Consider the following 57,085-nt stretch of genomic DNA (forward strand, 5'->3'; position numbering starts at 1 on the left):
GCTGCGGCTCATCCTGCTCATCGGCAACCTCGGCGCCCTGGCCCTCATTGTGGTAGCCGGCTGGTACTTCGCCGAAGAATCCCTGAAGCCCATGGCGCGCATCGTGCGGCAGGTGCGGCGCATCACGGCCTCCAACCTGAGCCAGCGCGTGCACGAGGGCAACCAGAAAGACGAAGTGGCCCAGCTGGCCATGACCTTCAACCGCATGCTGGCGGGGCTGGAGCAGGCGTTTGAGGCGCACAAGAGCTTCGTGTCGCACGCCTCGCACGAGCTGCGCACGCCCCTGGCCAACGCCCTGGGCACCCTGGAAACCTCCGTGCTCTACGACACGGACCTCGCCGAAGCCAAGGCCAGTATGCAGTCGGCCATGGAAGAAATCCGGCGCCTGATCGAGCTGACGAACAGCCTGCTGGCTCTGGCCCGCGCCGACGAAACGGCCTTCAGCCGCACCCCCGTGCGCCTGGATGAGTGCCTGGCGCAGGCGCAGGACTATTGCCGGGCCAAGTACCCGGGTAGGGCAGTGCGCCTCGCCTTCGGGGAGCTGCCGCCCGAGCTGGACGAGCCCTTTATGGTCAGCGGCAACGAGTACTTGCTCACCACGGCCCTGTTCAATCTGCTCGACAACGCCTGCAAGTACTCCGAAGCCCCGGTGGCGGTGCAGCTCGGCTACGCGGGCCGGCGCACCCTGCAGATAACCGTCCGCGACGAGGGCATTGGCATCGAGCCGGCGGCCCTGCAGCGCATCTACGAGCCGTTGTTTCGGGCCGAAGACGGCCGCCGCAAGGCCACCGGCCACGGGCTGGGCCTACCCATCACGCAGAAAGTCATCCGGCTGCACGGCGGCGAGCTAACGGTGGAATCGGCTTCGGGTCAGGGTACGACGGCTACTGTGCAACTGCCAGCGCTGTAGCTCGGCGTAGTCAGGTTCTGCGTCTAGGGCTAGAAACTAGTTTCCCTCCTCAGCTGAGGAGGGGCTAGGGGTGGTTGGAAGGCTAAAGTTAAAGTTATTATCGGGCATCAGCAGGCGAGATGTCTCGGCTGCGCTCGACATGACGTTCTTCTGGCACCGTTCTGCTACGAGGTCAACCACCCCTAGCCCCTCCTCAGCTGAGGAGGGAAACTAGCTTCTAGCGCTAGTATTTCTACAGCTTGGGTTTGTAAAGCTGTCAACGATAATCGTTCTGAATACGTGGCATAGAGCCTGACTGCGCCGGCCTCCGATTCGCACTTCCACGCACGCGGCGTGGCCCTTCTAATCTTTTCTAATCCCGTTCTCACGCGGCTCTAATGCCCGTCGGCCTCCTTTGTGGCCGAACGATGCTTTGTGCCCATGAAGAAACAAGACCGCCTGCAGCTTCCGGCGTTCCTCTTGCTGCTGGCGCTGCTGCTCTCGGCCGGCCTGAACTGCTACCTGCTGCTGGCGGCCGACACCGCTCTGCCCGACCTCGACGTGGCCGCCGATGCCCGCGTGGCCGAGTCGGAGCTGGAGCTGCGGCTGGCCCAGACCCAGCTGGCCCACTGCCAGGCCGAGCAGCTGCGCAAAGACAGCGTGCTGGTAAGTCTGCTGCACCGCACCCAGACGGCGGAAGCCAAGCTTTAACCGGCTTTTAATCTTTTCTAATCTGATTCTCACGCGGCTCTAATGCCCGCGGGCCTCCTTTGCGGCCTACCCTGATTGATACTGCCCCGTCGGCATCGCGCCATGACCATACCCTTGTTCCGCATTCTTTCCCTGAGTCTTGCTACCGCTGCCTTGAGCAGCACCCTGCTCGCCGGCTGCACCGCCAAGGGCGAAACCGAACAATCGGCCGCGGCTGCCACGGCCGAGGAACAGCCCACGCTGCCCGTCACGCAGCTCGTGACCATGGACACGGTGCTCTACCGCAAGTACGTGGCCGATATTCAGGCCGTGCGCAACGTGGAGCTGCGCGGCCGCGTGCAGGGCTACCTGGAGCGCATCCACGTGGATGAAGGCCAGGAAGTAAAGCAAGGGCAGCTGCTCTTCAGCATCAACGACGCGCCGTTCCGCACCCAGCTTTCCAAGGCCCAGGCAGCCCTGTCGAGTGCCCAGGCCGAGGCCCGCGTAGCGGCGCTGGAGGTGCAGCAGGTAAAGCTGCTGGTGCAAAAGAAAATCGTGTCGGAAACCGAGCTGGAGGTGGCCCAGGCCAAGCTGAAAGCCGCCCAGTCGCAGGTGGCGCAGGGGCAGTCGGCCCTGTCCGATGCGCGCCTGCACCTGAGCTACACCCAGGTACGCGCGCCCTTCGACGGCATCATCGACCGCATTCCGCTGAAAGTCGGCAGCTTGGTGGATGACGGTACCCTGCTCACCACCGTGTCCGACATCCGGGCGGTGTACGCCTACTTCACCGTGTCGGAAGGGGAGTACCTCGACTACGTGAAGCGCCACCGCAGCGGCACGGCCCAGGCCGCCGGCGCCGACGACGTGCAGCTCATTCTGGCCGACGGCTCCAGCTACCCGCATCCCGGCCGCATCGAGACGGTGGAGAGCGAGTTCGACGCCAACACCGGCTCCATTGCCTTCCGGGCGCGCTTCCAGAACCCCGACAAGCTGCTCAAGCACGGCGCCACCGGCCGTGTGAAGCTGGCCAGCGAAGTCGACAATGCCCTGCTGCTGCCGCAGAAGGCCGTGTTCGAGCTACAGGATAAAAACTACGTCTTCGTGGTGGATCAGCAGAACCGCCTGCACCAGCGCCACTTCGTGCCCAAAACGCGACTGGCGCACTTCTACCTGGTTGAATCGGGCCTGCAGCCCGGCGAGCGGGTGGTGTACGAAGGCGTGCAGGACGCGCGCGACGGCATGCGCATCCGGCCCCGCCCCGTGGGCATGGATAGCCTGCTGGCGCCGGCGCCGCAACCCCGTACCGGCGGGGGCGGCGCCGTAACCGCGCACGCTTTCTAACCGCCGCCCGCCCTGGCGCCGCGACCCTCCACCCTGCAGGTCCGGCGCCCGCCCGCCGAAGCGTCGTTGCCCTGAGTAGCCGGGACTTTTTTTCTCGCATAGAGAAGAGTCAGGACATGGTCCGGTTACCCGGCAACGGCGCTTCCGGCGGGCGTAATGCGGCGGCAATACGCTATCCTGAACGTCCTGCCGAAGCGCAGTCGAGGCATTTCGCGTGCCGGCGTCTGAGAGCAGTTTCAGCTCAACGCGGCCATTATTATCCGGCGAGGTGTCTTGGCTGCGCTCTACAGGACCTTCTGAAATCTTCCGTCACTGACAGCTACCCGCTGTCAACTGACAACCCCCACAACATGCTCGCACTGTTCATAAAACGGCCGGTTTTGTCGCTGGTCATTTCGCTGATATTCCTGCTGCTGGGCGGGCTGGCGTTTTTCTCGCTGCCCATCACGCAGTTCCCCGAAATCGTGCCGCCTTCGGTAACGGTGACGGCCAAGTATACCGGCGCCAACGCCGAGGTGTGCGCCAAGGCCGTGGCCACGCCGCTGGAACGCGCCATCAACGGCGTGCCGGGCATGACCTACATGTCGACGGTGACGTCGAACAACGGCATCACGGCCATTCAGGTGTTCTTCGAGGTGGGCACCGACCCGGACCTGGCGGCCGTGAACGTGCAGAACCGCGTCACCACCATCATCGACGAACTGCCGGAGGAAGTCATCAAGGCCGGCGTGACCACGGAGAAGGAAGTGAACAGCATGTTGCTGTACCTGAACGTGATGAGCACCGACGCCTCGGCCGACGAGGAGTTCATCTACAACTTCGCCGACATCAACATCCTGCAGGAGCTCAAGCGTATCGAGGGCGTGGGCCGGGCCGAAATCATGGGCTCCCGCGAGTACTCCATGCGTGTGTGGCTCAAGCCCGACCGCCTGCTGGCCTACGACGTGTCGGCCGACGAAATCGTGGACGCCATCCGCAACCAGAACGTGGAAGCGGCCCCTGGCCAGACCGGAGAAAGCTCCGGCCGCTCGGCCCAGATGCTGCAGTACGTGCTGCGCTACACCGGCAAGCTGTTTGAGCCCGAGCAGTACAAGAACATCGTGGTGCGCGCCGACGCGGATGGCTCGGTGCTGCGCCTCAAGGACGTGGCCGAGGTGGAGTTCGGCACGCTCAGCTACGGCATGGCTTCCAAGACCGACGGCCGCGCCTCGGCCGCCATCATGCTCAAGCAGCGTCCCGGCTCCAATGCCCGCGAGGTTATCGAAAATGTGAAAACCCGCATGGCCGAGCTGCAGAAGACCTCTTTCCCGCCGGGCATGACCTACAACATCAGCTACGACGTGTCGCGCTTCCTCGACGCGAGTATCCACGAGGTGCTGCGGACGCTGTTCGAGGCCTTCGTGCTGGTATTTATCGTGGTTTACCTGTTCCTGCAGGACTGGCGCAGCACGCTCATTCCGGCGCTGGCCGTGCCCGTGGCCCTCATCGGCACGCTGGCCTTCATGCAGATGTTCGGCTTCTCGATCAATCTGCTCACCTTGTTCGCGCTGGTGCTGGCCATCGGCATCGTGGTCGACAACGCCATTGTGGTGGTGGAGGCCGTGCACGTGAAGATGCACGAGGAGCATTTGTCGGCGCGCAAGGCCACGCTGGCGGCCATGAAGGAAATCGGCGGCGCCATTGTGGCCATTACGCTGGTGATGACGGCGGTATTCGTGCCGGTGGCCTTTATGAGCGGCCCGGTGGGCGTGTTCTACCGCCAGTTCTCGCTTACGCTGGCCATTTCTATCGTCATTTCGGGCGTCAACGCCCTCACGCTCACGCCGGCCCTGTGCGCCCTGATGCTCAAGCCGACCCACGCCATCGAAGGCGACACGGCCGACGCGCCGGGCGAAGCGGATGCCGCGCTGGCGAAAAAGCCTGGCCTGCTGACGCGCTTCTTCGGCGGCTTCAACCACTACTACGACCGGCTGGCCCGTGGCTACGAGCGGCTGCTCTACCGCCTCGCGCCGCGCCGCTGGCTGACTGTCGGGCTGTTCGTAGTGTTCAGCCTGGCCACCTGGGGATTGAGCCTGATTCTGCCTTCAGGCTTTATTCCGAACGAGGACCAGGGCATGATCTACGTGAACGTAACGGCCCCGGCCGGCGCCACCGTGGAGCGCACGGAGGAAGTTCTGGACCAGATTCAGCAGCAAGCGGCCAAGCTCGGGCCGGTAGAATCGGTGACGACGCTGGCGGGCTACAGCCTGCTGAACGAAGTGGCCGGCGCTTCCTACGGCATGGGCATGATCAACCTGAAAGGCTGGGACGAGCGGGAGCAGTCGGTGGACGACCTCATTGCCGAGTTGCGCAAGCGCACGGCCAATATCCGCGACGCCCGCATCGAGTTCTTCTCGCCGCCCACCGTGCCGGGCTTCGGCAACAGCAGCGGCTTCGAGCTGCGCATCCTCGACAAAACCGGCCGCGGCGACCTGCAACAGACCGCCAACGCCACCAATAAGTTTATCACCGCGCTGGCCAAAACACCCGAAATCGGGGCCGCCTTCACCACCTTCGACCCGAACTTCCCGCAGTACCTCATCCACGTGGATCAGGAAATGGCGGCCAAGCGCGGCGTGACCGTGGACCGGGCCATGAGCACCCTGCAGACGCTGCTGGGCTCGTACTACGCCTCCAACTTCATCCGCTTCGGGCAGATGTACAAGGTGATGGTGCAGGCCGCGCCGAACTACCGCGCCGCGCCCGAGGACGTGCTCAAGCTCTACGTGAAGAACGACCGGGGCGAGATGGTGCCGTACTCCACCTTCCTCACGATGGAGCGCGTGTACGGCCCTGAGCAGCTGACTCGCTACAACATGTACACCTCGGCCATGCTCAACGGCGACGCGGCCCCGGGCTTCTCCTCCGGCGAGGCCATTGCCGCCGCCGAGCGCGTGGCCAAGCAGGAGCTGCCGCGCGGCTTCAGCTACGAGTGGTCGGGCATGACGCGGGAGCAGATTCTGTCGGGCAACCAGGCGGTGTACGTGTTCCTGATGGTTATCGTGTTTGTGTACCTGCTGCTGGCGGCCCAGTACGAAAGCTTCCTGCTGCCGCTGCCGGTGCTGCTGTCGTTGCCGGTGGGCGTGTTCGGGGCTTTCCTCTCGCTGAAGCTGCTGGGGCTGGAAAACAACATCTACGCCCAGGTGGCGCTGGTGATGCTCATCGGCTTGCTCGGTAAAAACGCCATCCTCATCATCGAAGTGGCCAACCAGCGGCGCCAGCAGGGCGCCTCGGTGCTCGACGCGGCCGTGGAAGGCGCGGTGTCCCGCCTGCGGCCTATCCTGATGACCTCTTTCGCCTTCATTGCTGGCCTGGTTCCGCTCTGCATTGCCTCCGGCGCCGGCGCGCTGGGCAACCGCAGCATCGGTACCGCCGCGGCGGGCGGTATGCTCATCGGCACCTTGTTCGGCGTGGTCATCATCCCCGGCCTGTACGTGCTCTTCGCCTCGCTGAGCAAGCCCGTGACGGAGGACGACGAGGAAGCCGAAGAAGCGGCCGTGGTGCGTCGCCTCGAACCGAAACATGCCTAATCCAGCTCATTCATACGACCTGGCTCGTCCGGCCAGACCGCAGGAAGGCGTCAGCCACGCATCCTTGCCGCCTTCAATTGAGGGTTACGGTTGGGGAACCGCCAGCAAACGAAGCGGCGGGGATGTTTGGCTGACGCCTTCCTACGGTTTAGCCCGTGTCGGTCAGATACTAACCTTTTCGCTTGCCCAGCCGATGCGCCGCAACCATTGCTCGGGCGGACACGGGCGCAAGCCCGCGCTACAGCTGCCTGCCATGTCCCGCTTACGAAGTCATATAGCCTTAGCCCTTCTGACCCTCGGCCTGCTCGGCGGCTGCAAAGTCACCGAGCCGGAGCCGCCGCGCGTCAGCGCCAGCGTGCCTGCGGCCTTTGGCCCCGCGGCCGCCGCCGATTCGACCAGCATTGCCGACAAGCCCTGGCGCGAGTTTTTCAACGACCGGCAGCTGGTCGGCCTTATCGACACCGCCCTGCAGAACAACCTCGACCTGCAAATAGCCGTGCAGCGCGTGGAGCAGGCCCGCGCCGTCCTCATCGGCGCCCGCGGCGCGCTGCTGCCCTCGGTCAACGGCGTAGCCGCCGCCGGCGTGGACCGTTGGGGCGACTACACCCTGAACGGCGTCGGCAACTACGACACCAACCTCTCGCCCAACATCGACCGGCAGCAGCGCATTCCGACGCCCGTCACGCCCGATTTCTTCCTCGGGCTGCGCAGCTCCTGGGAAATCGATGTGTGGGGCAAGCTGCGCCAGCGCCGCCGCGCCGCCGCCACCCGCCTGCTGGCTACTGATCAGGGCCGGCGCGTGGTGGTGACCTCGCTGGTGGCCCAGGTGGCCAGCCTGTACTACGAGCTGCTGGCCCTCGACGGCGAGCTGGACGTGCTGGCCCGCAACGCCGACTACCAGCAGCGGGCCCTGGAAATCATTCAGGTGCAGAAGCGCGCCGGCCGGGCCACCGAACTGGCCGTGCAGCAGTTTGCTGCCCAGCTACTGCGCACCCAGGGGCTGGAGCAGCAGGTGCGGCAGCGCATCGTGGAGCGCGAAAACCAGCTTAACCAGCTGCTCGGCCGCTACCCGCAGCGCGTGGCCCGTGGGGCGGCCATCCGCCAGCAAGCCCTGCCTGATACCGTGGCCGCCGGGGTGCCCGCCCGCGCCCTGCTGCGCCGCCCCGATGTGCGCCAGGCCGAGCTGGAGCTAGCCGCCACTCACGCCGACGTATCGGCCGCCCGGGCTGCCTTTCTGCCCTCGCTCACCATCACGCCCTACGTGGGCCTGAATGCCTACAGCGGCTCCCTGCTGTTCCGGCCCGAGTCGATAGCCTTCGGGGTGCTGGGTGGGCTGGCCGCGCCGGTGGTCAACCGCGCCCCGCTCAAAGCCGATTACCAGCGTGCCACCGCCGCCGACCGCGAAGCCTTCTTCGGGTACCAAAAGGCCCTGCAAACAGGCTTCCGTGAGGTGCATACCAATCTGCGCGGCCTGGCTCACTACCGCCGCGCCTACGCCCTGAAGCAGCAGGAGGCCGCCTCGCTCACCCGCGCCGTGGAAGCTGCCCGCGACCTGTACGTGGCCAACCGCGCCAACTACCTGGAAGTCATCACCGCCCAGCGCAGCGTGCTAGACGCCGAGCTGGAAGCTACCCAGCTGCGCCGCGACCAGTTCCTGCTGCTCATCGACCTGTACCGGGCCCTGGGCGGCGGCTGGGAAGCGGCTCCGGTAACCCCTTAAGTCTGACTCCTTTTTCCGAAAGGAAGCCGCCCGGCTTCCTTTCGTCTTTTACGCATGAACCGAGAAGAACTGACCCAAGCCGGCTTTTTTCCTGCCGACTGGATTCCCAGCGGCACCCGCTACCTGCACGGCGAGCTGCTGGTGCGCATGACCAGGCGCGGCAGCCTGCGCTTGTTTATTCCCGAGGGCGGGAACGAGGTGGAGCTGTCGTCGGGCAGCCTGTTCGAGCACGTGGTGCACTACATCGGCACGCTGGAAGGCCTGACGGCCATGCTGGTGCAACTGCTGTAGCGGGTAAGCCCCCATCAGCTTGAGCGCGCCTCACATGTGCATGTGATGGGGGGGCATCAGCTCCGGGACGCGCATACCTTTACCGGCGCCGAACGAGTATTACTCCAACCCCGGAAAAGCATGCACCCGTTTCTACTACCGGCCCGCCTGGGCTGGACAATGCTGGGAGCGGCCGCGCTGTGGCTGCCGGCCTGCACCGCCACCAAACACTCGGCCGCTACGGTGCCGCACCCGCCCGCCGATGCCGCCCTGTACCGCACCATTGCCCGGCAGGACAGCCTGCTGTTTGTGGCCTTCAACCGCCACGACGCCACGGCCATGCAGGCCTTCTTCGCCGATGACCTGGAGTTCTACCACGACCGGGGCGGACTGCAGAGTTTTCAGCAGACCATGGATGGCTTCCGGGGCTTGTTTGAGAACAACAAAACCACCGGCCTGAACCGGCAGCTGGTGCCCGGCACGCTGGAAGTGTACCCCATCAAGGGCTACGGGGCCGTGGAAACCTATCAGCACCGCTTCTGCCACCAGGAAAACGGCAAGGACGACTGCGGTACCTTCAAAAACCTGATGATGTGGCGTCTGCGCGACGGGCAGTGGAAAATCACCCGCGTGGTGAGCTACGACCATTAGCGCCCGGCACACCGTACCGCGCTACCGGCCCGTAAAATCGGACAGTACCTGCAGGCACACCGGCGCCGGGGCTGTGGCCGAGAAGCCCGTGGGCGTCAGCCGGCCGGTCTTTGCATCGACGCGGTAGCTGAAGATGTTGTCGGAGTTCTGGTTAGCCACCAGCAGCAGGCGGCCATCGGGCGAGAGGGTGAAGTTGCGCGGCGTCTTGCCTTGGGTGCCCACGTGCTGCACCAGCGTCAGGCGGCCCGTGCCCGCATCCACCGCAAACACCACGATGCTGTCGTGGCCGCGGTTGGAGCCGTACACGAAGCGCCCGTCCGGCGAGGTGTGCACGTCGGCGCAGGAGTTCGGGTCGCTGAAGTCGGCCGGCAGCGTGGGCAGCGTGTGTACCTCCGCGAAAGTGCCCGCCGCGGCGTTGTAGTCGAGGGCCGTGAGGGTGGAGTTCAGCTCGTTGATGACGTAGGCCCAGCGCCCGTTGGGGTGAAAGGCCAGGTGGCGCGGCCCGGCGCCGGGCTGGGCGCGGAAGGCCGTCTGGGGTGGCAGCTGCAGCACCGTAGTACTACCCGTCAGTCGGTAGCTCAGAATTTGGTCGTTGCCCAGGTCCACTGCCAGGGCATAGCGGCCGGCTGGGTCCGGGAATACGCAGTGGGCGTGGGCCTTGTCCTGGTTTTTGTGCGGTCCGCTGCCCTGGTGCTGGTCTACCGCGGCGGCCGGTCCCAGCCGGCCATCGGCCTGCACTGGCAGCGCGCTGATGGTACCGCCAAAGTAATTGGCCACCAGCGCCGCGCGGCCATCGGGCGTAAGGCTGATGTAGCACGGCCCCACACCCTCGGAGGGTTGCTCGTTGAGCAGCGTCAGCTCGCCGCTGCGCGGGTCGACGGCAAAGGCGCGCACGGCCCCGGTGCTGCGTCCCTGAAAGTCAGTGCTGGCATTGATGGCGTACAGGTGTCGGCGGTCGGGGCTGATGGTCAGGAAGCCCGGCTTAACGCCTCCGCCGAAGCCGGCCACGCGGGTCATTTCACCGGTGCGGGCGTTCAGGCGGTAGAGAAAGATGTTGTCCTGCTCGGCGGGGCCGTAGGTACCCACGTACAGCAAATAATCAACCGCCGCAGTGCCGCGGCCCGCCACGCAGCCAGCTAGTAGTGGCCCCGCGGCCAGCAGTGCCGCACGTTGCAGAAAGGCCCGACGGGTCCAGGAGGGGTTCAGATTCATCAGTGCAGTGGCGGGCTTTGTTAGACCTTAGAGTGTGCGCCGCAAAGTAAGCAGCCCGTCTGCTCTCGGAGCGGGTACTACTACAAAGCCAGGATCAGGCTGGGGCCGCCAAGCCAGCACGTCTGAGCTTGTCGACCCGCAGGCAGGCGCACGTGAAGCCTCCCTACCGCTTCGCAAGGCCGTCATGTCGAGCTTGTCGAGACATCTCGCTCGGGGACTATTCTTCTCGTTGCACGATGCAGTTACCATCCATCAAAGGTGTTTAAGAACCGTCCTCCTGAGCGCAGCGAAGGACCTTGCTACGTCCGCACGCTTCGCTCAGGTGTGATAAGGTCCTTCGCTGCGCTCAGGAGGACAGACCACTTCCAATAAGCAGACTTCCCAAATAGCTTCATCATCAGCACGCGAGATGTCTCGACAAGCTCGACATGACGTTCTTTCCGGGCTATGCAGATGAAGTAGGAGAGATACTTGGCTTGCGCCTGCCTGGGGGCGAGTGCGCGGACGCCAGATGGAGCAAGACCTTCAGAGAGCCTTCAATGACTTTCAGATGAAAATCCTAGCAGGGCGCGCCGAAATCGGGTGAGCCATCGGGGTGCCAGCCGAAGGGCTTGTAGCGGATCTGGCGGGCCCAGCCGGCTTGGCTGCGCCGGGCAGCGTGATAGATGATGTAATCCTGGTCAGCGAGCTGCACAAAAGAGCCGTGGCCCGGTCCGAAAATCGTGTCGGTTTTGGCAAACACCGGCTGCGGCTCCTTGCGCCAGTTGGCCGCGTCGAGCGGGTCGCCACCGAGGTAGGTGAGCTGGCCCAGGCAGTAGTCGTCGGTCCAGCTGCCGCTGGCGGAGTAGATGATGAAGGTGCGCCCGTCGCGCTGCAGCACCTGCGGGCCCTCGTTGACGTGCGGGTAGCCGTGCTTTTCCCACGCGTATTCGGGCCGGGCAATGCACACCCGGTCGGAGGCAATGGTCCACGGGTTGCTCATCCGGGCGAGGTACAGGTTCTGGCTCACGTTGTCGAAACCTTCCCAGCCCGACCACACAAAGTACCGCTCCGTGCCCAGGGTGAGCACCGTCCCGTCGATGGCCCAACGGTCCGTGGGCACTTCGAGCCGGCCCATAAACTCATACTCGCCCTGCGCGTCGGTGGTGCGGCTGCGCAGGCAGTACAGGCGTTCCTCGCCGAGGCGGGCGTGGTAGAGGGCAAAGTACACGTACCAGCGGCCGTCGAGCCACTGCAGCTCGGGCGCCCAGATTTCCACGAATTCCGGCGTGGGCTTGGCCGGATTCGGCCAGATGGGCACCAGTTCGGCCGTCGCCATGTCGCGTAGCTCGCCAAAGCGGCTCACCAGGATGCGGCGCTTCTCGCGGTCCACGGTGCAGTAGTACAGCTGCTCGTCGCGGGCCACCACCCACGGGTCTTCGCCGTCGGGCACCAGCACGTGCGCCTGGTCGCCGCTGGGTGGCAGCGCCCGGGCCCGCGCCGTCAGCTCATTGATTTCGGCTACCGTCATCGGGGCCAGCTGTGCCTCCTGGTAGATGTGGTCGTCGGGGGTGTGCATGGACTGGCGGAAGCGGGTGATGAGTACTAAGGTTGAGAAGGTATACTTCCTAACACGTCTTGTCATCCTGAGCAAAGTGAAGGACCTTCTCACGCAGTACGAGCCATTGTTGCGTTGGCCGTTCGCACGTTAGAAGGTCCTCCGGCTGCGCCTCAGGATGACGGGTGATTAGCCTTTTACGCCTCGCCCATCATCAGTCCCTCAATGGTGTGAGCCTGTACGATGGGCTCCAGCTTATCGACGAGGCGGCAGGTCAGGTGCTGCTTCAGGCTCTCGGGCAGGGTGGCGTAGAAGCGGTGGGTAATCTGCAGGTCGTGGCGCTCGGCGTTGTTGGCCGTGGGTGCGTCCACGCCGAGCACCAGCGCGGGGCGGGGCCGGTCGGAGTAGTTGGCCGTGCCGCGGTGAATGGTCAGGGCCGAGCGGGCTGAAATGTCGCCCATCTGCGGCATTTTGCGCTGGGCGCGCGCCTCGTAGCGCGGGCTCAGGCTCTTGGGCGGAAACATGCCGTGCTCGAAACCCTCGGGCAAATCCCACTGCGTGCCCACCGCAATTTCAAACGGCCCCATGTCCTCGGTCACGTCGACGGTGGTCAGGTTGAAGGCCAGGGAGTTGAGTCGGCGGCCGAGGATGGTGTCCTCGGGGGCAGGAAAGTCGCGGTGCCAGGGCTGGGGCACGGCGCCGGGGTTGGGCACGTCGAAGCCGATTTCCACGATTTTGTAGTCGGGCCCGAGCACGGCCTCGCTCACGGCGTGCACCCAGGGGTGCGTGGCCAGCTCCACGAAGCCGCGGATGTTCTCCGGGTGAATCTCTACGTAGTGCCGCTTAGGCCCGCGGCCGATGGCGCCGCCGGGGCGCCGCAGGGCCTCGTCGTAGAGGCGCATAACGTCTTCGCCGAGCTGCCGGGCCCACTCGCGGCTGAAGGCGCCCTTGAGGCCGATAATGCCCTCGCCGTAAAGGGCGCCCATGATCTGGGCCACGTCGTAGGTGGAGGAGGTGAGGGCGGTTGGCTGCGCAGTTTCCATGTTGCTCCGGGGTTGGGTGGGGCGCCCGCGGCTGATGAAGCCGCGCCCCTCGGCGCCGCCCCATTCGGCCGCAACCCGCTCTCTAACGGATTTTTGGCGCCCAGGGTGGCCGTCAGGACCTTTGTTCTGCCACCGCAAAGCCCTACGGATGAGCTGTCAGCAGCAGGTGCCGGGCCAAAGCTAGCCTAGGTGGCGGGGTTGGCCGGGTACAGCGGCACGACGCGCCCGGAGGCCGACGCGCCGGCGTCGGCCTTGGTTTCCGTCACCTGCCATTGGTAAAATCCCAGCGCCAGCAGCGCAATGCCAGCCAGCGAAATAAACCCGACCTGGTAGCCGTAGTGCTTCACCACGAAGCCCGCCGCGACATTGCTCAGGGCCACCGCCAGCCCGATGGCCGAATACACCGTGCCCTGCAGCAGGTTGAAGCGCCCAGTGCCCTGGCTCAGGTCGGCCATCATCAGAATGCTGACCACCCCGAAAATGCCCGCCCCGATGCCGTCGAGCAGCTGCACGCCCGTCAGCACGTAGGGATTGTCGATGAAGGCGAAAAGCAGCGCCCGTACCGGCAGCAGCAGAAAGGCCAGCAGCAGCACGCGCTTGCGGCCCTGCTCGGCGGCGCGCCCCGAAAAGGAAGCCACGAACACCATCACGCCCTGCGCAATGATGATGGCGGCCGAGAGGTACAGGGAGGAATTTTGCTTGTCCACCAGCCCCATTTTCTGGCCTACCAGCGGAAGCAGCGCGGCGTTGGCCAGGTGAAACAGCGCCATGGCCACGGTAAACATGAGGATGTCGCGATTGGCAAACAGCTCCTTCAGGCCCGCCGCGCTGGCGCCCTGCTCGCTGGCCACGGCGCCGCGGGCCAGTTCGTGGTCGATGTCTCGCTCGCGGATAAGCAACACCGCCGCTACCAGCAACAGGCACTGCACGATGGAAAAGTAAAAAATAGCCTCGTAGGACACGTAGCGCCCGAGCAGCCCGGCAATGATGGCCGCCAGCATGTTGCCCAGGTGATTGAAGCTCTCGTTGCGCCCGATGCGCCGGGCCAGCGCCGCGTGCCCCACAATGCCCAGCGTAATGGCCGCCACGCACGGCGCGTACACCGACTGCGTGAGCCCCACCACCAGTTGGGAGAGCAGAACGGGGTAAAACCCTGTGCCCAGAATCACCGCCAGGCAGCACCCCGCAATAATGATGGATGCAGCCATGAGTAGCAGACGTTTGTAGCGGGTGCGGTCGATGAAGGCGCCGGCCGGGGGCTGCGCCAGAATGCCCACCAGCCCCGGCGCGGCAATGACCAGGCCGATGGCGTCGGGCTCCCAGTCGCGCACGGTGAGCAGAAAGACGGATAGATACACGCCAACGCCGTCGCGCACATCGGCCATGAGCAGGCTAACCCAGTCCAGGCCCCGCACGCTACGCGTTGATGCTTTCATATCTCCCTCGTTTGTATTGCCCGTCGCCAAGCGGAATTCTCCTTGAACGGGGCAAGGAGGATTAGGATAAAGCCGGGGTTGGAGCCGCGTATCCCCTTAATCCCGACGGGTAGAATTGAACTGTCGAGGGCGAAATGGCTGCCTGGCGCTGCGGATTAATTCCTGAGGAGCATGCCGACGTCAGTGATTAGAAGGTAGCTGTCTACCCGTAGGTATAAAGGCAATGTGCTGACATTTAGTGTAATGTATTATTCGGTATATTGGTTTGAAGTGCCAGCTTCTCGATCTGTGCCCAGCGGCCACCTTCCCAACCGCTCATTCCCGTTTCCTGCCATGCACCGCCGCGCTTTTCTGCAGACCTCCCTTACGGGGCTGCCCCTGTGGGCCGGCCCGAGCGCCGCGTCCCCCGCGGCCCGTACCGACAAAGGCTTCAAGGCCAGTGCCGGCGAAGGACGTTACCACGGCCATATTCGGCTTAAGGGCGTCAACCAGAACATTCTCGACGTGAAAGTGTCGGGCAAGGACACCAACGGCGACCTGGCCATCTTCGAGCAAACCAGCCTTTCGCCGGGCCGTGGCACGCCCCTGCACGTGCACCTGGGCCAGGACGAAGTTTTCTACGTGCTCGACGGCGAGTACGCCTTTCTGGTCGGCGAGGACAAGCACCGCCTCAAAACCGGCGACGCCATTTTCCTGCCGCGCCACGTGCCCCACGCCTGGACGCAGGTCAGTGCGCGCGGCCACATGCTGGTGACCCTGCAGCCGGCCGGCAAGCTGGAAGAATTTTTCGTGGCCATGGCCGCGCTCAAGGCCGAGCCCAGCCCGCAGGAAATAGCGCAGCTATTTGCCGCCCACGACATGAAAGTGGTGGGGCCGCCACTGAAGGTGGAGTAGCGTGGGTGCAGGCACCAGAACGGCTGCCTCGGTTCGGTAATCCCGGCAGTAACAAACGGATAATCAATGCAGTAAACCTAGTGTACTTAGCGTTGATACGGCCATGAATGTACTGAAACGACTATTGCCCGGAGGGCTGGCCCTGTTGCTGCCGCTGGTGGGTTGCTCCGTGTTCAATTCCGGCTCCGATACGGGTGCCTCGTCCACATCGGGCTCCATGATTAGCGGCGACGCGCAGCAGGTCGAAACGCTGCGCAGCGAAATCCGGGACCAGGAGCGCGTGACGGAAGAAGCCAAGCTGCGAGCCAAAAGTGAGCAGGAACGCCTCGAAGCCAAAAAGCACCAGCTCAAGGCTGCCGAGCGGGAAATGAAAGCCAATCAGCTCCGAAGCGGAAGCTGACGCTACGCGCGGCTCCCTTACTGGCTGACGGATGCAAACGCATGGCGCCCGCGCCGGGCCGGCGCGCGGTTGCGGCCCGAATAAGCGCTGGCCCGATGGTACTTGTGGCGCGGCCAAGCCGGAACTTTACTTTAGCTATAGAAGCCAATCAGCAGCCGATTACGTAGGGCAGATTTGAGTTTCTTTCGGGCCGAATCCCACCTATGGAATACACCGCCACCGACTTCTGGCACTGGTTTGCCGACAATAGCAGCGCCTACTTGTTTGTAAACCAGGTAGCCGAGCCGGAGCGGGAACGGCTGTTTGCGCTGCTGATCGAGCAATTACACCGCTATTGCGCCCATCTGTGGTTTGAAATCGGCGGGCACCCCGACGAAAATCAGGAGCTTATTATCACGGCCGAGGGCGACATCAACTACTTCGGCAAAGTCACGGAGCTGGTGGCGCAGGCGCCCGCGCTGGCCCAGTGGAAGTTCGTTGCCTTTAAGCCACCCATGGGCGCCGATTTCAGCGTGCGCTTCGCCGACGTGGAGCTAACCCCCGCCAACATGTGGTTTCTGCCGCTCAGCCGCGACGACAGCGCGGCCCTGATTGGCCTGCGCGTGGGCGTCCGCAATTACGAGCAGGTGAAAGACAGCGAATGGCTGGACTCCACCCTGGCCAAAGTGCTGGATACCCTGCTCGGCGAAGTCTCCTACGCCCTCGATATCGACTACGTGGAGCTGGCGCCCCTGCCCGACGAGCCCGAGGCCGCTGGCATGATGAAGCTGGAAGAGCTGCCCGGCTACGTGGCCTGGCACAAAAAGCAGGATTTTTCGGCGCAGGGCGAGGGGGCTTAGGCCAGCCTATAGACGCGCAGGCTAGCGCCCCGGCGCCCGTAGCGCGGCCCGGACCGGTGCTACGAATGCTGAACGGCGTGCGCGTAAGCTGACTAAGTGCGTCCCGTGGTTGCGGTTTTCCCGGCTACCTTGGGCCGATGATTCCCGCCCATATTACTGCCATCCTGGACGCCTGGGCGGCGCAACCGGCGTTGCTCCGCGAAGCCAACTTCGCCTACCGGGCCGAGGTGCTGGAGGAGCTGGAGGTGCACGTGCTCGACCGGCTCGACGACCTGCTGGCGGCTCGGCCCTCACCGGCCCTGAGCCAGCTCCGGAGCCGCGCCCTGGCGCTGCAGGCCCGCCTGGAAGCCGCCGATCAGCAGCTGTTTGCCCGCTTCCGGGCCGATATCCGGGCGGGCCGCTGCCGACAGGACCGCCTCCGGGCACTCCTAATGGCTTATGCAGCGCCGGCTGCCACTAGCCCCGGCACAGCCGCTACCAGTTACGACAGCCTCGACACCCTGACCAACGGCCTGTTTATCGAGCCCACGCAGCCGCTGGAAGCCCAGGACCGGGAGCCGGAAATGGTATACTACCAAAAAACGCCCGCCCGCATCATCCTGGAGCTGGCCGCGCGGCTCGCACCGTCGGATGTGTTCTACGACCTCGGCAGCGGCCTGGGTCAGGTGCCGTTGCTGGTGCACCTGCTGAGCGGCGCCAGGGCCCGCGGCATCGAAATCGAGCCCGCGTACTGCCGCTACGCCCAAGCCTGCGCCGGTGCCCTGAACCTGCCCGAGGTGCAGTTCCGTTGCGCTGACGCGCGCACCGCCGACTACGCCGACGGCACCGCGTTCTACCTGTTCACGCCGTTTACCGGCAGCATCATGGCGCAGGTACTGGCGCGGCTGCGGCAGCTGGCGCAGCGCCGGCCATTGCGGCTTTTTTCCTACGGCCCCAGCACCGGGGCACTGGAGCAGCAAGCGTGGCTGCGGCGGCCCGAGGCAGGGGAAAGGCACCTGTACCAGCTGGCAGAGTTTCATAGCGGCTGATTAGGTAGTAAACTGCCTGCCAATCGGAGGGCGTGGCCCGGGCATTCTGGCATTTCTATGACGAGAATATTACAGCGACTATTCACCGGCCTACTCATCGTGCTTCTGCTTGGGGGTATTGGCAACATTATCCTCGGTGTGCCGGCTGATTTAGCCGATAGATCTGTAACGGAGGACTGGGGCGGGGTCAGCGACGCATTGCTGTTGCGCGAAAGAGTAGAAGCCACTCTGTGGTTGCTGCCGTGGGCGGCGCTGTTGGGCGTTACCGTCTGGTCCATCCGTTACCAGCGCCCGGTGCTGTTCTATTGGGCGTTGCTGGTTGGATTGTCGCTGCTGCAGGTGCTACCCTTGATGGCCGTGGTGGCCGGACGTGGTACCGAGCCCGTTTGGCTATATCGTTTCATCGTGGGTATGTTCGGCCTGTTGCTGCTGGGGCAGCTTACGGCCGTCTGGCAGCTCATCCGGCTTTACCGGCGTGGGGCGTCATAGTGCACGGCCCGCACGTGCAGCTCTGGGTGTTGACCAAGTAGAATCGATACTTGCGTTGCTATTTTGGCTGGGGCCGATGCGGTAACAACTATTTAACGGCTTACCCAAAAGCACCGGCAGGAGTACCCACCAACAAATACAGCGGCAATGGAAACGAACAGCAACGAGCCAAGGGCAACCGAGCCCCACCGCGACCTGAACGCGCAGCCGTTCTATCACGGCACCAAGGCCCAACTGCAGCCGGGCGACCTGATCGAGCCCGGCTTCAACTCTAACTACGGCCAGCGCAAGAAGGCATCCTACGTTTACCTAACCGCCACCCTGGACGCCGCTACCTGGGGCGCCGAACTGGCCGTGGGCGAGGGGCGCGGCCGTATATACCTCGTTGAGCCAACCGGTCCGATAGAGGACGACCCCAACCTAACGGACAAGAAGTTTCCCGGCAATCCGACTAAATCCTACCGTACCCAGCACCCGCTACGGGTTACCGGTGAAGTGGCCGATTGGCAAGGACATTCCCCTGAGCAACTCAACGCCATGCAGGAGCACCTAGAGCGCCTGAAGCAACAGGGTATTGAGGCCATTGAGGATTGAGTAGGAAAAGAGGCAATGCCCCGCCGCTGCCCGGGCCGCTGGGGAGTCTTGAAGCAGCTTCTTACCTCAATTAGATACAACCGATGGGAATTTTTAACCGCGTATTCTTTGAAGAGGAGGAGAACGATAAAATACCGTTTTCGGAGTCGAAGCTAACTGCAGTGCAGTTCAGAAATAAGACGGGGAAACCTATGGTTTGAGCCAACCTGCGTTGAAGTTATTCTGGATGCTGAAACAGAGTACATGTTGGTATCAAGGGATGATACTTACGCTATTGAATTCGAAGAAGACACAGTGGTAGTCTTTCAGCAGTACACGTTTGCTATGCAGTTGTATAAGCGGGCAATAGTCAAAGAAGGGGAGAAGACCGAATGGGTATTAGAGGAAGATTATTCTTGAGGTAAGCAATACCACCTTCCTACCTTGTCAGCGTCAACGCCACCCCACGATTGAAGCTGATGCTCCGCCCGCTCCACCTCGCCGCCCTACTTCTCGCCACCATCCCGACCTTCGCCCAGAAGCAGCCGCCTAAAGCGACCAAACCCGCCGAAAACCTCACCCAGTACGCCAAGCCCATCGTAGGCACGGCCAAGATGGGGCACACGTTTCCGGGCGCCACCGTGCCCTTCGGCATGGTGCAGCTCTCGCCCGATACCGACACGCTCAGCTACGAGCAGGACGGCAAGTACAACCCCGACGTGTACAAGTACTGCGCCGGCTACCAGTACCAGGACCCGACCATCGTCGGCTTCAGCCACACCCACTTCAGCGGCACCGGTCACTCCGACCTCGGCGACTTCCTGCTGATGCCTACCGCCGGCCCGCTGCAGCTCAACCCCGGCACCGCCCAGCAGCCCGAGCGCGGCTACCGCTCCCGCTTCAGCCACGATACCGAGGTGGCCGAGCCCGGCTACTACCGCGTGAAGCTGGAGGACCACGGCATCCTGGCCGAAATGACGGCCACCAACCGGGTGGGCATGCACCAGTACACCTTCCCGCAGGCCACCGACCAGACCCACCTCATCCTGGACTTGATGCACGGCATCTACAACTACCCGGATAAAAACGTGTGGACCTTCGTGCGGGTGGAAAACGACACGCTCGTCACCGGCTACCGGCAGACCAACGGCTGGGCCCGCACCCGCACGGTGTACTTCGCCATGTCATTCTCGCGGCCCTTCACCGACTACGGCAGCCGCAACTACGCCAAAAAACAGGCCTACCGCGGCTTCTGGGGCAAGTTCGACCAGACCAAGAACTTCCCCGACCTGGCCGGCGAACAGCTGCGGATGTACTTCAACTTCAAGACGGCTACGGCAGGGGAGAAGGTGAAGGTCAAATTTGCCCTCTCGCCCGTGAGCACCGCCGGCGCCCTGCAAAACCTGCGCACCGAAGCCCCCGGCTGGGACTTCGACCGCGTGAAGGCCCAGGCCCAGCAGCTCTGGCAGCAGGAGCTGAGTAAGGTGGTCGTGGAGTCGCCGAAGCGCGTGGACAAGGAGAACTTCTACACCGCCATGTACCACGCCTTCCTGAGCCCGACCACCTACATGGACGCCGACGGCCAGTACCGCGGCCTCGACCAAAACAACCACCGGGCGGACGGCTTCACCAACTACACCACCTTCTCGCTCTGGGACACCTACCGCGCCCTGCACCCGCTCTTCAACGTGCTGCAGCCCCGGCGTAATGCCGACATGGTGCAGAGTATGCTGGCCCATTTCGACCAGAGCGCCGAGCACATGCTGCCCATCTGGAGCCACTACGCCAACGAAAACTGGTGCATGATCGGCTACCACTCGGTGCCCGTGGTGGCCGACGCCGTGCTGAAAGGCAACGCCCCCTTCGACGCCAACAAAGCCCTCGACGCCTGCGTGACCACCGCCCGCACCCAGCGCTACGACGGCATCGGCTACTACATGCAGCTGGGCTACGTGCCCGAGGACAAAAGCGGCTCCTCCGTCTCCAAAACCCTCGAATACACCTACGACGACTGGTGCATCGCCCAGATGGCCCAGAAGCTCAATCGGCCGGACATCTACCAGGAATTCAGCAAGCGCGCCCAGAACTGGCAGAACGTGTACGACCAGCGCATCGGCTTCATGCGCCCGCGCCTGGCCGACGGCTCCTTCCGCCCGAATTTCGACGTGCTGAGCACCCACAACCAGGGCTTCATCGAGGGCAACGCCTGGAACTACAGCCTCTACGTGCCCCAGGACCCGGCCGCGCTCATTGCCAAGATGGGCGGCAACCGCCGCTTCACCGAGCACCTCGACTCGCTGTTCACCATGCACCTGCCCGATAAGTTCTTCGCCGAAACCGAGGACATCACCCGCGAAGGCATCATCGGCAACTACGTGCACGGCAACGAGCCCGCCCACCACGTGGCCTACCTATACAACTGGACCGACCAACCGTGGAAGACGCAGGCCCGCGTGCGCATGATCCTGCCCAAGATGTACCGCCCCACCCCCGACGGCCTCGGCGGCAACGACGACTGCGGGCAGATGTCGGCCTGGTACATCTTCTCTGCCCTGGGCTTCTACCCCGTCGCGCCCGGCTCCCCGGAATACGCCCTGGGCAGCCCCGCCGTGCACGGCGCCACGCTCAACCTGGAGAACGGCAAAACCTTCCGCATCACGGTGAAAAACCAGAGCGACAAAAACGTCTACGTGAAGGAAGCCCGCCTCAATGGCCAGAAACTCGCCCGGCCCTTCCTGGCGCACCAGGATATTGTGAACGGCGGGGAGTTGGTGTTTTCGATGGCCGCGCGGCCGTGAATTGAGTCAGTTTGAAAAAGAATCAAAAGTATGCATCTGCCAAGCCTATCTCAAACGATGTCCGCCCAAACGTTACTCTCTTCAGCTATTAGAAATGTAGAGGGCCACTACCACACATTTGCAGGGATGAATAGCATATTCGAAGAAGCAGAGCGAGTTTATGCTTATGAGTTATATCATCAGTTGCGTTGCCTGACCAGTAAGGGTGATATATATTCTGCTTTTAGAATTGATGGTGAGATTAATAAAGCACTTATCGATCAGATAGAGAATTATGGGCTTGTTGAAAGCCATGAGCTTCCACGTAGAAGTTTTTGTCCAGATATAGTTATGCATAGAGCGCAAAATACTCGCGAAGAGTCTGGGCAATTTTTGATAATTGAGATGAAGCGGAATCATGGTTTGAGTCAAAGAAAGATTCAGATAGATATACTTAAATTACTTCATTATATTAAAAGTTTAAATTTTCAATTAGGGGCATTTGTGGTTTTTAATGTAATCAATGCAGAGGAATGTAAGAATAGTATAGTCAATGCTATGCAACATATTCAGGGTGTGCCCATTACTTTTGCAAGTAAACTATGGGTATATCTAACCAATACCAATAACGAAATCCATGAAGAATTTACACTGCATAGCATAATACCACCCCATCTGGTGCGCGTTTAGCGCAGCGTAACTCGTGACCAGCCCTGACGTAGACGCGGCGCCTCCACTGCCGCCCCGGCGGCAAGCCGGTACCGCGCTATACGAGCGAGTAAAAAGCGGACATCGGAAGAGGCACAAGTTACGCGGCACGAAACGCGCCGCAGATGACGGAATACCCGCAAAACCTGGCAAACGCCACCACATCTGTGCCGGGGCACCCTAGAAACTTCGGGTGCTCCGGCACGGGTGTTCCGAGGCACCGTAGAAAGTTGGGGTGGGCCGGAACACCTGTGCCGGGGCGCCCGAGAAACCCCGGGTGCGCCGCCGCGTTGGTAGCCACTACCAAAGACTGCCACTGCCCATGCCCCTCGACTTCACCGCCCTGGCCGCGCAGATTACCCAAGCCACCCAGGCCGCCTTCCTGGAAATGCTAAGCCAGCACCGCGCCGAGGGTATTTACGCCTTTGCCCTCTACAGCGACGAAGGCGCCATGACCGTGTGCCCGGCCACCAACACCCTGGTCCACCTGGCCCAGCAGCCCGCCGACGAAGCCGCCTACTACAAGTTCGAGCCGGCCGAGTGGAAATACGAGATGATGGGCGCCGACGAGCAGTTCAACGCCATCTGCTACCAGCTGCGCGCCGCCCTGGATGAGCTGCCCGAGGACGACGACGCGGCGTTCGAGGCGTTTCGGGAGCAGCTCTACGCCACCTGCGTGCAGGTCCTGGACGACTTGCACCGGGCGCGGTTTTTCCAGCAAGCGGCCGGCCGCGAGGTGTTCCTGATGTTTAGCGTGTCGGAGGACGACCCGGACCCGGCCGCCACGGCGCGCATGATCAGCCAGCTCAACGACAACGCCTACCGCGACGAGTACTTGGCCTGGCTGCGCACCTGGGCGGTGGAATAGCCGGATGAAGGACTTCTTTCGTAGCTGCGCGAAAAACAGTGCGGCAAATATGGCTGCGTGAAGGGGCCCGCCTCAACAGAGAGGTCCTTACCTGCGACTTCGCGCCTACGATGGTGGTGCGGACTTGAAAGCGTAGCATTTGAACACAGCCAGCTTTACCCTTGGGGCTGCGTGGCTTTGCGCAGGCGCAGTGCCGAGAGCAGGAAATAGAACGCTCCGAACGCGGAATAGCCGGCCAAATTGGCTACGCCCATGGTAGGGGCGTGGGCCATAACCACAAACGAGACGCCGGCCAGCACCGACTGCCCGCCGCTGAGTATCATGGGCCATTGCCCGCCCAACTGGCGGCGCCGACGCAAGCCGAGCAACAGTTGAATCAGTCCCGTGAGCCCGGCCCACACGCCGTACACGATGAGTGCCGCCGGCACACCGTGGCGCAGGGCCAGTCCCACGGCCAGCGTGGTCACGCCACCTACCACAATGTTCACGTATTGCGGCCATAGTGAACCGCTGCCGCGGTTGGCTCGAATGTCGCCGAAGGTGGCCAGTACGTCCCAGGCCGGATACAGCAGCAGCAAGGCGGCCGTGAGCGTAGGCGAGGATTGGGCAAACAAGACCAGCAGGCTGACCCAAATCAGCGAGAAACCGGCCCGCACGAAGTACAAGGAGCGCAGTGCCTGGGCAGTGTGGACGGGAGCCGGCAGGGGAGGAGTCGAGGAAACAGACATGGTCTTGGAATTGAAGAGAAAAGCAGGTTTGGACGTGGTCTGCCGGCCGGCCTTAACCCCCTTAAGGCCGCTGTGAGGCTAGGGGTGGAGGGGGAGCAGCGGGTGCGTGGGGCAGGAGTTTGGGCGCCGTGGCTAAGGCTTCGCAACTACCACGCAGCCGCTGCGGGCCGGGCAGCCGGCGCTTGTTGCCAGGTAGTGACCAAGGCGTTTAGCGGGGCTTGATGATGGGGCCAAAGGTCCCGGCGCCGGAGGACGCACTTTTTCACCTAGGTTAAAAAGTGCCCGCCGCTTCCCGCAGGAGGCCAGAAAATTAGCTTCCTGCGGGAAGCGCGACGACCCCGGCCACCGGAATGCAGTAGTTTCGCGGGCACCTTTCGCCCGGTTGATTATGCTTACTCCCGACGCTTCGGCGCAGGCGTTGCTGGCCCAGCGGCTGCGCGACTTCGCACACTTATCCGACGACGACCTGCGCCTGGCGGCGCCGGGCTGGACGGCCCGCACCATTGCCAAAAACGAGTTTTTCAACTACCGCAACGCGGTGTGCCGCTCCGTGGGGTTTATCGTCAAGGGCTTGTTTCGGGTATACTATGTGGACCCGGCCACGCAGACGGAGCATACCGTCTTCTTTGTGCCCGAGGGCGCCTTTATCACCTCGCTCAAAAGCTTGCTCACGCAGGAAGCCTGCCCCTACTACATTGCGGCCCTGAAGACGCCGAGCTGCTGGTTATCGGCATCGAGCAGTTGCAGCAGCTCTACGCCCGGGCCCACGGCTGGGAACGGTTTGGCCGCCTGCTGGCCGAGCAGTACCTGGTGTTCCAGCAGGCCAGGGGCGAGGCGCTGCTGTTTCAGAGTGCTGAGCAGCGCTACCTGGCCTTGCTGCAGCAGTTTCCCGGCATCACGCAGCGGGTGCCACTGGGGTACATTGCATCGTACCTGGGCATTCAGGCCCCTTCGCTCAGTCGCATTCGGGCGCAGCTGAGCAAACAGCCCCGTACTCCCGGCTAGCACACGTCGGAGACGCGTGCCGCCCGGCCTTTCCATAGGCCTCTGGCTGGAATAGGTGTAGGTCCGGCAGATTGCCCGCATATGCGCCGCCGGAGCAACCTCAGGCAGCGGAGCGCGTTGCCGCTTCACCCAAAGTCATTTACGCCTCTGCTGAATGCGTTGGCACGTCGTTTTAAGCAGCTTCCGCTGAACCCGCGCCGGGCGGAGCGGTTACCCTGCCAGCGAATAACCACGCATTTTCGCCTGCCCTCATGGAACACCCCCTGGACAACCCGATCTGGAACGCGCTGCTAACCGGCAACCAGCCCCTGGCCATCGGCGACGAGCTGGCCCGCGTATTTCCCCGCGACGTAGGCGCCTTCGCGGGCCTGGCCGGCTATTCGCCCCAGGCCTTTGCCCGCCTGCATGAGCTGGCCCCGGTTGGCGCGCCCACCATCCTGTTCACCGCCGAGCCCATTTCCCTGCCGATGGGCTGGCAGCAGCGCCTGCACCGGGAGTTGCTGCAGCTGGTGTATCCGCACCCGGAGGCCCCCGCGGTGGATAGCCACAACCTCGTGGCCTTGGAGGAGCAGCACATCCCCGCCATGCTGGCCCTCACGGCCCTGACCAGCCCGGGGCCGTTTTTGGACCGCACCATCGTCTTCGGCGGCTACTACGGCGTCTTCCAGGATGGCCAGCTGGTGGCTATGACCGGGCAGCGGCTGCAGCCCTCGCCCTACACCGAAATCAGCGCGGTGTGCACGCACCCGGCGCACCTGGGGCACGGGTACGCCAACCAGCTGGTGCGGCACCAAATAGGCCGTATCCTGGCGGCGGGCCGCACGCCCTTTCTGCACGTCTACGAAGACAATCTGCCGGCTTACCCCTTGTACCTGAAGCTCGGTTTTCAGCTCCGCAAGCGCATGCACGTGTACGTGCTCGAAAAGCAGGTGCCGTAGCCGCAGCGCATCAGCCGGCCTGAGTGCCGCGCTGCATTACCAATCAGCCCGCTGGCGCGCATTGGCGGCGCGGACTTGCCGGCTCGGTGTCTGAAGCATGCCCGCCGCTAACGACCATGAGGCAGATGATTTGCGCCGTTGGCGCGCCCGCGGTAGTATTTTGTGGGTCGGCACTATACCAAATAAGCAACCATGGCCAGCGAAACCGAAAAGCCCGAGTTCTGGGAATCAGCCTTCAGCGTAAAGCAGGAAATGTGGGGCTTTGTGCCCGCCAAGTCCGCCGTTCTGACCAAGGACTTCTTTGTGCAGCAGGCAGTACAGCAAGTCCTGATTCCCGGAATTGGCTACGGACGCAACGCGCAGATTTTCCAAGATGCCGGCATGACAGTGACCGGAATCGAAATATCCCAAACCGCCATCGACCTGGCCCGAAAGCATTACGGCGCTGGCATGACCATCTACCACGGCTCGGTGACGGATATGCCCTTTGACACCCGTCGATACGACGGAATATTCTGCTACGCTCTGATACACTTACTGGACAGCGCTGAACGGGCGAAGCTGATTCAGGACTGCTACCATCAGCTCGCGGAGAATGGCCATATGGTTTTCACGGTCATTTCGAAAGAAGCCGCCACTTACGGGCAAGGCAAATTTCTCAGCAAGGATCGGTATGATCTGTTTGGCGGCGTGAACATGTTCTTTTACGACAGAGAATCAATTCGCGCAGAGTTTGGCGAAGCGGGGCTAATTGACATTGCAGAAGTCGACGAGAACTATCCGTTCTTTTTGGTCAAGTGCCAAAAAACGCAGGACGCCAGGCTGCGGGCATAACTATTGGCTGCCGCGTGAGGCCGTACGCCCCGCCGAACGATACCCCGGCGGCTGCGTACTGTTGGGGTAGTTACACTACGCTCGTTCGGGCCAAGCCGTCATTGGGCCCGGATCAGCATCTGGCATGCACAACCTCGTTTACAGCACCTGGGGGCTGATTCACCTGCTGGCCGCCGTGCTTTCCTTAGTGCTGGGGACGGCGGTGCTGGTGCTGCCCAAGCCAGGCCGGCTCCACCGGCGCCTGGGCTACGGCTACGTCGGCACCCTCGCGCTGATGCTCAGTACCTCGTTTGCCATTTACCGCCAATTCCACGGCTTCGGCATTTTTCACGTGGCGGCGCTGCTCAGCGCGGCCACGCTGCTCGCTGGTATGGTACCGGTGTGGGGCCGGCAGCGGGTGCGCAACTGGCAGCCGCTGCACTACGGCTTTATGTACCTCTCGGTGCTGGAGCTGTACGTGGCGCTGCTAGCCGAAGTGCTGGTGCGCGTGCCCGGCTTCTCGTTCTGGGAAGTAGCCGGGGCTTCTTCGGCCGTGGTGCTGCTGCCGGGGGCAGTTTTGTTTAATCGGTTGCGCAGGCAGTGGCAGATAGTCGGTTCCCGGACCGATCTTGCGGCCGTTTCGCGGGTGCGGCCCGAGGTGCCCACGCTGGCCGCTGAGACGGCAGCAGGCTAAGACACTCCCGCCTCAGCTACGCGCATCAGCCCTTTTGCCCACAGCCAGCCATTTCGAACCCCGAGTGCTGGCCCACCCCGTTATGAACCGCATCGACCGCCTGTTCGGCATTACCACTCTGCTGCAAGCCAAGAAATACGTGGCGGCTGAGCAGCTGGCCGAGCAGTTTGGCATCAGCGTGCGCACGGTGTACCGCGACATCAAGGCCCTGGGCGAGCAGGGCATTCCCGTGAGCTTCGAGCCGCACAAGGGCTACTTTCTGGTGCAGGGCTATTTCCTGCCGCCCGTGTCGTTTACCGCGGAGGAGGCCAACGCCTTGGTGCTGCTCGAAACCATGGCCGCCACCCTGGCCGATGCGTCCATCCAGGCGCATTGCGCCACGGCCCTGAGCAAGGTAAAAGCGGTGCTGCGCGAGCGGGAACGGGCGCGGCTCGAACAGTCTACCAGCCGCATCAAAATGCACGTGCCGGAATATTTGCGCGGCCCCGCCGATTACCTGGCCACCCTGCAGTCGGCGCTGGCCGACCGGCAGGTGGTCGACATGGAATACTGCGACAAAAGCGGCCGGAGCAGCCAGCGCTACGTGGAGCCCATCGGGCTGGCGTTTTACAATCTGGCCTGGCACGTGGTCGGCTGGTGCCAGCTGCGGCAGGCTTACCGCGACTTTAAGGTAGCGCGCATCCGTCGGCTCACGGCTACCGGCCAGCCCTTCAGCCGGGCCGAGCACCTGTTGCTCACGGAGTACATTGCCGGCCTGAACCTGCCCCACACGGTATAATTTTTTCGGGCTGGCTTTTTGGACTGCCATAGGGCTGTCAGTGGGCGGGCGGTGCTTTGCGGCATTGTTCACCTTTTCACTTATCTCCATGAAGTTTGCCTCCGCCCGCATCATCACCGCCGATATGAAGCGCTTGGTGCAGTTCTACGAGCAGGTTACCGGCCACGCCCTGACGCAGTACACCGAGGATTTTGCCGAGCTGCAGCTGCCCACTGCCACGCTGGCCATCGGCAGCACGCGCACCCTGCCGCTATTCGGGGGCGCCGAGGTAGCCACCGCCGCCCACAACCGCTCGGTTATCCTGGAATTTCGCGTCGAGGATGTCGACGCCGATTACCGGCGGCTGGCCGCCGTACTGGGCAGCGCCGTCGTGCAGGCGCCGACCACCATGCCCTGGGGCAACCGTTCCCTGCTGCTGCGCGACCCGGACGGCAACCTGGTCAATTTCTTTACGCCAGTCACGGCGGAAGCCCGGCAGAAGTTCAATAAGTAAGTCCGCTGTGCCGAAACCCCGGCTGCTCCGTGCGGCCGGGGCTTTAGGGTGATGTAGCTGTGCTGCCTAGCCACGAGGCAGGAGCCTCAGATTACCTGCTGCTCGTTGCTATTGTCGTCGTAGGCTTCCTGCTCGCAGATGATGCTGATGCGGCCCGAGGGCTCCATGTAGGCCTCCTTGATGCTGGATAGGTCGGTGAGGCCGTGCAGGCGCACTTCGCTCATCAGCTCGCCGTAGGTGATAAGTTCCTGCTTCATGTGGGCCTTGATCATGCAGCCGTCTTTCACCAGCAGCAGCTTGTCGGGCTTGATGAAGCGCTGCAGCACGGGAAAGTGGAAGCCCAGCCAGTTCAGGGCGTAGTTCCAGAACATGATGACGCCCACCAGCAGCAGGCCCTCCGTGACGGAACGGTACTCGTGGGCCATGCCGTTCTGGGCCGCATCGGCAATGAGCACCACCAGCAGCATGTCGCTGATGCCCAAGGTGCTCGATTCGCGCTTGAGCACCACGCGCAGCAGCAGGTACAGGCCCAGGTAAATGAGCGTGCCCCGCACCACGATTTCCAACAGGGGCGTATGCGGCACAAAGATGGCCGCCCAGTCTACTTGCTCGAACATGCCGCGGAAGAGTGGAGTTGCTGCCTGACATACGTGCCAGCGCCCGAAAAGCTGGCCTCGGGGTAGCAGAATCAGGTGCGAAGCCCCGGACAAGCTGGGAGGAGCTAGCGGCGTCGCGAACCCAATCACTGCTTTTCGGCTCCGGCGCGGTATCTTGCGGGTATTTTCGGATTCAGATATCAGGCAATGAGCAGGCTGCGGACTTTTATGGGAATGTGCGCGTGGAGCGCTCTGACGACGGCCGCGCTGGCCCAGCAGGCACCGGCGAAAAAGGCCTACGAGGAGGTTATGCCTACGTTTCCGGGCGGCATGCCGGGGTTGATGCAGGTGGTGCGCGACAACATTCGTTACCCCGCCTCGGCCCTGAAAGACGAGGTGAGCGGCCGCGTGGTGGTGCAGTTCACCGTCGATACGCTGGGCAACGCCACCAACGTGCGCGTGAGCCAGGGCGTGCGCGCCGACCTCGATGCCGAGGCCACGCGCCTGGCGGGGCTCTTCAATGGTTGGACGCCTGCCTGGCAGGCCGGCCGCAAGGTGCCCGTGCTCTACACCGTGCCCATCACCTTCAGCATCAAGGATGCGCCCGTCTCCACGGCCCTGGTGGCCGATTCGCTCGACGTGACGCCGGCCGTCAACAAGGTCATTGCGCCGATCATGCCCGGCTGGGCGGCCGGCAAGGACGCGCTGCCCGCCGACAAGGGCGTGGTGTACGGCGTGTTTATTCAGCGCCTGGGCTTCAGCAGCGGCGGCATCGGGCAGTACGTGCGGCTCTACCACCTGGGCACGGGCCGGGTCATGAACATCCTGGTGAAGCCCGTAATGAAGTCGCGCAAGGACAACGAGTTCTGCGTGGCCCTGCCGCCCGGCCGCTACGCCCTGCAGGCGTACCAGTACAACGGCGCGGTGGACAACATCCGTAAGTCGCGGCGGGCAGGAGCGGTGGCCGCCACGCGCTACACCTTCACGGTGGAGGCCGGGCAGCTGCAGTACGTGGGCACCTGGCACTTTGAGCAGGCCGGCCCGCCGCGCTTCACCGACGACAAAGCCGTCACCGACGAGCATCTGCGCGACAAGTTCGACAAGCTGCCCTTCGGCGCGGCCCGCACCACCTTGCCTAAGTAGGGTACGGCAGCTGGGGCATTGAAAAAGTATTCCGGGGTGCTTTATTAGCTGAGCGGCGGATAGTCGGCCGTGTATTCCATGGCGGCTTACTGCGCCCGGCGCTTTTCCTCCTCGGCGCCGCTGCGGCGGTTGCTGCTGGTCAGTTGGTCATTGCCCAGGCGCCAGCTCAGCGACAGAGTTACCACGCGCGCATCGCGGCGTAGGTACAGGTCCTGGCGGTAGTTGTTGTAGATGGATACGGCCCGCAGCGGGGTGGTGAAGAAGATGTCGGTAGCGGCCAGGCGCACGGTGACTTTCCGGTCCCAGAGGGCTTTCTGCACGCCCGCCGATACTTGGCCGTAGGGCTTGAACTCGAAGTAGCCCACCCGCTGCCGCGACTCGTAGCTGCCGTTCAGCTCGGCGCCCCAGCCCTTGCCCAGCGTGAAAGTACTGTTGCTGCTCAGCGTGAAGGCCGCCCGGCCGCGGCTCAGCGCGGTGCCGGCCAGCTCGCCCTCGAAGTGAATGTAGTAGAACACGGCGTTGTTGTACGCCGTCCACCACTTGCCCACCGTGAGCGGCGTGGTCAGCGTGAGGGCTGCGTACTGCTGGCGCTTCAGGTTGACGTAAGTCGACACTGTTTTGCCGTCGGGTTCGGGGTAGGCCACATCGGTGATGGGCACCTGCGTCACGCTGTAGCTCAGGCCGGTGGTAAATTTCTGCTTCAGCGTGTGGTTTACTTCCACGTTGTAGCTGGTCTCGGGGCGCAGGTCGGGGTTGCCCTTGGCGTAGGTGGCCGGATCGATGATGCTGCGGAAGGGGTTGAGCTGGCGGTAGGAGGGGCGGTTGATGCGGCGGCTCAGGGAGGCATTCCACTCGTGCTGCTCATTGGCGGTGTACTTCAGGGCTGCGCTGGGGAAGAGCTGGAAATAGTCCCGCGTGAAATTCTCGCTGGCCACCACCTGCCGGCCCTCGGCATTGGTTTTCTCCCCGCGCAGGCCCAGCTGCACGTTCAGCTTGCCCGCGGTGTGGTTCATATTCACGTACGCCGCCCCGATGACCTCGTCGTAGCGGAAGCGGTTGGTCAGGCCCAGGTTCACGGTGCGCACGCCGCGCACGAAGTTCTCGAACAGCACGTCGTTATCGGAATTCACCTGGCTGATCTTGGCGCCGGCTTCCAGCCGCGTCTGCGTGCCGAGTGGGTGTACGTAGTCGGCCTTCAGCGCCCGAATGGTGAGGTAGCTGGTCTGGTCGCCGTCCACCGTCGAGTCGGGTCGCGCCGATTCGTAGAACGTAGTCTGGCTTTGCAGGCGGTGGGCGTAATAGTAGGCGTAGTCCGCGTCGGCGGTCAGCTCCGGGGCCGTGCTGCCCTCGCCGAAGGTGTGGCGGAAGTTCAGGTTAGCGGTGATGTTGGGGTTGTAGCCCGAACCGCTGCTGCGCGCCGTGTAGTAGTCCGTAACGTTGCCCAGCGCGTCGCGGAAGGTGCTGGTGTTGTCGCCCGTCCCGTAGGGGTGGGGCTTGGGCACGGCAAAGCCCGTCACCACGGCGCCCAGGCGGGTTGTTTTCGACAGGTCCAGATCGGCCCCGGCGCGGTAGATCAGGAAATGGTCCCGAAAAACCTGGTAGTTGCGCTGGTCGCTGGTGCTCTGCAGCACCGCCTGGCCGTCGCGCGGCTCGTAGAAGTACCGGAAGGTGTTGCGCACGCCGTAGTTGGTGCGCCGGGTGTAGGTGGTGGAGGCAAACAGGTTCAGGCTCTTGCGGCGGTGGTTGACGGCCGCACTGGTGCTGAACTTGCCGAAGCGCCCCTGCCCGTAGCTGATGCTGCCGTTGGCATTAGTGCCCTGGCGCTGGTCCTTCTTGAGGTTGATGGCAATGATGCCCGCGCTGCCCTGCGCGTCGTACTTGGCCGGCGGGTTGGTTATCAGCTCGATGCTTTTGAGCTGATCGGCGGGCAAGGCGCGCAGAAAGTCCGCCAGCTCCGCGCCGGTCATGGGCTGGCGCTTGCCGTCGATGAGCACCAGCAAGCCCTGCCGCCCGCGCAGGGCCAGATTGTCATTGGCGTCCACCGTCACGCCGGGGGCGCGGCTGAGCACGTCCAGGGTAGTGTTGCCGGTGGCCAGCGTCGAGCCTTCCACGTTCACCACGGTGCGGTCGGCCAGGCGCTCAAACACTGGTTTCTGGCCCACCACCTGCACTTCCTTCAGTTGGGTAGCCGCGCTGGCGGCCAGCGTCAGCGCCGGAAGTACGACTTTCTCGCCCGCTACCTCAAACGGCCGGGACCACTGCCGCCCGAAGCCCACCTGCGAGGCCGACACGACATATTGCCCGCCCGGCGCCGACTCGAACGTGAACTGGCCTTTGGCGTCGCTGAACTCGGTTTTGACCACCGTCGAGTCCTTGGCCCGGTGCAGCGTCACGGTGGCGTAATCGATAGGACTGCCCGCGGCGGCGCGCACGGTACCGGCCACGGTGCTCAGGCTTTGGCCGAAGGCGGCTGAGGAAGCCAGCAGGGGCAATACGCCGAGCAGCGCGCCAGCCGTGAGCAGAGTTAAATGAGAGTAGCAGTAGCGCATCGAGGTATGGGAACGGTTGGCTGGAGAGAAGACCTGAATCCGCCGCTGGCCCCGCTCAGTAAGGGCAATGCCGTCCCGCGACGCTCCAAAACGAGCATCGGCCGCAATAAAAGCAGTAAGGATGGGCCCCGCACCGGCGCGTAAGTAGGCTGGTAACGCGGGCAGCAAGCAGTATTCGGACGTGGACACTGCCCGCCCGCGGAATAGTTACAGCCGGAGCATAACTTTTTTGCTGCCTTAGGTCGTTATTGCCAGCAATGCGAAGCGCCGAAGAAAGGCGCCGCCAAGCCTGCGGGCTGACGTTGAACGGCGGTAAACGACTGTCCGGATAACATTTGTCATGCTGAGCTTGCCGAAGCATCTCTACCAGTTCGTCTGCAATGCTTCAACGAAGCGGTAGAGATGCTTGCCTTATGCCGACCTTCGGATCGGCGGACGCCAGATCAAGCATGACCGTTCTGGAGTTTTCAGACACCGCCTAGCTAAACAGCGTCAGCAGCTCCGCCCGCGTGAGCGTCTTCACCAGCGCCACGTCGGTGCGAATCAACTCGTGAGCCAGCTGCTGCTTGCCTTCCTGCAGCCGCATGATTTTCTCCTCGATGGTGCCAGGGCAGATCAGACGCACGGCCACCACGGGGCGCGTCTGGCCCAGGCGGTGGCTGCGGTCGATGGCCTGATTTTCCACGGCCGGGTTCCACCACGGGTCTACGAGGTACACGTAGTCGGCGGCGGTCAGGTTCAGGCCCACGCCGCCGGCTTTCAGGCTGACGAGGAACACGCGCACCGCGTCATCTTCCTGAAACGCCTGCACGGCCGCCGCCCGGCGGCGCGTCTGGCCGGTGAGGTATTCGTGCCGGATGCCGCGTCGCGTCAGCTCGGCCCGAATCAGATCCAGCATGCCCACGAACTGCGAGAAAACGAGGATTTTGTGCTGGCCAGCCCGGCTCTCGATTTCCGTCAGCAGCGCGTCGAGCTTGGCCGACGGCGCGGCGTAGTCGCCGTCGGGCAGTAGGGCGGGGGCGTCGCAGAGCTGGCGCAGGCGCGTGAGGCCCTGCAGGATGTGCAGGTGGTCCTTGCTGCCGGCGTCCTCGTGCTGCCCGAGCAGCTTGGCGCGGTACTCCAGGCGGCAGGCCTCGTACACGCGGCGCTGGGCCTCGCCCATTTCGCAGTACAGCGTCATTTCGGTTTTGGCTGGCAGCTCGCGGGCTACCTGCGCCTTGGTGCGGCGCAGCACGAAGGGGCTGATTTTCTGCTGAAGCTGGCGGGCCCGCTTGGTATCCTTGAATTTGTCGATGGGCGCCGCGTACTGGTCCTGGAAGTGCTGGCGGCTGCCCAGCAGGCCCGGGCAGGCAAAGGACAGCTGCCCGTACAAATCGTAGGTGTTGTTTTCGACGGGCGTGCCCGTGAGCACCAAGCGGCGGCTGGCCTGCAACAGCCGCGCCGCCTTGTAGCGCTGCGAGTCGGGGTTCTTGATGGCCTGCGCCTCGTCCAGAATTACGTAGTCGAAGGCGTACTCCCGCAGCCAGCGAATGTCGTTGACCATGGTGTTGTAAGTGGTCAGCACGAGGTCGGCGTCGGCAAAGGCCTGGGCATCGGTGCGGCGGGCGGCGCCGTGCAGCACGTGCACGCGCAGCTCGGGCGCAAACCGGGCGGCTTCGGCCTGCCAGTTGAAGACCAACGAGGTAGGCACCACCACCAGATGGGCGCCACGGCGGCCTTGCGCGCGCAGGTGCAGCAGCAGGGCCAGCACCTGCACGGTCTTGCCCAGGCCCATGTCGTCGGCCAGGCAGCCGCCGAAGCCGAAGGTGTCGAGGAAGTTCAGCCAGTTCAGGCCCTGCTGCTGGTACTCGCGCAGGGTGGCCCGCAGCCCGGCGGGTACCGGCACCGGCGCAATGCCCGTAAAATCGGCTACGGCGGCCTGGTAACGGGCCAGCTGGGCGTGCGTTGCGGGCGTCAGCGCGGCCGGGTCGTAGAGCTCGGCCAGGGTGGCAAAGCTCACGCTGGGCGTGCGGATAACCTCGCCCACGACCTCGCCGGCGGCGAAGTAGGCCGCAAACTTCTCCACCCATTCCTCGGGCAGCAGGCCGCGGGTGCCGTCGTCGAGCTGCACGTAGCGGCTGCGGTTGCGCACCGCCTTTTGCAGGTGGCGCAGCGACACCTGCTGCCCGCCAAACTGCACCCGCAGCTCGGTATCGAACCAGTTGGTTTCACCGCTGACACGTACCGTCACGCGGGCTTTGTAGGGGTTGAGCGTGTTCTGCTTGAGCTGGTTGAAGCCCAGAATGATAACGCCCTGCTGCCGCCAGTCCTCGAAAGCCTCCAGGAACCACTCCGGCTGCAGAAAATCGGCTTTCGGCACGTACAGCGCCTCCTGGCTGAGCTGCTCCTGAAAGTCTGGAAAATGCCGCATCAGGGCGGCGGTGAAGCGCGTTTCGGCCGCCGCGTCGCGCTCCACCACGAAGGGCCGGCCCAACTCGTCGGTGGCGTGCAGCTGCCGCCGCGACAACACCGGCACTTCCTTCGGGCCGTAGCGCATCACCGGCAGCAGCTCCACGTGGGCGCCCGCGTCGGTGAGGTAGAGCAAGGGCTCGGGTGCCGCATCGAAGCCCAGGGCCACCCGCTCGGTGGGCGTGGCCGGCCGCACGTGGTCGTAGTGAATGTGCAGGCGGTCTTCGAGCTGGCTAAGTACTTCGCGCTGGAAGTCCGCGAACTTGCGCCGGTGAATCAGCAGGGTGTTGTTGCGCTGCTGAAAGAAGTCGAGCACGCGCCACACCTGCGGGTCATCGAGCAGGTAGAAGGTGTCGTGCACGGCCACGAAGTAGTCGAAGGCCACCGTGAGCGTTTTCAGGTCCAGCGGCAGGTCGTCGAGGCGCAGCTGGCCCGTCACCTCGTAGTACTCGCCCTGCTCCGCCACGCGCAGGTGCAAATCCAGCGGCGCGCGGCGCAGGCGCACGGGCGTTAGGCTCGGGGCCGTCAGCTTTTCCGATACGGCCGCGCTGTGGGTGTACACCGGCAGGCCCAGCGGGTTGTGCACCACGGCGCGCAGGGCCTCGAGCACGGCGGGGGAACGGGCGTCGTCGTAGTTCTGCTGTAGGCGCGCAATACCGGTGAAAAATTTCACCTCGGCCGGCTGCTCCAGCTGCCAGATGCCGTCGAGCGGGCTGAGCACCGTGACGGGGTTTTTGAGCTTGCCGGTGGTCGTGGTGGCCGCCTCGGCCAGCTGCAGCGTCAGGTGGCCGTAGTAGCGGTGCCGCGCCAGCACCAGGAGTTGCTGCTGCGCGGGTGGGGGAGGAGGGGTGCGCCGCGCGCCGGCCAGCAGTTGCGTTACCAGTTCCTGGTTGGCCGTGCTGGTGACGGGGTAGAGGTCGGGGCGGCGGGGCACCACGCTGAGCGTGCCCGGGCGCTGGTAATCCAGCCGGAAATGCTCGTCGGGGTCGGCCGCGTCTTCCAGCCCGTAGTCGCGGGCGGCCGTGCGCAGGAAGGCGTGCCGGGCTGGCGCGTCGAAAAACAGGCGCAGCTCCTTGCGCTGCACGATGCTGAGCAGCACCAAGGCCTCGTGCTCGCACAAGCTGGTATTGGGCTGCAGGCAGGCGCAGGCCAGCAGCAGGCCCTGCGGCAGCTGCTGCACCGCCACGGCCGGAAACGCCAATACCCCGGCCGCGCCCGGCGCCGCGCTGAAAATGCCCTGATCTACCGCCAGCTCCTCCGGCTGCACGCCGGCCAGCGTGCGGGCATCGGCCAACAACGGCACGGCGCAGTGCGCCCGCACATCCGCGCTGGTGAGCGTGGGCACGCGCAGGCCGCGCAGCAGGTACTGATGCGAAGCGGGAGCGGGCAGGTTGTCATCCGAAACAGGCACGGGCAGGCAGGTAAAAAGCGCGCTGCGGCCGCGCCTCCACAAAGATAATGGCCCCGCGGCGGGCCCGCCCGGCCGCCAGAGGCGGCCGGAAGCGAAACATTTTCGTGGGCTTCCGGCTAGTCAATAAGGACCACCCAACTGCCGCCGTATGAACTGGCCCACCGAGCTGATGCGCCGCTTCGGCATTGCATATCCCATCGTGCAGGCGCCCATGCTGGGTGTCACCAGCCCGGCTATGGTGGCAGCCGTCAGCAATGCCGGCGGGTTAGGCTCCTTGCCGGTAGGTGGCCTTTCGCCGGCGCGCGCGCAGGAACCGATTCGTCAGACGAAGGCGCTGACCGAAAGGCCCTTCGCCGTCAACCTATTTGCCCACAACGTACCCACGCCCGATGTCGCTCAGGCTACGCCCATGCAGGCGCTGCTGGCGCAGATCAGCCAGGACTATGGCTTGACCTACGCCCCGCAAAACGTAACTACGTTGCCTCTGTACACCTACCAAGCGCAGATTGAGGTACTCGTCGCGGAGCAGATTCCGGTAATCAGCTTCACCTTCGGCCTGCTCGACGCACCCAGCATCGAGGCGCTGCACCGGGCCGGGGCAGTGCTGGTCGGCACGGCCACGAGCGTGCGCGAAGCCGAACTGCTGGCCGCCAGCGGCGTCGACGCCATCTGTGCGCAGGGCATTGAAGCCGGTGGGCACCGCGGCAGCTTTCTACCCGACGAGCCCCTGCCGCAAGTAGGCCTGCTGGCCCTGCTGCCGCAGATACTCCGTCGTGTGTCGATGCCGGTGCTGGCGGCCGGGGCCATTCACGACGGCCGCAGCATCCGGGCGGCCCTGGCGCTGGGCGCGGCGGCCGTGCAGGTAGGGTCGGCGTTTCTGGCCAGCGACGAAAGCCAGGCCATTGCGACCTACAAAGCCCGCGTGCAGCAGGCCACCGATACCAGCACGGTGCTCACGCGGGCCTTTTCCGGCCGTTGGGCCCGCGGTTTGCCCAACGACCTCATCGTGCGCGTAGAGCAGTCCGGCCTACCGATTCCGCCCTATCCGTACCAAAACAGCCTGACTACGCTGCTACGCGCTGCGGCCCGGGCCTCAAACAACGCCGAGCTGACCGCCTTGTGGGCCGGGCAGGCCTGCGCCTCCGCCCGGGCGCAACCCAGTGCTGCCATTCTGCGGCACCTCGTGGAGGAGACGGAGGCACCAGACCGAAATAAGGTAGCGTAGGCGCAAAGAAGCCGAAACGCGGTTTGGCCAGCGGGTGAAGAGCAGCGGCTTTTGCGCCGAACAGTTCACTCGGCGCCCGGAAAACCGTACACCGGAGCAGGTGCGCCCTTTCGGCCGCCGTTACATTTTGCCGCCTACCTCATGGAACCCACACCCAAATCCTCGTCGCAGCCCGACCCCAAGCAGCCGAACCCGGCCGCCAACACCTTGCCCACCAAAGGCACACCCGACAGCCAACGCGACGATGCTGCCCAGGTCACCAATCTGCCGCGTCCCGCCAACACTTCCAGTACTGCGAAACCATCCGCTGCCCCGCAATCCGACGCCGAAACGCCGACTCCCGACAGCCAGGCGGCCCGGGAAATACTGGCCGACCCTTCCGCGGCCGACATTCAGCCAGATACCCACGGCGACACCGACCCCGGCGCCAGCCACAACAACGACGCTCAGCCGCTGTAGGCCGCTGGGCGCCGCCGTGTAATAGCCTTGCGGAGCGGGCCTTTTAGGCACAGCTCGGCCATAACATTCGGGTCAGGGTGCAGTATCAAGAGCTTACGCGCTGTGCGCCCGAACTTTAGCTGTTGCTGTACTATGGCTTACAATCCCCAATCGGAAAACGAATTCCGCGACGAATACGGCCGCGGCCGGTACGAGGCGGATAACCGCCGCCACCGGCACACCGGCCCGCGCGCCGATAACCAGACCAACGATTTTCACGACACCGAGTACCGCCAACCAAACTCCCGCGGTGCCGACCAAGGCTACCCGGACCGGCGCGACGACCGCCGCTTTGACCAGGAGTTTGGCCGCTCCAGCCGCCCGGGCTCCTACGTCAACGACGGCCGCCGCCAGGGTGCAACGGGGTACGGCTACGGCGACGTGGGCCGCGAGTACGGCCAGGGCCGCGCCGGCTTCAACGGCGACGAGGACCGCGGCTACGACCAGAACGGCCTGCGCGGCGGCCTCGGCAACAGCGGCGGCCGCGACGATTTCGCCGACCGCCGCTTCGATCAGGACCGCAACGCCTTTCGCGGCGGCTACGGCGGCGGTGACTACGACCGCGGCCAGCGCGACGAGCCGCTGCTCGGCCGCATCGGCATGAACAGCCGCGGCCCCCAGGACCCGCGCCGGGACCAAGACCGCCGCTACGACGAGCCGCGGAACGACAACCGCCGCCGTGACAACCACGACTACGGCCGCGGTTGGAACGACATGGACGACCGGCACGGCGGGGGCCAAAGGCGGTAAACTTCGACATACAAAACGGCCCGGCGGAATCCAACTCCACCGGGGCGTTTTGTATGCGCGGCTAGGTTACGGCACCTGCAACGAATTCAGAATCTGCTGCGCCACGGGTTGCCACTGCTTCTGTAGCCGCTGCACGCAGTTGAAAGTGCACACTAATGCTTGTCCGCCGGCATCTGTGACGAACATTAGGTTGTATACCCGGTCATTGGGCTTGTCGCTCAGCGGTACGTCCGACATGAATTCCAGATACACCACTTGCCGGCCATTGATAGTCTTGATGCCGTGGCCTAGGTCTTTGAAGCCGGGCTGGCGGCTCGAAAACGCCTGCACCATTCTCTCGGCTATATTGGCCGTCAGCTGCGCCTGCTTCATGGGGTTGGGGCCTTGCCGGAAAGCCAGATTAACGGCCAGAGCGTTGTCCGAATAGGCTTCCTGCGGGCCTCCCTGGATTGGGTATTTCAGGCTGATGGCTTCCTTATCGAGGGGGCGGAAGGCGGCGGGCACCAAGATGCGGGCCCGGCCGCCGGCCACCGGTCGTAGCGTGAGCGTCCCCGGCGTCTGCTGCGCTGTGGCATCGAGGTGTTGCAGCACTTCCGCCTTGCGCAGGGTGTCGGGGAGGGCGGCCGGGGTGGCTTGGGCCTGGGCAGTGGCGCTCAGCAGGGCGAGCAGGCCCGCCAGCAATCCGGAACGTAAGTAAAACGTCAAGGGTATAGCAGTAAAAAGAGGGGGTAAACGTGAAAACGGCCTTGCCGGGTGTACCCGGCAAGGCCGTTGAAATTAGCTCAGCCAATAAGATGCTTACAGGTGAATCACCTCGCCGTAAGCAGCAGCGGCAGCTTCCATCACCGCTTCCGACATGGTCGGGTGGGGGTGGATGGCCTTGATGATTTCGTGGCCGGTGGTTTCGAGCTTGCGCGCCACCACGGCTTCGGCAATCATGTCGGTTACGCCGGCGCCGATCATGTGGGCGCCCAGCCACTCGCCGTACTTCTTGTCGAAGATAACCTTCACGAAGCCGTCCTTGGCACCGGAAGCCGAAGCTTTGCCCGAGGCCGAGAAGGGGAATTTACCCACCAGGATGTCGTAGCCCTGCTTTTTGGCTTCTTCTTCGGTGAGGCCCACCGAGGCAATTTCCGGGGTGCAGTAGGTGCAGCCGGGGATGTTGCCGTAGTTGATGGGCTCGGGGTGGTGGCCCGCAATGGCCTCCACGCAGGTAATGCCCTCGGCCGAAGCCACGTGCGCCAGCGCCGGGCCGGGCACGATGTCGCCGATGGCGTATACGCCGGGCACGTTGGTGCGGTAGTACTCGTCGACCTTCACGCGGCCTTTCTCCACCACGATGCCCAACTCCTCGATGCCGATGTTCTCCAGGTTCGGCTGAATGCCCACGGCGCTCAGCACGATGTCGGCCTCCAGTTGCTGCTCGCCCTTGGCGGTTTTGATGCTCACCTTGCAGCCCGCACCAGCGGTATCCACCTTGGTTACCTCAGCCGAGGTCAGGATGTCGATGCCGGCTTTCTTGAAGCTGCGCTCCAGCTGCTTCGACACTTCCTCGTCTTCCACCGGCACGATGCGCGGTAGGTACTCCACGATGGTCACTTTCGTGCCCATGGTGGCGTAGAAGTAGGCAAACTCCACGCCGATGGCGCCGGAGCCTACCACCACCATCGACTTGGGCTGCTCAGGCAGCACCATGGCTTCGCGGTAGCCGATGATTTTCTGGCCGTCGATGGGCAGGTTGGGCAGCTGCCGGGCGCGGGCGCCGGTAGCCAGGATGATGTGCTTGGCTTCCACCGTTTCCTTGCCGCCGTCGGCCTTGGTTACTTCAATCGAGCCCGGCTTGGTCACTTTGGCCGTGCCCATGATGGCGTCGATCTTGTTCTTTTTGAACAGGAAGTTGATGCCCTTGCTCATGCCATCGGCCACGCCACGGCTGCGCTTTACCACGGCCCCGAAGTCGTAGCCCACGTTGTCGGCCGAGAGGCCGTAGTCCTGCGGGTGCTTCAGGTAGTCGAATACCTGCGCCGACTTGAGCAGCGCCTTGGTGGGGATGCAGCCCCAGTTGAGGCAGATGCCGCCGAGCGATTCGCGCTCTACCACGCCCACTTTAAAGCCAAGCTGGGAAGCGCGGATGGCTGCTACGTAGCCGCCGGGGCCCGAGCCAATCACGACTACGTCGTATTGCAATGCCATATTAAACTGTCTGAGGGAAAAAATGAGCGAATGGGGGCCGGTGCCGCGGGCGCCGGGCTGGCAAAGATAGCCGCCCCGGCCTTACGGCCCCAATGGGTGTTACCTAAGTCGGCCGCTGTCGTATACAACCCCCGAAACCCGGTTGGGTTTTGCCGCTTTTCCTGACTTTTTCCTCTCGCTTCCTCATGAAACTGTTTATACCCCGCGTCCTCACCGCCACCGGCGGCCTACTAGCACTACTACTGACGGCCCAGTGCTCGGCCACCCGCGAAAACGAGACACCGAGCATGTCCAGTCGCGCCCGCCTCGACGAAACCACCGCGGCCGCCGCCGCTGAAACCCGCCCGGCCCCTGTCGCTGCGGCTACCCCCGCCACCGATGCCGCCGTAGCGCCCGCTGACGCTGCCAACCCTGCCGGTACCGCCACCACTGCTGCGCCGGCGGCTCCCGCAGGCCGGGTGGCTGCGCCTGTACGCCGGACCAACGCCGACTACAAAGCTGACATCAAAGCTGCCGACGTGGTGCTGAAAACCAAGCCCCGTGACTTCGACGCCTACCTGAGCCGCGGCCGCGCCCAAGCTGCGCTGAAAAACTACCGCGAGGCCATGACCGACTTCAACCTAGCCCTGCGCCTGAAGCCCACCAACCCCGATGCCTACTACAACCGCGGCCTGACGCGCATCAAGCTCAAGGAATTCAATTCGGCTATCGGCGACTTCGGCAAGGCCCTGCGCTACCGCCCCGAAGACAAAGAGGCCTTCTTTGGTCGCGGCCTGGCCAAAATGTCGCTCGACAACTTCAAAGGCGCGCTGCCCGACTTCAACAAAGCCATCGAACTGGACCCGAGCTACGCCGACGCGTACGAATACCGCGGCATCTGCTATTCTTCGCTGAACAAGCCCGAGGAAGCCCGCCGCGACCTGGAGCGCGCCGCCCAGCTAAACCCCGACGCCACTCAGAGCCTAAAGCGCTACGCCAAGAAATAAGTGGGTTGTCAGTGAAATAACACGCTGACCTCCGACATTCCTCAAGCACAAGGGCCGCCACTCCGATGAGAGTGGCGGCCCTTGTGCTTGCAAGCGGACCTCACGAAGCCAGAAGTAACATTCGTCAGCTGCTTAGGTACACCCTGACAACTACTTGCCCACGTAGCCAGCCAGCACCTGGTTGAGTTGGGGCTCGGGCACCACGCCCGACTGGCGCCACACCGGCTGGCCCTGGTGAAACAGAATCAAGGTCGGAATGCCCTGCACCCGAAACTGCTGGGCCGCGGCCGGGTTGCGGTCCACGTCCACCTTGATGATTTTGATTTTGCCCTGGTGCCGCGCCGCTACTTGCTGCAGAATGGGCGCCATGGTTTTGCAGGGGCCGCACCAATCGGCGTAGAAATCGACGAGCACCGGCATGCCGGGGCTGCTGATGAGTTCGGCGAAGGATTTCTTGGCCATGATGATTCGAAAGACTGGGTGATACCTGCGCTATACGCAGGCCAGCCCAAAATTGGCCAAAGCAGAAAAAAGACGCGGCCCGGCTCTGGGCAGAACCGGGCCGCGTTGGCTGCCGTGCAGGCGCTATACTTATTTTTTAGCCCGCTCCACCACGGTTACGTCGTTGCCTACGACGGGCAGCGTGAAGTGGCCACCGGCTACGCGCTTGCCGCCTACTTCGCACTGCCACACGTAGTTGCCGGGGGCGGAGTTGGCCGCGATGCCGGCGTCGGTCTTGAAGAAGTCGGCTTCGGTAGCCGGGCTTGGAAAGGTTACGTCTACGCCGTTCTGGCCCTTTTCCACCTCTTTCACGAGGCTGAAGATTTTGCCGGAGGTTTGATTGGTTACCACAAACTTGGCCGTGTACGCGCCAAGCTGACCAAACTTATCGGACACGCCAATCTTGACGAAGGCGTCGGTTGACACAAGCCACGTTTGGGCCTGTACCCGCGGTGCCCACAGCATGAGCACCAGCAACAGCCCCAAGAGGCCGCTGAAGCGTTTCCACATGGCAGGAGTAGAGTTGTGCATAGAGCGAGAAGAAAAGAGGGGAGTGAAGTGTGACGCGAGGAGTGAAGGGAGGCCGCGGGGCCCCGGTAGCTGGATAAAAACCAGAGAAAGGAAGGTATTTGAGCGTAAACCGTTTGAAGGTGAGGCGATGCTGCAACATCGCACACTACCAAATATATAAACGTGGTAAGAGGATTGAAATATAAAAGGCCATATTTTTTTCTTGGCAAAGTAGAAACCCGGCTGCGGGCATCTTCTGCCGGTACCGGTGCGTAAGCTAAGCCGTGGCCCGTCGCAATAAACTTCCGCCGCCGGCACCCGCGCCGGCGCCCGAGACCCGCTGCCAGCTCTGCGAGCGGGAGGTGCAGTTCACCTCGCGTCATCACCTGGTGCCGCGCGAGGAAGGCGGGCGCTACGGCCCCACCGTCGACCTGTGCCAGCCCTGCCACAGTTCGGTGCACCTGCTGCTGACCAACAAGGAGCTGGCCCGGCGCTACCACAGCGTGGAAAGCCTGCAGCAGGCCGAAGAGCTGCAGAAATACCTCCATTGGATTCGACGCAGCCGCGTGGAGCGGCTCACTAACCGACGCCGGCGCCGCTGATTGCGGCCGCTGCCGTTTCTTTGCCGGTCCATGCCCCAGCTCACCTTTCTGCCATTCGGCGAAGCCCGCCGCCACGCCGCCGAAACGGTGGTAGTCGACAGCATCCTGCCGCGCGCCGCCCTTACGCTGGCTCACTGGCGCGGGGCCCCCACGCCCACCGCGTTTCAGGACGATACCAGCGCCGGCTCGGTGCTGCGGGCCATAGCTGCCAGTGTCCCCGGTCTGCAAGCGGCGCGCTACGTCACGGCCAACCACTTCGACGTGGACGGTTTTGTGGGCGTGTGGGCGGCGCTGCACCCGGAGCAGGCCGCCGCCCACGCCGAGCTGCTGCGGCTCGTGGCGGTGCTCGGCGACTTCCGCGAAATCGACTGGCAGCACCCGTTGGCCGACCACGCCCTGAAGCTCGTGTGCTGGCTGAACGCCGAGGAAAAAGCCCGTTTCTACGAGCCGTTTGGTGCCCCGGCCCGGCGCCGGCGCGAAGACGAAGCCTCCGCCGAAAAATTCGACTGGTTTCTTCCCCGCTTCGCTGAGGTACTCCAAAACCCCGAAACCGGCCGCGCCGCCTGGCAACCCGAGTACGACCGGGTGCGGGCCGCCGTGGCCGTGATGCACAGTCCGGCTACGCAGCTGCACCGGTATCCGGAAATCGGCCTGGTGGTGGTGCACACGCCCGCGCCGCTGCCCTATTACGCCTTGTTTGGGGATACCGCCGGGTGCGACATCGTGCTGAGCTGCTACGCCGGGCAGCGCTACGAGCTGGAATACAAGTACACCACGTGGGTCGACCTGGAAAGTCGCCCCACTAGGCCCCGGCTGCCGCTTGATGGGCTGCTGGCCCAGCTGAATGCACGCGAAACCAGCGGGCAGCCCTGGGCCGCCGACGGCGTCACCGATACCGGCCCGCTGCTGCGCCTGAACGGCCGCAGGCTTAGCAAAGTGCAGCGCTACGCCGACCCCGACCAACGCCCGATTTATCCGTCCTCCATCACCGCGCAGGAAATGGAGCAGACGGTGGCAGCCTTTTTCCGGCAGCACTACGCGCACATCGGGCCGCGGCGGTACTGGACCTGGGATGAGGTGCGGGCCGCAGGTGCAGCTATCGGCTAAGGCAGCAGCTGAAAAGCGCGTTGCCACGTCCTGCTGAGCGGGAGTGAACGGTAGGGCAGTCAACAAGTTGGCAAAGCGAATACGCTAGCACGTCATGCTGAGCCCCGTCGAAGCATCTATATCGCTGATGTCAGATACTAAACCTAACGAAGCGGGAGAGATGCTTCGACGGGGCTCAGCATGACGTTCTTAAAGATCCTACTGTCCACAGAGCCAGGTCGAGCAACTGCCGACGGATGCTAGTCGGGCGCGGCGCAGTTGGTTTCGTCGCCCATCACGCCCACGATGTGCACAGTGCTGTTGCCGCCCGCGCCGGGGCGCACGCGGATCTGGGTCCCGATGCGCTCCTTCAGGTCGGTAACGTGCGAAATCACCCCGATCATCTTGCCCGAGTGTTGCAGGCGTTCGAGCGCGTCGAGGGCCGTGTTGAGCGCGTCCGGGTCGAGCGTGCCGAACCCTTCGTCGATAAACAGCGACTCGATGCGGGCCTTGTGGCCGGCTAGCTCGCTCAGGCCCAGGGCCAGGGCCAGGCTCACCAGGAAACTCTCGCCGCCCGACAGCGAAGCCATGGGGCGCACCGTGTCGGCCTGGTCGTGGTCGATGATCTGGAGCTCCAGGTTGCGGTTGGGCGTTTTCAGAATGGTGTAGCGGCCGGTGAGCTGGCGCAGGCGCAGGTTGGCCAAGCGGGCCAGGTGGCTGAGGGTGAGGCCCTGGGCAAACTGGCTGAACTTATCACCCCGCGCCGAGCCGATTTGCTCACTCAGATCCTGCCAGCGCTGCTCTTCCTGGCGGCGCAGTTGCAGCTCGCGTTGCCCTTCGGCTTGCTGCTGGCGCGCGGCATCGTCCTGGCTGAGCTGGTTGCTGACGGCACCTAGCTGCTGCTGCAAGGTGGCGTCGGCCATCGACAACGCATCAAGCTTGGTTTTGAGCTCGGCGGTGGTGTGCGGAGTCAGGAAGGCTTCGGCGTGGTGCTGCTGTTCGGCCGTTAGTTCGTTGAGGCGGCGGGTGGCGGTGGCCTGTGCTGTTTGGTGCTCCTGGCGGCGCTGCTCCAGGCGGGTGGCTTCGGGGGCGGGTAGTAGCAGGCGGCGGGCTTCGTCGGCACTGTTCAGGCCAGCTTTGGCCAGGGCCGCGGCCAGTTCGGTTTGCCGGGCGGCCAAAGTAGCCTGGTGAGCGGCCAGCTGGGTTTTTAGCTCACTTTGGGTATTCTGGCGAATGGCCAGTTCCTGTTGTTGCCGCGTCAGTTGGCTATGAGCATCGGTGAGGGCAGCGGCCAGCTTGCGAGTGCTCTGGCGCAGCTGCTCGGCCTCGGCGCTGGGGTCGGTGCCGGCGTAGCGAGCTTGGCGGGCAGCCCGCTGCTGATCGAGGGCCATCTGCTCGGCCTCCAGCGCGGCGGCAGCGGCGGCTAATTGCTGCTGCTGGCGGGCCAGCTCCTCGGTGCGGGACTTGTGCTGACTAGTGCGTTCCAATAGGTGTTTATCCAACTGTTTCATCTGAGCAACCTGCGCTTCATAGCACGCCGCGCGGTCTTGCAGTTCCACTAGCACGCTGTCGTAAGGTGCCCGGGTGGGGAGTGCCAACTGATGCGGCTGTAGATATTGCCGTATGGTGCGCAGAAAGTCTTCGGCCTGCTCGCGCCAGTATTCCAGCTCAAAGGCCATCGTTTTCAGCTCGGTTTCGAGGCCGGTCTGGCGGTCGAGTAGACGCGGAATTTCACGCTGAGCGACGGTAGCAGCTTCGCCGGCCTGCTGGTATTTCTCGCGCAGCTCTGCGAGCCGCTCGTCGAGCACGGCGAGGCGGCGGCGGCTCGCCAGGGCGGCGGCCTGCTGGGTGGTGGCTTCGGCAAGCAGCGCTTGCACGGCGGCGGGGTCGGTGGGCTGGGCGGGTGCGGGCTGTAGCGTGAGGGCCAGGGCCGTGGCTTGCTGCCGGGCCGTATCGGCGGCGGCCAGGGCTTCCTGAAGCTGCTGTTGCCGCTGCCGCTGCTCGGTCTGGCGGCGCGTCAGCTCGCTGGTGGCTTGTTGCAGATCCTGTTGCAGGGCTGCCAGGGCCAGTTTCTGCTCGGTTTCACGGCGTTCCTGCTCCGTGGTTTCGGCTTGAAAATCAGCCGCGAAAGCGTGCTCTAGCGCCCCGCACAGTGGGCAGGGCTGGCCGGCGTGCAGGTGTTGGCGGTGGGCATTGAGGTCGGCCAGGGCTTGCTGCAGGCGCAGCTCGCGCTGGTAGCTTTCCAGCAGACGTTGGGCGTCGGTGTGGCGGGTTTCGAGGTGGCTATAGGCCGTTTCGGCGGTGCTGAGGGCGGGGGCTTCGCGGCTAATGTCGGCACTCAGGGCTTCGGCGCGGGTGCGGTGCTGTTCGGCGGCTTCGGCTTTGGGGAGCAGCTGTTGCAAGCCCTGCAGGTAGGTAGTCAAGTCGTCGGCGCGCTGCACTAGGGCGGCGGCTGTGGTGCCTTGCAGCAGCTCGTCGCGCTCGGCACGGCAGGGCTGGCCTTCGTCCTTAATGGCCTGCTGGCGGGCCAGGGCCTCCGTTTCGAGGCGGCGCTGGCGCTGCAGGTCCTCGGCCACGGTTTGCCGCTGGTTCAGCAGCTCCTGCCGGCGGGCTTCGCGGGTGGCCGCTTCCTTCTGCGCCGCCTGCAGGTCGATGATTTCGCGGCTGAGCTCGTTGATCTGGCTCTTGAGGTCAGCTTCGGCGCTGTGGCTGATCAGCCACCGGTCGAGGGCCGCGTTTTCGGTTTGCAGGCCGGCTATTTCCTGGGCTTGCCGGTCCAGCGCGGCCTGGGTTTCGGCCACGCTCTGCTGCTCCTGCGCGTAGGCGGCGCGCTTTTTAACCAGCTGCTGGTGCTCCACGGCAATGGCCGCGTCCTGCCGGCCTACTTCTTCTAGCAGGGGCAGGCGCTGGGTTTCCTCGGCCTGCGCGGCGTCCAGCACTTCCTGGGCAGCTTGCCGGGCGGTGGCAGCCGTGGCGGTGGCCTGCGTCAGGCGGGGCAGCAACTGCTCCAGCTCCTGCAACTGCCGCTCGTCGTTGCGCACTTCCTGCTCGGCGGCTTCGGTCAGGGCCAGGGGAGTGGCCACGGCGCTGGCTCGCTGGTGCGCGGCCAGGCGGGCAAACTCGGGCTGCAGTTGCGCATCCACGGCGCGCAGGCGCTCCACTTCGCGGGCGGCGGCGTCGAGTTGCCGGTCAAGCTGATCGAGGATGGTGCGCCAGGTCAGGCACACGGTCAGCTCTTCCTGCTCGTGGTGGTGCAGCTCCGTTTGCTGGTGCAGCGCGTCCAGCTGGCGCTCCAGCTCGGCACGTTCTTCGTCCGTCAGCAGCTTGGTGGCGTCCAGCTTGGCTTGCAGTAGCTTGGTTTTCAGCTCTTCCTCCTTCGCTTTTTCGAAGGCTGCTACCGACAGCCGGGAGTAGATGCCCACGTTGGTCATCTTTTCCAACAGGGCGCTGCGCTCCTTTTCCGGGGCGTGCAGGAAGCGCGCAAACTTGCCCTGGCTCAGCAGCACCGACTGCTCGAACTGCCCGAAATCCAGCCCCGACAGCTCGCTGACGCGCGCCGGCACGGCCTCTTTTCCGCTGACCACGGCCTCGTTCGACGGGCTCATGACCAGCGACATGGCGTCCTGGTTCAGCCCGCCCTTGTCCTCACCGCGGGTTTTGCGCCGCACTTCCCAGCGCGAGCGGTAGCGCACGCGCTGTGGGGCGCCGGTGTCGGCATCGGTGGCATACACTTCGAATTCCACCTCCGAAAAGGCGTAGGCCGCGTGGCGGCTCACCATTTCGCCCACTTGCCGGTCGTGGCGGGGCACGCGGCCGTAGAGGCCCACCGAAATAGCGTCGAGCAGGGTGCTTTTGCCCGCGCCGGTGGGGCCGGTAATGGCAAACAGGCCCGTGTCGGCCAGCGGGGTAGTGTCGAAGCGAATCAGGTAAGGTCCGGGCAGCGAGTTGAGGTTGGCGAAACGGACGCTGATAATTTTCATGCTAACGAAATTCCGGTACGGTTCCCGAAGATACAGCCGCCGCAGCGGGCGGCGTGGCGAGAAAAAGCGAGGGAAGCGGCGACTTAGCCAGCAGTACCGCCCCAGGCAGCGGGGTCGGCTTCGGCCAACAGCTGCCGCAACTCGCCGAAGGTGGCCGTGAGGGCGGAAGCCCGCTCGGGCGGCAGCCCCGCCACGCGCCGCGCAAATACTTCTTCCACCGTCAGGTCGCTCAGTAGCTGCAGCGGTGCCACGCTGGCGGCCAGGTCGGGGGCTTCGGTGGCGCGCTGGTGGCGCACCCCGCGCGGGGCCAGCACCTGCTTTTTTTGGTGCGTGAGGGCCGCCTGCACGCGGCGCTGCACCTCGGCCGGGGCCTCATCGGAATGCACCAACACATCGGCCCAGGCTACCAGTTCGAAAGCGGCGTTGTCGTAGGCCAGGATGTCGGCCTCCACTTCCTCCAGCGTGCCGTGAAAACGCTGCAGGCGTCGCGTCACGGGCACGGGCAGGGCCGTGATAGTAGGCGCCGTGCCGGCCCCCCCAAACTCCAGCAACAGCACCTGCTGCCGGTCGTCGGCCTCGGTGAAGGACAGCGGCACCGGCGAGCCGGAGTAGCGGATGTGCTGGCGGCCGCCGACCACCTGCGGGCGGTGCAGGTGCCCCAGGGCTACGTAGTCGAAGGCGGCGGGGAAGTGCTCGGCGCCCACCAGGCCCAGCCCCCCGATGTGTACGTCGCGCTCGGCACCCTCGCGGGCTTCGCCGCCGGCGGCGTAGAGGTGGCCCGTGGCCAGCACGGGTACGTCCTGCTCGCGCGGGCGGCACACGGCCTCGTGCTCGGCCAGGGCCGCGTAGTGCGCCGCAATGCTTTCCCGAATGCGGTGCTGCCGGTCTTCGGGCGTTTCGCCGGGCACGGCCAGGCGGATGTCCCGGTCGCGCAGGAAGGGCACGGCGCACACCACCAGCGCGGGCCGGCCGTCGGCGCCGTCCAGCGTGAGCACCTGCTCGGTGGGGTCGGTGGGTACGTTGCCCACCACGTGAATGCGTAGCTGGCGCAGCAGCTGCCGGGAGGCGTTGAGCAGGGTAGGGGAGTCGTGGTTGCCGCCGACTATCACTACGTGGCGGCAGCCGGTGCCCTGCATCTGCATCAGAAAGGTGTAGTAAAGCTCCTGCGCCGCGTGCGAGGGGGAAGTGGTATCGAACACGTCGCCGGCCACCACCAACGCCTCCACGCCGTGCTCACGCACCATCGTCAGCAGCCAGTCCAGAAACAGGCGTTGCTCGGTGAGGCGCTCCTGCCCGGTCAGGAAGTGCTGGCCCAGGTGCCAGTCGGCGGTGTGCAGAACTTTCATGCGGAAACGAAGTGGCGGTGCAACTTCAAAATTAACGTTTCCCGCGTCGATTTTCTCCGCAATTTGCCGCCGCTGGTGTGGAACTGGTGTAGCGTAAACCGGTTTACTACTATGTCATAGTAGCTTGGTTTACTAAGCCTGCTGAGGCTTGTTTGCCTCAGCCTAAAAGAGTTTGCCGAGCCTGCCCAGCTGCTTTCCGCGTCCCTTGAAGCATTTATTGCCCATGTCTGATCAGGTTTCCGCCATAGTTCTCCCGCTGATTTCGTTGCGCGTCGGCCGGCCGCAGCAGCTCGGTAACACCGCTGCCACCGAGCCGCTGGCTCGCGCCTGGACCTCGGCCATTCACAAAACAGAGCTGACCGAGGCCGTCTGGCTGACTTCCCTCAACCTGAACGGCGACGAGCAAGCCGACTTGCGCAACCACGGCGGGCCTGACCAAGCCCTGTGTGCTTACCCAGGGGCGCATTATAGTTATTGGTCCGAGCGGCTGGGCCGGGAGATGAGCCCCGGCAGCTTCGGCGAAAACCTGACCATCGGCGGCGCCTGGACCGAGGCCGAGGTGTGCCTGGGCGACGTGTTCAGCTTTGGGGAGGCGCTGGTGCAGATCAGCCAGCCCCGCTCGCCCTGTTGGAAAATCGCGCGGCGCTGGCAGCAACCGTTGTTTTCGCAGTGGTTGCAGGAAACGGGCTTTACCGGTTGGTACCTGCGCGTGCTGCAGCCCGGCCGCGTGAGCCCTTCCGATGCGCTGGTGCTGCAAAGCCGGCCGTACCCCGAGTGGCCGCTCACGCGCGTGAATGCCGCCAAATACGAGCAGCGTCACGACTTGTCCTTGGTGGCCGAGCTGGCGGCCTGCCCGGCCTTGGGCGAGCAATGGCGCCGCAAAATGCAGGGCCGCCTCAGCGGCGCCCTGCCGCTGAATGACGATGCTAACAGGCTAGTGGGGCCCAACGCCGATTAGCCCCGCGTAAGCATCTTCGCAAATACAAAAGCCCCAGCCGGTAACGGCTGGGGCTTTTAGTTATGGGTCGTTGGGGCTTAGTGCACGGCCTGCTTCTGGAACTCGTTGATGGCCTCGCCCAGGTCGTAGACCTCCGTGCCTGCGGGCAGAGCGGCCTGCAGGATGCTGCTGCCCGCAGCCGAGCGGTAGCCGCCTGCGCAATGCACCAGTACGGGTTTGTCGGTAGGTACTTCCTGAGCCCGCTCGCGCAGCTCGGGCAGCGGAATGAGCAGGGCGCCGTCAAACACGGGCTGCTTGGCTTCGGTGCGGTTGCGGATGTCCACGATGGTGAACTGCTCCGGATTTTGGCGCACGCGTTCTACGTCCAGCTCGGGGCTGGTGGCCGCTGCCTCGCGCGGGGCCAGCAGTGCCCCCTGGATGTTGCTTTCGTAGCCGATTTTGGCGGCTTTGCGAATGACCGTGTCCAGGGCAATCTGCGAATCGGCCACGAGGTAGTACGGTTCCTGCGGGCCGATAACGGAGCCCAGCCAGGTTTCGAACTTGCCACCGTCCATCAGGTTGATGGCGCCGGGCAGGTGCCCCTTGCGGAACTGCGCCGCCGGCCGCGTGTCGACGATGAGCACGCCTGCGACCAACTCGGTGCCACTGGGCAAGTGCTTCACGGCCCGCACCGAATCCTCGAAGGCCGGTGCGCCCTGCTTGTTCAGCTGCACGTCGCGGCCGAAGTACTTCGGCGCAAAAGGCTGGTCTTCCAACAGCACCCGCACGAATTCCTCGCGCGCCATGGGCTGCAGGGCGTAGTTGGTCTTGAGCTCCTTGCCGATGGTGCTGTCGAGGTCGGTAGAGGTAGTCTTGCCGCAGAGGCTGCCGGGGCCGTGCGCGGGGTAGACCTTGGTGGTGGCCGGCAGCGTCATCAGCTTGTCGCGGGTGCTGTCGTACATCTGGGCGGCCAGTTCCTCGCGCTTGTGGCCCCCCACGGCCTCGTCTTCGCGCAGGTCGGGGCGGCCTACGTCGCCCACAAACAGGGTGTCCCCGGTGAAAGCCGACCGGATCTGGCCCAGCTCATCCACCAGCAGCACGCAGATGGAGTCGGGCGAGTGACCCGGGGTGTTGATGGCGTGCAGCTCCACCTGCCCGACGCTGATTCGGTCGCCCTCGTCGAAGCCTTTGTGGGGGTAGCTGGCCTTCACCAGCTTGCTCACGTAAATCGTGGCCCCGGTTTCCTGCGCAATTTCCAGGTGCGACGAGACGAAGTCGGCGTGCGGGTGCGTCTCGATGACGGCGATGATGCGCGCGTCCTGCTCGTCGGCAAAATCGTAATACTGCTGCGGGTCGCGGCCCGGGTCGATGACCGCCATGCGGCCACCGCTGAGCACGGCGTAAGAGGCGTGGGCCAGACCCTTGTCGTAAAACTGATGTATCCTGAAGGGTTGTGAGGAAGGCAGGGGACTCATGTGCGTAAAGTAAAGTGACAACTACCAGCCCGCCGCCAAGCAGCTGCGGAACCGATGCGACAGGACGGCGGCCGTTACAAGCACCGCGCCGTTTGGCCAAAAGCTGACAGCATGGCCGCCGGCCGGTCCGTTCGACCGGCATCAGTCAAATATACTAAGCAGACTATCCGAGGGGCCGGACGGGTATATTTATTTTCACCGGCCAGAAGGAAAAGCGACTGGTAACTAGGTTTTTGCCGGGGTTGTTTCGATGCCGGTCTGCAGTGAAAACGTGGTGTGCCAGCCCTGTAATCCTTGTTGCCGCTGCCTGCCGCAACGGCGCGGCGGCTGCAAAGCAGGCTGGAAGCATACCTGAAGCCGCAACACCGGAAGCCTGCTTAACGCAGAAGGCCGCCCCGAAACCGGAGCGGCCTTTACGTATAAGCACATGGCTTAGCGCCTAAGCCTTGACTTTGATCTTGCTGGCCTTCTTGTCGGCTTTGGCTTTCACCTTGCCTTCCGTTTTGGCCTCCTGGCGGGCGTCGCGCATGTCGACGGCGCGCTCCATGCGGTCCTCGCGCTGGGCGGTGTATTTGGTGAACTGCTCCGGCGTGAGCACGGCCTTCAGCTGCTCGTCGTAGCGGGTGCGGCCCTCCTGCATCTTCTGGCGCATGGCGTCGCGGTCCATGCTGCCGGGCGTCATCTGCGCGCGGGCGGCATCAAACTCGTTGGCCTGAGCCAAGTAAATGGCGCGCACCTTGGTTTGCTGATCCGCCGAAAGGGCCAATTGGTTCGTCAGGCGCTGGGTTTGCATATCGGCGCGTTGCTCGGGCGTGCGCTGCTGACGCCCCTGGCCGTAGCCCATGCCGCGGCCCTGGAAGCCACCGTTATCGGCCGCCGGAATGGTTTGGGCCTGGGTAGCCGTAAAGCTGAGGGCCGCAGCCGTCAGCAACAAAAGCATCTTTTTCATTGGAAGTGGGTCTCTGATGGAAATCTGCCGGGTTAGAGGGCCGAGCTTCGGCAAGGTTTAACCGGGCCGGTGCAAGCAAATCAACTTCCGAGCCAAGTCCCGGGCAGCCGGATTCTGCCTATATTCGGGCCCTGGCGTGTCGCAAGGCACCCCAACCGAATTCACCACGACCACTTTCTCTCTACAAATTCTCCCCATCCCAACTCACTAATGGCAAACATTTTCGCCAAAAAACCGCTGGCCGTGCTGCTGGGCGAAGCCAACGCCTCGGGCGAGGGCGCGCTCAAGCGCACCCTGGGCGCGGCGAGCCTCGTCGCGCTCGGCGTCGGGGCCATCATCGGGGCCGGCTTGTTCGTGCGCACGGCCGCCGCGGCTGCTCAGGCCTCGGGCCCGGGCGTTACGCTGGCTTTCATCGTGGCCGCCATCGGCTGCGCTTTTGCCGGCCTGTGCTACGCCGAATTCGCCGCCATGATTCCCATTGCCGGCTCGGCTTACACCTACGCCTACACCACCATGGGCGAGTTTGTGGCCTGGGTTATCGGCTGGGCCCTGATTATGGAGTACGCGCTGGGCGCGGCCACCGTATCCATTGCCTGGAGCGAATACCTGAACAAGCTCTTAGCCGTGTTTGGGACCAGTATGCCCTACGAATGGTCCCACTCGCCGCTGGAAAGCGCCGTCATCAACGGCGTGACGCACACGGGTTTCCTGAACCTGCCGGCCCTGTTCATCATCATTGCCCTGAGCCTGCTGCTGATCAAAGGCACCCAGGAATCGGCTACGTTCAACGCTGTTATCGTGGTGGTGAAAGTGGCCATCGTGCTGGTATTCATTGCTGTAGGCTGGCAGTTTATCAACCCCGCCAACCACACGCCCTACCTGATTCCCGAAAACGCCGAGCCCGTAATGAGCGGCGGCAAGGTGGTGCGCGAGTACACCGAGTGGAACAAGCACGGCTGGGGCGGTATCCTCGGCGGCGCGGCCATCGTGTTCTTCGCCTTCATCGGGTTTGATGCCGTATCGACGGCCGCGCAGGAGGCCAAAAACCCCAAGCGCGACATGCCCATCGGCATCCTCGGCTCCCTGGCCGTGTGCACCGTGCTCTACATCCTGTTCGGCCACGTGCTGACAGGTGTGGCCAACTGGCGCGAGTTTGCCGACCCGGCCAAGGGCGGCGAAGCTTCGGTGGCCTACGCCATCAAGGAGCACATGCCCGGCTACGAGTGGCTGTCGACGGCCGTGGTAGTGGCCATCCTGGCGGGTTTCTCCTCCGTAATCCTGGTGATGCTGATGGGCCAGAGCCGCGTGTTCTTCTCCATGGCCAAGGACGGGCTGATGCCGAAGGCCTTCTCGGAGCTGCACCCGAAATACCACACGCCTTACAAGTCCAACCTGGTGCTGCTGGTGTTCGTGGGCGCCTTCGCGGCCTTCGTGCCGGGCTCCCTGGCCGGCGACCTGACCTCGTTCGGCACCCTGCTGGCCTTCGTGATAGTGAGCATCGGCGTGTGGATCATGCGCCGCTCCGACCCGGATCAGCCGCGGCCGTTCCGCTCGCCGCTGTCCTCGGCCTCGTTCCCGCTGGTGCCGTTGCTGGGTGCCCTGATCTGCTTGGCCATGATTCTGGCTCTGGACGCGGATACCCTGAAGCTGGCCCTGGGCTGGATGCTGCTGGGCTTCATCGTGTACTTCGTCTACGGCCGCAACAACTCCAAGCTGCAGCAGGGCATCGTGGTGGTGCCCACGGAATTGGAAGAACAGGCCTTCATCGAGCAGAAGTAACCGCTCGTTCGTTGTTCCAACAAAAAGCCCCGCCGATATTTCGGCGGGGCTTTTTGTTGGAGTACTGGCTAAATGCAGCGTCGCATTAATTGATTTGAGCAGCGCCTGACCGATATCCGGACAACAGATAGGTGCAACTGCGCCAAATACCGCCTAAGCCGCCGTGGCGAGGCTATTTGCTCATCGGCTGCACTTCGCTCTTGAGCTTGAGCACCCGCTCGCCGCTGTCCTGTACAATAAGGAACGCGGGGTTGTCGGGCGTGCCGTGGCGCGTGATGTCGGCGCCTTTCAGCTTGCGCGTGACCGATTCCTTAAACGTTTGTTCGATCTTGCCTGAAGCGGTACCGGTGCCGTATTTCCAGGAAACCTGCGTGCCTTTGCGCATGGCCAAAGAATTGAATGAGTGGATCAGGTGCTGCATTGTATACGGCGACAACAGGCACATGGCTCAGGTGCTTTGCTGCACCGGGCTGGCCCGGCCGACAGGGACAAAGCCAGGCGAGATGCCCCAATTCTCGCATTCTGTGGCGTGAGTAGGCAAATGATGCGTAAATTTTTCCCTGTTTTGTAGCCCACTTTATCAGCATCCCACCGCCTAAGCTCCTTTGCCCTGCGCAATGAATGGGCGGCCACACCGTTGATGGGACTGATTATTGCGCGGGTCCAGGCCGCGCAGCTATGTGATAAAAGCCTCGTTCTATGAGTGAACTTCTTCCCGATGCTATTCAAGTATTGCTCGTCGACGACCACCCGCTGGTTATCGAGGGCATTATTTCCCTGCTGAAAGACATCGACGATATCCGCATTGTGGCCACCGCCGCGAGCGGGCAACAGGCACTCGTGCGGCTGCAGGAGCAGCCCAGCATCCGCGTGGCCATCGTGGATCTGAACATGCCCGGCATGACGGGCGTTGAACTGATCCGCAGCATGCACCAGGCCTTCCCGCTGGTGCGCTCCATGGCCTTGTCGGTGTACTACGACTACAGCTCGGTGACTGACGTGCTCGAGGGCGGCGGCTCGGGGTACCTGCTCAAAAATACCAGTAAGAAGGAGCTGATTGAGGCCGTGCGCCAGGTCTACCAGGGGCATACCTATTTCAGCCCGGAAGTGGGGGCTACGCTGCTGCAGAATGTGCGCCGGGCCAACCCGACTAGCCCGGACACGCGCGAAGAGCGGCCGGTGGAGCTAACGGCGCGAGAGATGGAAGTGCTCCAGCTCATTGCCCGCGAGTACTCCAATGCGCTCATTGCCGAGAAGCTGTTCATCAGCGAGCGGACCGTGGAGTCGCACCGAAAAAACATCCTGACCAAGACAAATTCGAAGTCGGTGGTGGGGCTCATCCAGTATGCACTCAAGCATAAGCTTATTGGGTAAGTTATAGAATAAGTTTGATGAGTTATAAGCCGCTGGTTCCTCGAGAGCCGGCGGCTTTTTTCGCTATATGCGCTAGGAGCTCGGAGTGTGAAGCGTAGTGAGGAGCTTGCATAAAAGAGGGATAAGCACATGCAATTATTGATAAATTGATAAAAAAGTGGATCATAATCGAGCCAGGAGCTAAGTGGAAATACGGGTACAAAATCCGTGCTGGTACGGATATGCTTTCTGCTTGATATTCCTTTATCTTAGCATCGTTCAATAAAATGAAGTTTGCTTCATATTGAATAGCGCGCTACTCTTGGTTGACCGAATTGTTGCCTTTTTTCCATCACCACTTCACCTGCGACACCATGGCCTCAAA

The 57,085-nt window shown here is 63.7% G+C and carries 50 protein-coding genes (2 of these 50 running past the window's edge); 33 read left to right on the plus strand and 17 right to left on the minus strand.

Features of this window, described 5'->3' with window-relative positions:
* The 7 genes from B0919_RS11820 to B0919_RS11850 form a co-directional block, all read left to right on the plus strand.
* On the plus strand, positions 1-910 hold the 3' portion of the coding sequence (locus B0919_RS11820) for a sensor histidine kinase (RefSeq protein ID WP_078012456.1). Its footprint begins 458 nt before the window's first position; only the last 910 of its 1,368 coding nucleotides appear in the window; its start codon lies off the left edge, out of view; the stop codon is at positions 908-910.
* 420 nt (positions 911-1,330) lie between these two features.
* Positions 1,331-1,600: a hypothetical protein gene (locus B0919_RS11825; RefSeq protein WP_078012457.1), complete on the plus strand. Its 270-nt coding sequence runs from the start codon at positions 1,331-1,333 to the stop codon at positions 1,598-1,600.
* A gap of 102 nt (positions 1,601-1,702) precedes the next feature.
* Positions 1,703-2,920, plus strand: a complete 1,218-nt coding sequence (locus B0919_RS11830; RefSeq protein WP_078012458.1) for an efflux RND transporter periplasmic adaptor subunit — start codon at positions 1,703-1,705, stop codon at positions 2,918-2,920.
* 350 nt (positions 2,921-3,270) lie between these two features.
* Positions 3,271-6,489 carry an efflux RND transporter permease subunit gene (locus tag B0919_RS11835; RefSeq protein WP_078012459.1) on the plus strand — a complete coding sequence of 1,073 codons (3,219 nt, stop codon included), beginning with the start codon at positions 3,271-3,273 and terminating at the stop codon, positions 6,487-6,489.
* Positions 6,490-6,742: 253 nt separating this feature from the next.
* The gene (locus B0919_RS11840; protein WP_078012531.1) at positions 6,743-8,209 is read left to right on the plus strand and encodes an efflux transporter outer membrane subunit; all 1,467 of its coding nucleotides are present in this window, start codon (positions 6,743-6,745) and stop codon (positions 8,207-8,209) included.
* A gap of 54 nt (positions 8,210-8,263) precedes the next feature.
* Positions 8,264-8,500, plus strand: coding sequence for a hypothetical protein (locus tag B0919_RS11845; RefSeq protein ID WP_078012460.1), 237 nt, complete (start codon positions 8,264-8,266; stop codon positions 8,498-8,500).
* Between the two features lie 120 nt (positions 8,501-8,620).
* Positions 8,621-9,130 carry a nuclear transport factor 2 family protein gene (locus B0919_RS11850; protein ID WP_078012461.1) on the plus strand — a complete coding sequence of 170 codons (510 nt, stop codon included), beginning with the start codon at positions 8,621-8,623 and terminating at the stop codon, positions 9,128-9,130.
* Positions 9,131-9,151: 21 nt separating this feature from the next.
* On the opposite strand, the gene B0919_RS11855 is transcribed toward B0919_RS11850, so the two are convergent.
* The 4 genes from B0919_RS11855 to B0919_RS11870 all read right to left on the minus strand — a co-directional run bounded on the left by B0919_RS11855 (position 9,152) and on the right by B0919_RS11870 (position 14,358).
* Positions 9,152-10,342 carry a lactonase family protein gene (locus tag B0919_RS11855; RefSeq protein WP_078012462.1) on the minus strand — a complete coding sequence of 397 codons (1,191 nt, stop codon included), beginning with the start codon at positions 10,340-10,342 and terminating at the stop codon, positions 9,152-9,154.
* A gap of 559 nt (positions 10,343-10,901) precedes the next feature.
* Positions 10,902-11,900, minus strand: coding sequence for a glycoside hydrolase family 43 protein (locus B0919_RS11860; RefSeq protein ID WP_176133009.1), 999 nt, complete (start codon positions 11,898-11,900; stop codon positions 10,902-10,904).
* Between the two features lie 176 nt (positions 11,901-12,076).
* Positions 12,077-12,922 carry a phytanoyl-CoA dioxygenase family protein gene (locus B0919_RS11865; protein WP_078012464.1) on the minus strand — a complete coding sequence of 282 codons (846 nt, stop codon included), beginning with the start codon at positions 12,920-12,922 and terminating at the stop codon, positions 12,077-12,079.
* 185 nt (positions 12,923-13,107) lie between these two features.
* Positions 13,108-14,358, minus strand: coding sequence for an MFS transporter (locus B0919_RS11870; protein WP_078012465.1), 1,251 nt, complete (start codon positions 14,356-14,358; stop codon positions 13,108-13,110).
* Positions 14,359-14,691: 333 nt separating this feature from the next.
* On the opposite strand from B0919_RS11870, the gene B0919_RS11875 reads away from it, so the two are divergent.
* The 9 genes from B0919_RS11875 (at position 14,692) to B0919_RS11915 (ending at position 22,934) form a co-directional block, all read left to right on the plus strand.
* Complete coding sequence (locus B0919_RS11875; protein WP_078012466.1) at positions 14,692-15,252, plus strand: cupin domain-containing protein; 561 nt, start codon at positions 14,692-14,694, stop codon at positions 15,250-15,252.
* A 103-nt stretch (positions 15,253-15,355) separates the two neighbouring features.
* The gene (locus B0919_RS11880; RefSeq protein ID WP_139362076.1) at positions 15,356-15,652 is read left to right on the plus strand and encodes a hypothetical protein; all 297 of its coding nucleotides are present in this window, start codon (positions 15,356-15,358) and stop codon (positions 15,650-15,652) included.
* A gap of 203 nt (positions 15,653-15,855) precedes the next feature.
* Positions 15,856-16,491 carry a hypothetical protein gene (locus B0919_RS11885; RefSeq protein WP_078012468.1) on the plus strand — a complete coding sequence of 212 codons (636 nt, stop codon included), beginning with the start codon at positions 15,856-15,858 and terminating at the stop codon, positions 16,489-16,491.
* Between the two features lie 137 nt (positions 16,492-16,628).
* A complete protein-coding gene (locus tag B0919_RS11890) occupies positions 16,629-17,519 on the plus strand; it encodes a class I SAM-dependent methyltransferase (RefSeq protein WP_078012469.1) in 891 nt (296 codons plus the stop codon).
* 57 nt (positions 17,520-17,576) lie between these two features.
* Positions 17,577-18,008: a hypothetical protein gene (locus B0919_RS11895; RefSeq protein ID WP_078012470.1), complete on the plus strand. Its 432-nt coding sequence runs from the start codon at positions 17,577-17,579 to the stop codon at positions 18,006-18,008.
* Between the two features lie 147 nt (positions 18,009-18,155).
* Positions 18,156-18,602 carry an NAD(+)--rifampin ADP-ribosyltransferase gene (gene arr / locus B0919_RS11900; RefSeq protein WP_078012471.1) on the plus strand — a complete coding sequence of 149 codons (447 nt, stop codon included), beginning with the start codon at positions 18,156-18,158 and terminating at the stop codon, positions 18,600-18,602.
* A gap of 458 nt (positions 18,603-19,060) precedes the next feature.
* Positions 19,061-21,379 carry a GH92 family glycosyl hydrolase gene (locus B0919_RS11905; protein ID WP_078012532.1) on the plus strand — a complete coding sequence of 773 codons (2,319 nt, stop codon included), beginning with the start codon at positions 19,061-19,063 and terminating at the stop codon, positions 21,377-21,379.
* A 57-nt stretch (positions 21,380-21,436) separates the two neighbouring features.
* Complete coding sequence (locus B0919_RS24740; protein WP_139362077.1) at positions 21,437-22,048, plus strand: hypothetical protein; 612 nt, start codon at positions 21,437-21,439, stop codon at positions 22,046-22,048.
* Between the two features lie 340 nt (positions 22,049-22,388).
* Positions 22,389-22,934, plus strand: a complete 546-nt coding sequence (locus tag B0919_RS11915; protein WP_078012473.1) for a DUF4303 domain-containing protein — start codon at positions 22,389-22,391, stop codon at positions 22,932-22,934.
* A 155-nt stretch (positions 22,935-23,089) separates the two neighbouring features.
* On the opposite strand, the gene B0919_RS11920 is transcribed toward B0919_RS11915, so the two are convergent.
* Positions 23,090-23,662 carry a hypothetical protein gene (locus B0919_RS11920; RefSeq protein ID WP_078012474.1) on the minus strand — a complete coding sequence of 191 codons (573 nt, stop codon included), beginning with the start codon at positions 23,660-23,662 and terminating at the stop codon, positions 23,090-23,092.
* Between the two features lie 741 nt (positions 23,663-24,403).
* On the opposite strand from B0919_RS11920, the gene B0919_RS25715 reads away from it, so the two are divergent.
* The 6 genes from B0919_RS25715 (at position 24,404) to B0919_RS11950 (ending at position 28,383) form a co-directional block, all read left to right on the plus strand.
* The gene (locus B0919_RS25715) at positions 24,404-24,667 is read left to right on the plus strand and encodes a hypothetical protein (RefSeq protein WP_254846563.1); all 264 of its coding nucleotides are present in this window, start codon (positions 24,404-24,406) and stop codon (positions 24,665-24,667) included.
* A gap of 251 nt (positions 24,668-24,918) precedes the next feature.
* On the plus strand, positions 24,919-25,605 hold the full coding sequence (locus tag B0919_RS11930) for a GNAT family N-acetyltransferase (protein ID WP_078012475.1): 687 nt from the start codon (positions 24,919-24,921) through the stop codon (positions 25,603-25,605).
* 192 nt (positions 25,606-25,797) lie between these two features.
* Positions 25,798-26,439 carry a class I SAM-dependent methyltransferase gene (locus tag B0919_RS11935; RefSeq protein ID WP_078012476.1) on the plus strand — a complete coding sequence of 214 codons (642 nt, stop codon included), beginning with the start codon at positions 25,798-25,800 and terminating at the stop codon, positions 26,437-26,439.
* 124 nt (positions 26,440-26,563) lie between these two features.
* On the plus strand, positions 26,564-27,112 hold the full coding sequence (locus B0919_RS11940) for a hypothetical protein (protein WP_078012477.1): 549 nt from the start codon (positions 26,564-26,566) through the stop codon (positions 27,110-27,112).
* A gap of 82 nt (positions 27,113-27,194) precedes the next feature.
* Positions 27,195-27,890 (plus strand): helix-turn-helix transcriptional regulator, encoded by a 696-nt coding sequence (locus B0919_RS11945; protein WP_078012533.1) that lies wholly within the window; start codon positions 27,195-27,197, stop codon positions 27,888-27,890.
* 88 nt (positions 27,891-27,978) lie between these two features.
* Positions 27,979-28,383 (plus strand): VOC family protein, encoded by a 405-nt coding sequence (locus tag B0919_RS11950; RefSeq protein ID WP_078012478.1) that lies wholly within the window; start codon positions 27,979-27,981, stop codon positions 28,381-28,383.
* Between the two features lie 86 nt (positions 28,384-28,469).
* On the opposite strand, the gene B0919_RS11955 is transcribed toward B0919_RS11950, so the two are convergent.
* A complete protein-coding gene (locus tag B0919_RS11955; protein ID WP_078012479.1) occupies positions 28,470-29,000 on the minus strand; it encodes a DUF421 domain-containing protein in 531 nt (176 codons plus the stop codon).
* A 288-nt stretch (positions 29,001-29,288) separates the two neighbouring features.
* Between B0919_RS11955 and B0919_RS11960 the strand changes: the two genes are divergently transcribed.
* Entirely contained in the window at positions 29,289-30,122 is an 834-nt protein-coding gene (locus B0919_RS11960; protein ID WP_176133010.1) for an energy transducer TonB, read from the plus strand.
* 86 nt (positions 30,123-30,208) lie between these two features.
* Here the strand turns inward: B0919_RS11960 and B0919_RS11965 are convergent, their stop codons facing one another.
* Together B0919_RS11965 and B0919_RS11970 are read right to left on the minus strand one after the other, a co-directional pair.
* Positions 30,209-32,671 carry a TonB-dependent receptor domain-containing protein gene (locus B0919_RS11965; RefSeq protein WP_078012481.1) on the minus strand — a complete coding sequence of 821 codons (2,463 nt, stop codon included), beginning with the start codon at positions 32,669-32,671 and terminating at the stop codon, positions 30,209-30,211.
* A gap of 478 nt (positions 32,672-33,149) precedes the next feature.
* Positions 33,150-36,530 (minus strand): DEAD/DEAH box helicase, encoded by a 3,381-nt coding sequence (locus B0919_RS11970; protein WP_176133011.1) that lies wholly within the window; start codon positions 36,528-36,530, stop codon positions 33,150-33,152.
* A gap of 148 nt (positions 36,531-36,678) precedes the next feature.
* On the opposite strand from B0919_RS11970, the gene B0919_RS11975 reads away from it, so the two are divergent.
* The 3 genes from B0919_RS11975 to B0919_RS11985 all read left to right on the plus strand — a co-directional run bounded on the left by B0919_RS11975 (position 36,679) and on the right by B0919_RS11985 (position 39,003).
* Positions 36,679-37,755 carry an NAD(P)H-dependent flavin oxidoreductase gene (locus tag B0919_RS11975; RefSeq protein ID WP_078012482.1) on the plus strand — a complete coding sequence of 359 codons (1,077 nt, stop codon included), beginning with the start codon at positions 36,679-36,681 and terminating at the stop codon, positions 37,753-37,755.
* A 141-nt stretch (positions 37,756-37,896) separates the two neighbouring features.
* On the plus strand, positions 37,897-38,214 hold the full coding sequence (locus B0919_RS11980; protein WP_078012483.1) for a hypothetical protein: 318 nt from the start codon (positions 37,897-37,899) through the stop codon (positions 38,212-38,214).
* Positions 38,215-38,346: 132 nt separating this feature from the next.
* On the plus strand, positions 38,347-39,003 hold the full coding sequence (locus B0919_RS11985) for a hypothetical protein (RefSeq protein WP_078012484.1): 657 nt from the start codon (positions 38,347-38,349) through the stop codon (positions 39,001-39,003).
* A 66-nt stretch (positions 39,004-39,069) separates the two neighbouring features.
* On the opposite strand, the gene B0919_RS11990 is transcribed toward B0919_RS11985, so the two are convergent.
* Positions 39,070-39,708 carry a DUF1795 domain-containing protein gene (locus tag B0919_RS11990; protein WP_139362079.1) on the minus strand — a complete coding sequence of 213 codons (639 nt, stop codon included), beginning with the start codon at positions 39,706-39,708 and terminating at the stop codon, positions 39,070-39,072.
* A 93-nt stretch (positions 39,709-39,801) separates the two neighbouring features.
* Positions 39,802-41,196, minus strand: a complete 1,395-nt coding sequence (gene lpdA / locus B0919_RS11995; RefSeq protein WP_078012486.1) for a dihydrolipoyl dehydrogenase — start codon at positions 41,194-41,196, stop codon at positions 39,802-39,804.
* Positions 41,197-41,381: 185 nt separating this feature from the next.
* Between lpdA and B0919_RS12000 the strand changes: the two genes are divergently transcribed.
* Positions 41,382-42,182, plus strand: coding sequence for a tetratricopeptide repeat protein (locus B0919_RS12000; protein ID WP_078012487.1), 801 nt, complete (start codon positions 41,382-41,384; stop codon positions 42,180-42,182).
* A gap of 150 nt (positions 42,183-42,332) precedes the next feature.
* Here the strand turns inward: B0919_RS12000 and trxA are convergent, their stop codons facing one another.
* Both trxA and B0919_RS12010 read right to left on the minus strand, forming a co-directional pair.
* Positions 42,333-42,644: a thioredoxin gene (gene trxA / locus B0919_RS12005; protein WP_078012488.1), complete on the minus strand. Its 312-nt coding sequence runs from the start codon at positions 42,642-42,644 to the stop codon at positions 42,333-42,335.
* A gap of 129 nt (positions 42,645-42,773) precedes the next feature.
* Positions 42,774-43,214 (minus strand): hypothetical protein, encoded by a 441-nt coding sequence (locus B0919_RS12010; RefSeq protein WP_139362080.1) that lies wholly within the window; start codon positions 43,212-43,214, stop codon positions 42,774-42,776.
* Positions 43,215-43,477: 263 nt separating this feature from the next.
* Here B0919_RS12010 and B0919_RS12015 point away from each other — a divergent pair, with 263 nt between their 5' ends.
* Positions 43,478-43,795, plus strand: a complete 318-nt coding sequence (locus B0919_RS12015) for a restriction endonuclease (RefSeq protein ID WP_078012490.1) — start codon at positions 43,478-43,480, stop codon at positions 43,793-43,795.
* Positions 43,796-43,825: 30 nt separating this feature from the next.
* Entirely contained in the window at positions 43,826-44,902 is a 1,077-nt protein-coding gene (locus B0919_RS12020) for a DUF6687 family protein (protein WP_078012491.1), read from the plus strand.
* 239 nt (positions 44,903-45,141) lie between these two features.
* On the opposite strand, the gene B0919_RS12025 is transcribed toward B0919_RS12020, so the two are convergent.
* Both B0919_RS12025 and B0919_RS12030 read right to left on the minus strand, forming a co-directional pair.
* Positions 45,142-48,861, minus strand: a complete 3,720-nt coding sequence (locus tag B0919_RS12025) for an AAA family ATPase (protein ID WP_078012492.1) — start codon at positions 48,859-48,861, stop codon at positions 45,142-45,144.
* An 83-nt stretch (positions 48,862-48,944) separates the two neighbouring features.
* Positions 48,945-50,207 carry an exonuclease SbcCD subunit D C-terminal domain-containing protein gene (locus B0919_RS12030; protein WP_078012493.1) on the minus strand — a complete coding sequence of 421 codons (1,263 nt, stop codon included), beginning with the start codon at positions 50,205-50,207 and terminating at the stop codon, positions 48,945-48,947.
* Positions 50,208-50,430: 223 nt separating this feature from the next.
* Between B0919_RS12030 and B0919_RS12035 the strand changes: the two genes are divergently transcribed.
* Positions 50,431-51,165 carry an MOSC domain-containing protein gene (locus B0919_RS12035; protein ID WP_078012494.1) on the plus strand — a complete coding sequence of 245 codons (735 nt, stop codon included), beginning with the start codon at positions 50,431-50,433 and terminating at the stop codon, positions 51,163-51,165.
* A 77-nt stretch (positions 51,166-51,242) separates the two neighbouring features.
* On the opposite strand, the gene B0919_RS12040 is transcribed toward B0919_RS12035, so the two are convergent.
* Both B0919_RS12040 and B0919_RS12045 read right to left on the minus strand, forming a co-directional pair.
* Positions 51,243-52,619, minus strand: a complete 1,377-nt coding sequence (locus B0919_RS12040; protein ID WP_078012495.1) for an MBL fold metallo-hydrolase — start codon at positions 52,617-52,619, stop codon at positions 51,243-51,245.
* 439 nt (positions 52,620-53,058) lie between these two features.
* Positions 53,059-53,568, minus strand: coding sequence for a hypothetical protein (locus B0919_RS12045; RefSeq protein WP_078012496.1), 510 nt, complete (start codon positions 53,566-53,568; stop codon positions 53,059-53,061).
* A 210-nt stretch (positions 53,569-53,778) separates the two neighbouring features.
* On the opposite strand from B0919_RS12045, the gene B0919_RS12050 reads away from it, so the two are divergent.
* Positions 53,779-55,347, plus strand: coding sequence for an amino acid permease (locus B0919_RS12050; protein ID WP_078012497.1), 1,569 nt, complete (start codon positions 53,779-53,781; stop codon positions 55,345-55,347).
* Between the two features lie 172 nt (positions 55,348-55,519).
* Here the strand turns inward: B0919_RS12050 and B0919_RS12055 are convergent, their stop codons facing one another.
* Positions 55,520-55,732, minus strand: a complete 213-nt coding sequence (locus tag B0919_RS12055; RefSeq protein ID WP_078012535.1) for a DUF2945 domain-containing protein — start codon at positions 55,730-55,732, stop codon at positions 55,520-55,522.
* Positions 55,733-56,046: 314 nt separating this feature from the next.
* Here B0919_RS12055 and B0919_RS12060 point away from each other — a divergent pair, with 314 nt between their 5' ends.
* Together B0919_RS12060 and B0919_RS12065 are read left to right on the plus strand one after the other, a co-directional pair.
* The gene (locus B0919_RS12060) at positions 56,047-56,721 is read left to right on the plus strand and encodes a response regulator (protein ID WP_078012498.1); all 675 of its coding nucleotides are present in this window, start codon (positions 56,047-56,049) and stop codon (positions 56,719-56,721) included.
* A gap of 353 nt (positions 56,722-57,074) precedes the next feature.
* A protein-coding gene (locus tag B0919_RS12065; protein ID WP_139362081.1) for a hypothetical protein crosses the window boundary here: on the plus strand, positions 57,075-57,085 show its beginning. 205 nt of this gene lie beyond the right edge of the window; only the first 11 of its 216 coding nucleotides appear in the window; the start codon lies at positions 57,075-57,077; its stop codon lies beyond the right edge, outside the window.

Source organism: Hymenobacter sp. CRA2 (assembly GCF_002007105.1).
GTDB lineage: Bacteria > Bacteroidota > Bacteroidia > Cytophagales > Hymenobacteraceae > Solirubrum.

Coding starts and splice junctions, on each gene's coding strand:
- B0919_RS11875 (WP_078012466.1), top strand. CDS start 14,692: ATGCACCGCCGCGCTTTTCTGCAGACCTCCCTTACGGGGCTGCCCCTG.
- B0919_RS12060 (WP_078012498.1), top strand. CDS start 56,047: ATGAGTGAACTTCTTCCCGATGCTATTCAAGTATTGCTCGTCGACGAC.
- arr (WP_078012471.1), top strand. CDS start 18,156: ATGGAAACGAACAGCAACGAGCCAAGGGCAACCGAGCCCCACCGCGAC.
- B0919_RS11930 (WP_078012475.1), top strand. CDS start 24,919: ATGGAACACCCCCTGGACAACCCGATCTGGAACGCGCTGCTAACCGGC.
- B0919_RS11855 (WP_078012462.1), bottom strand. CDS start 10,342: ATGAATCTGAACCCCTCCTGGACCCGTCGGGCCTTTCTGCAACGTGCG.
- B0919_RS11985 (WP_078012484.1), top strand. CDS start 38,347: ATGGCTTACAATCCCCAATCGGAAAACGAATTCCGCGACGAATACGGC.
- B0919_RS11850 (WP_078012461.1), top strand. CDS start 8,621: ATGCACCCGTTTCTACTACCGGCCCGCCTGGGCTGGACAATGCTGGGA.
- B0919_RS11860 (WP_176133009.1), bottom strand. CDS start 11,900: ATGCACACCCCCGACGACCACATCTACCAGGAGGCACAGCTGGCCCCG.
- B0919_RS12040 (WP_078012495.1), bottom strand. CDS start 52,619: ATGAGTCCCCTGCCTTCCTCACAACCCTTCAGGATACATCAGTTTTAC.
- B0919_RS11935 (WP_078012476.1), top strand. CDS start 25,798: ATGGCCAGCGAAACCGAAAAGCCCGAGTTCTGGGAATCAGCCTTCAGC.
- B0919_RS12010 (WP_139362080.1), bottom strand. CDS start 43,214: ATGCACAACTCTACTCCTGCCATGTGGAAACGCTTCAGCGGCCTCTTG.
- B0919_RS12030 (WP_078012493.1), bottom strand. CDS start 50,207: ATGAAAGTTCTGCACACCGCCGACTGGCACCTGGGCCAGCACTTCCTG.
- B0919_RS12035 (WP_078012494.1), top strand. CDS start 50,431: ATGTCTGATCAGGTTTCCGCCATAGTTCTCCCGCTGATTTCGTTGCGC.
- B0919_RS11865 (WP_078012464.1), bottom strand. CDS start 12,922: ATGGAAACTGCGCAGCCAACCGCCCTCACCTCCTCCACCTACGACGTG.
- lpdA (WP_078012486.1), bottom strand. CDS start 41,196: ATGGCATTGCAATACGACGTAGTCGTGATTGGCTCGGGCCCCGGCGGC.
- B0919_RS11890 (WP_078012469.1), top strand. CDS start 16,629: ATGATTCCCGCCCATATTACTGCCATCCTGGACGCCTGGGCGGCGCAA.
- B0919_RS11905 (WP_078012532.1), top strand. CDS start 19,061: ATGCTCCGCCCGCTCCACCTCGCCGCCCTACTTCTCGCCACCATCCCG.
- B0919_RS12045 (WP_078012496.1), bottom strand. CDS start 53,568: ATGAAAAAGATGCTTTTGTTGCTGACGGCTGCGGCCCTCAGCTTTACG.
- B0919_RS12000 (WP_078012487.1), top strand. CDS start 41,382: ATGAAACTGTTTATACCCCGCGTCCTCACCGCCACCGGCGGCCTACTA.
- B0919_RS11920 (WP_078012474.1), bottom strand. CDS start 23,662: ATGTCTGTTTCCTCGACTCCTCCCCTGCCGGCTCCCGTCCACACTGCC.
- B0919_RS11835 (WP_078012459.1), top strand. CDS start 3,271: ATGCTCGCACTGTTCATAAAACGGCCGGTTTTGTCGCTGGTCATTTCG.
- trxA (WP_078012488.1), bottom strand. CDS start 42,644: ATGGCCAAGAAATCCTTCGCCGAACTCATCAGCAGCCCCGGCATGCCG.
- B0919_RS11950 (WP_078012478.1), top strand. CDS start 27,979: ATGAAGTTTGCCTCCGCCCGCATCATCACCGCCGATATGAAGCGCTTG.
- B0919_RS11965 (WP_078012481.1), bottom strand. CDS start 32,671: ATGCGCTACTGCTACTCTCATTTAACTCTGCTCACGGCTGGCGCGCTG.
- B0919_RS11945 (WP_078012533.1), top strand. CDS start 27,195: ATGAACCGCATCGACCGCCTGTTCGGCATTACCACTCTGCTGCAAGCC.
- B0919_RS11980 (WP_078012483.1), top strand. CDS start 37,897: ATGGAACCCACACCCAAATCCTCGTCGCAGCCCGACCCCAAGCAGCCG.
- B0919_RS11975 (WP_078012482.1), top strand. CDS start 36,679: ATGAACTGGCCCACCGAGCTGATGCGCCGCTTCGGCATTGCATATCCC.
- B0919_RS11825 (WP_078012457.1), top strand. CDS start 1,331: ATGAAGAAACAAGACCGCCTGCAGCTTCCGGCGTTCCTCTTGCTGCTG.
- B0919_RS11915 (WP_078012473.1), top strand. CDS start 22,389: ATGCCCCTCGACTTCACCGCCCTGGCCGCGCAGATTACCCAAGCCACC.
- B0919_RS11840 (WP_078012531.1), top strand. CDS start 6,743: ATGTCCCGCTTACGAAGTCATATAGCCTTAGCCCTTCTGACCCTCGGC.
- B0919_RS11960 (WP_176133010.1), top strand. CDS start 29,289: ATGCCTACGTTTCCGGGCGGCATGCCGGGGTTGATGCAGGTGGTGCGC.
- B0919_RS24740 (WP_139362077.1), top strand. CDS start 21,437: ATGTCCGCCCAAACGTTACTCTCTTCAGCTATTAGAAATGTAGAGGGC.
- B0919_RS11940 (WP_078012477.1), top strand. CDS start 26,564: ATGCACAACCTCGTTTACAGCACCTGGGGGCTGATTCACCTGCTGGCC.
- B0919_RS11880 (WP_139362076.1), top strand. CDS start 15,356: ATGAATGTACTGAAACGACTATTGCCCGGAGGGCTGGCCCTGTTGCTG.
- B0919_RS11830 (WP_078012458.1), top strand. CDS start 1,703: ATGACCATACCCTTGTTCCGCATTCTTTCCCTGAGTCTTGCTACCGCT.
- B0919_RS11885 (WP_078012468.1), top strand. CDS start 15,856: ATGGAATACACCGCCACCGACTTCTGGCACTGGTTTGCCGACAATAGC.
- B0919_RS11895 (WP_078012470.1), top strand. CDS start 17,577: ATGACGAGAATATTACAGCGACTATTCACCGGCCTACTCATCGTGCTT.
- B0919_RS12020 (WP_078012491.1), top strand. CDS start 43,826: ATGCCCCAGCTCACCTTTCTGCCATTCGGCGAAGCCCGCCGCCACGCC.
- B0919_RS11955 (WP_078012479.1), bottom strand. CDS start 29,000: ATGTTCGAGCAAGTAGACTGGGCGGCCATCTTTGTGCCGCATACGCCC.
- B0919_RS11845 (WP_078012460.1), top strand. CDS start 8,264: ATGAACCGAGAAGAACTGACCCAAGCCGGCTTTTTTCCTGCCGACTGG.
- B0919_RS12050 (WP_078012497.1), top strand. CDS start 53,779: ATGGCAAACATTTTCGCCAAAAAACCGCTGGCCGTGCTGCTGGGCGAA.
- B0919_RS12025 (WP_078012492.1), bottom strand. CDS start 48,861: ATGAAAATTATCAGCGTCCGTTTCGCCAACCTCAACTCGCTGCCCGGA.
- B0919_RS11870 (WP_078012465.1), bottom strand. CDS start 14,358: ATGAAAGCATCAACGCGTAGCGTGCGGGGCCTGGACTGGGTTAGCCTG.
- B0919_RS12055 (WP_078012535.1), bottom strand. CDS start 55,732: ATGCGCAAAGGCACGCAGGTTTCCTGGAAATACGGCACCGGTACCGCT.